This is a genomic window from Mesobacillus zeae (genome assembly GCF_003570705.1).
Taxonomy (GTDB): domain Bacteria; phylum Bacillota; class Bacilli; order Bacillales; family Cytobacillaceae; genus Mesobacillus_C; species Mesobacillus_C zeae.
Window position 1 is genome coordinate 1 of the sequence record NZ_QWVT01000024.1, and the last position, 57,207, is coordinate 57,207.

Annotated in this window: 59 protein-coding genes, 1 other RNA gene, 2 pseudogenes and 1 other annotated feature (1 of these 63 only partly in view); of the genes and pseudogenes, 51 read left to right on the forward strand and 11 right to left on the reverse strand. The window is 45.3% G+C overall.

Annotation, left to right across the window (positions count from 1 at the left end; genetic code table 11):
- The 9 genes and pseudogenes from D1970_RS22445 to yajC all read left to right on the forward strand — a co-directional run.
- A pseudogene (locus D1970_RS22445) lies at window positions 1-556 on the forward strand (hypothetical protein); the annotation flags it as partial.
- Entirely contained in the window at window positions 546-1,523 is a 978-nt protein-coding gene (locus D1970_RS13980; RefSeq protein ID WP_181213200.1) for a phosphotransferase, read from the forward strand. The pseudogene D1970_RS22445 and the gene D1970_RS13980, both read left to right, overlap by 11 nt.
- A 79-nt stretch (window positions 1,524-1,602) precedes the next feature.
- Window positions 1,603-2,127 carry a BofC C-terminal domain-containing protein gene (locus D1970_RS13985; protein WP_119113496.1) on the forward strand — a complete coding sequence of 175 codons (525 nt, stop codon included), beginning with the start codon at window positions 1,603-1,605 and terminating at the stop codon, window positions 2,125-2,127.
- 208 nt (window positions 2,128-2,335) lie between these two features.
- On the forward strand, window positions 2,336-2,932 hold the full coding sequence (ruvA, locus tag D1970_RS13990) for a Holliday junction branch migration protein RuvA (protein ID WP_119113497.1): 597 nt from the start codon (window positions 2,336-2,338) through the stop codon (window positions 2,930-2,932).
- 28 nt (window positions 2,933-2,960) lie between these two features.
- Window positions 2,961-3,962 (forward strand): Holliday junction branch migration DNA helicase RuvB, encoded by a 1,002-nt coding sequence (ruvB, locus tag D1970_RS13995; RefSeq protein ID WP_119113498.1) that lies wholly within the window; start codon window positions 2,961-2,963, stop codon window positions 3,960-3,962.
- Window positions 3,959-4,164: pseudogene (locus tag D1970_RS14000) on the forward strand (DUF2905 domain-containing protein). Before ruvB ends, D1970_RS14000 begins: the two are co-directional and overlap by 4 nt.
- 18 nt (window positions 4,165-4,182) lie before the next feature.
- Complete coding sequence (queA, locus tag D1970_RS14005; protein ID WP_119113499.1) at window positions 4,183-5,211, forward strand: tRNA preQ1(34) S-adenosylmethionine ribosyltransferase-isomerase QueA; 1,029 nt, start codon at window positions 4,183-4,185, stop codon at window positions 5,209-5,211.
- Between the two features lie 47 nt (window positions 5,212-5,258).
- Window positions 5,259-6,398 (forward strand): tRNA guanosine(34) transglycosylase Tgt, encoded by a 1,140-nt coding sequence (gene tgt / locus D1970_RS14010; RefSeq protein WP_119113500.1) that lies wholly within the window; start codon window positions 5,259-5,261, stop codon window positions 6,396-6,398.
- 37 nt (window positions 6,399-6,435) lie between these two features.
- On the forward strand, window positions 6,436-6,708 hold the full coding sequence (gene yajC / locus D1970_RS14015) for a preprotein translocase subunit YajC (protein ID WP_119113501.1): 273 nt from the start codon (window positions 6,436-6,438) through the stop codon (window positions 6,706-6,708).
- 39 nt (window positions 6,709-6,747) lie between these two features.
- Here yajC and D1970_RS14020 read toward each other — a convergent pair whose 3' ends face one another.
- A complete protein-coding gene (locus D1970_RS14020) occupies window positions 6,748-7,131 on the reverse strand; it encodes a TIGR04086 family membrane protein (protein WP_119113502.1) in 384 nt (127 codons plus the stop codon).
- A gap of 189 nt (window positions 7,132-7,320) precedes the next feature.
- On the opposite strand from D1970_RS14020, the gene D1970_RS14025 reads away from it, so the two are divergent.
- Window positions 7,321-7,974: a DUF421 domain-containing protein gene (locus D1970_RS14025; RefSeq protein ID WP_119113503.1), complete on the forward strand. Its 654-nt coding sequence runs from the start codon at window positions 7,321-7,323 to the stop codon at window positions 7,972-7,974.
- A 25-nt stretch (window positions 7,975-7,999) separates the two neighbouring features.
- Here D1970_RS14025 and spoVB read toward each other — a convergent pair whose 3' ends face one another.
- Window positions 8,000-9,577, reverse strand: coding sequence for a stage V sporulation protein B (gene spoVB / locus D1970_RS14030; RefSeq protein ID WP_119113504.1), 1,578 nt, complete (start codon window positions 9,575-9,577; stop codon window positions 8,000-8,002).
- Between the two features lie 125 nt (window positions 9,578-9,702).
- On the opposite strand from spoVB, the gene D1970_RS14035 reads away from it, so the two are divergent.
- From D1970_RS14035 to D1970_RS14050, 4 genes are all read left to right on the forward strand, one after another.
- Entirely contained in the window at window positions 9,703-10,005 is a 303-nt protein-coding gene (locus tag D1970_RS14035; RefSeq protein ID WP_119113505.1) for a post-transcriptional regulator, read from the forward strand.
- Window positions 10,006-10,156: 151 nt separating this feature from the next.
- The gene (secDF, locus tag D1970_RS14040) at window positions 10,157-12,421 is read left to right on the forward strand and encodes a protein translocase subunit SecDF (protein ID WP_119113506.1); all 2,265 of its coding nucleotides are present in this window, start codon (window positions 10,157-10,159) and stop codon (window positions 12,419-12,421) included.
- Between the two features lie 140 nt (window positions 12,422-12,561).
- Window positions 12,562-14,925 carry a single-stranded-DNA-specific exonuclease RecJ gene (gene recJ, locus D1970_RS14045; protein WP_119113507.1) on the forward strand — a complete coding sequence of 788 codons (2,364 nt, stop codon included), beginning with the start codon at window positions 12,562-12,564 and terminating at the stop codon, window positions 14,923-14,925.
- Window positions 14,916-15,428: an adenine phosphoribosyltransferase gene (locus D1970_RS14050; protein WP_119113508.1), complete on the forward strand. Its 513-nt coding sequence runs from the start codon at window positions 14,916-14,918 to the stop codon at window positions 15,426-15,428. The genes recJ and D1970_RS14050 overlap by 10 nt, the downstream gene beginning before the upstream one ends.
- Window positions 15,429-15,505: 77 nt before the next feature.
- Here D1970_RS14050 and D1970_RS23430 read toward each other — a convergent pair whose 3' ends face one another.
- From D1970_RS23430 to D1970_RS14060, 3 genes are all read right to left on the reverse strand, one after another.
- Window positions 15,506-15,781 carry a YncE family protein gene (locus D1970_RS23430; protein WP_119113509.1) on the reverse strand — a complete coding sequence of 92 codons (276 nt, stop codon included), beginning with the start codon at window positions 15,779-15,781 and terminating at the stop codon, window positions 15,506-15,508.
- Entirely contained in the window at window positions 15,763-15,948 is a 186-nt protein-coding gene (locus D1970_RS22050; protein ID WP_142921018.1) for a hypothetical protein, read from the reverse strand. The genes D1970_RS23430 and D1970_RS22050 overlap by 19 nt, the downstream gene beginning before the upstream one ends.
- Window positions 15,949-16,248: 300 nt before the next feature.
- The gene (locus tag D1970_RS14060) at window positions 16,249-16,521 is read right to left on the reverse strand and encodes an alpha-helical endospore appendage domain-containing protein (RefSeq protein ID WP_119113510.1); all 273 of its coding nucleotides are present in this window, start codon (window positions 16,519-16,521) and stop codon (window positions 16,249-16,251) included.
- Window positions 16,522-16,873: 352 nt separating this feature from the next.
- On the opposite strand from D1970_RS14060, the gene D1970_RS14065 reads away from it, so the two are divergent.
- Window positions 16,874-19,069, forward strand: coding sequence for a RelA/SpoT family protein (locus D1970_RS14065; RefSeq protein WP_119113511.1), 2,196 nt, complete (start codon window positions 16,874-16,876; stop codon window positions 19,067-19,069).
- Window positions 19,070-19,139: 70 nt separating this feature from the next.
- Window positions 19,140-19,580: a D-aminoacyl-tRNA deacylase gene (dtd, locus tag D1970_RS14070; RefSeq protein WP_119113512.1), complete on the forward strand. Its 441-nt coding sequence runs from the start codon at window positions 19,140-19,142 to the stop codon at window positions 19,578-19,580.
- 233 nt (window positions 19,581-19,813) lie between these two features.
- On the opposite strand, the gene D1970_RS14075 is transcribed toward dtd, so the two are convergent.
- On the reverse strand, window positions 19,814-21,319 hold the full coding sequence (locus D1970_RS14075; RefSeq protein WP_119113513.1) for an N-acetylmuramoyl-L-alanine amidase family protein: 1,506 nt from the start codon (window positions 21,317-21,319) through the stop codon (window positions 19,814-19,816).
- 249 nt (window positions 21,320-21,568) lie between these two features.
- Between D1970_RS14075 and D1970_RS22450 the strand changes: the two genes are divergently transcribed.
- From D1970_RS22450 to D1970_RS14095, 5 genes are all read left to right on the forward strand, one after another.
- The gene (locus D1970_RS22450; RefSeq protein WP_181213201.1) at window positions 21,569-21,745 is read left to right on the forward strand and encodes a hypothetical protein; all 177 of its coding nucleotides are present in this window, start codon (window positions 21,569-21,571) and stop codon (window positions 21,743-21,745) included.
- Between the two features lie 46 nt (window positions 21,746-21,791).
- Window positions 21,792-22,034: a binding site (T-box leader), on the forward strand.
- 69 nt (window positions 22,035-22,103) lie between these two features.
- Window positions 22,104-23,375, forward strand: a complete 1,272-nt coding sequence (gene hisS / locus D1970_RS14080) for a histidine--tRNA ligase (protein WP_119113514.1) — start codon at window positions 22,104-22,106, stop codon at window positions 23,373-23,375.
- 13 nt (window positions 23,376-23,388) lie between these two features.
- On the forward strand, window positions 23,389-25,164 hold the full coding sequence (aspS, locus tag D1970_RS14085; protein WP_119113515.1) for an aspartate--tRNA ligase: 1,776 nt from the start codon (window positions 23,389-23,391) through the stop codon (window positions 25,162-25,164).
- A 63-nt stretch (window positions 25,165-25,227) separates the two neighbouring features.
- Window positions 25,228-25,419: non-coding RNA, 6S RNA (gene ssrS, locus D1970_RS14090), on the forward strand.
- Window positions 25,420-25,588: 169 nt separating this feature from the next.
- Complete coding sequence (locus D1970_RS14095; protein WP_119113516.1) at window positions 25,589-26,356, forward strand: tRNA threonylcarbamoyladenosine dehydratase; 768 nt, start codon at window positions 25,589-25,591, stop codon at window positions 26,354-26,356.
- A 71-nt stretch (window positions 26,357-26,427) separates the two neighbouring features.
- Here D1970_RS14095 and D1970_RS14100 read toward each other — a convergent pair whose 3' ends face one another.
- Window positions 26,428-27,702 carry a replication-associated recombination protein A gene (locus tag D1970_RS14100; RefSeq protein ID WP_119113517.1) on the reverse strand — a complete coding sequence of 425 codons (1,275 nt, stop codon included), beginning with the start codon at window positions 27,700-27,702 and terminating at the stop codon, window positions 26,428-26,430.
- Window positions 27,703-27,919: 217 nt separating this feature from the next.
- Between D1970_RS14100 and cymR the strand changes: the two genes are divergently transcribed.
- The 21 genes from cymR (at window position 27,920) to D1970_RS14205 (ending at window position 48,488) form a co-directional block, all read left to right on the forward strand.
- Entirely contained in the window at window positions 27,920-28,342 is a 423-nt protein-coding gene (cymR, locus tag D1970_RS14105; RefSeq protein ID WP_119113518.1) for a cysteine metabolism transcriptional regulator CymR, read from the forward strand.
- A 27-nt stretch (window positions 28,343-28,369) separates the two neighbouring features.
- Window positions 28,370-29,515: a cysteine desulfurase family protein gene (locus D1970_RS14110; protein WP_119113519.1), complete on the forward strand. Its 1,146-nt coding sequence runs from the start codon at window positions 28,370-28,372 to the stop codon at window positions 29,513-29,515.
- 42 nt (window positions 29,516-29,557) lie between these two features.
- Window positions 29,558-30,673 carry a tRNA 2-thiouridine(34) synthase MnmA gene (gene mnmA, locus D1970_RS14115; RefSeq protein ID WP_119113741.1) on the forward strand — a complete coding sequence of 372 codons (1,116 nt, stop codon included), beginning with the start codon at window positions 29,558-29,560 and terminating at the stop codon, window positions 30,671-30,673.
- A 109-nt stretch (window positions 30,674-30,782) separates the two neighbouring features.
- Window positions 30,783-31,439: a tetratricopeptide repeat protein gene (locus D1970_RS14120; protein WP_119113520.1), complete on the forward strand. Its 657-nt coding sequence runs from the start codon at window positions 30,783-30,785 to the stop codon at window positions 31,437-31,439.
- Between the two features lie 32 nt (window positions 31,440-31,471).
- Window positions 31,472-33,934: an SF1B family DNA helicase RecD2 gene (gene recD2 / locus D1970_RS14125; RefSeq protein WP_119113521.1), complete on the forward strand. Its 2,463-nt coding sequence runs from the start codon at window positions 31,472-31,474 to the stop codon at window positions 33,932-33,934.
- 26 nt (window positions 33,935-33,960) lie between these two features.
- Complete coding sequence (locus D1970_RS14130; RefSeq protein ID WP_119113522.1) at window positions 33,961-34,434, forward strand: PRC-barrel domain-containing protein; 474 nt, start codon at window positions 33,961-33,963, stop codon at window positions 34,432-34,434.
- A gap of 25 nt (window positions 34,435-34,459) precedes the next feature.
- Window positions 34,460-34,651 carry a YrzR-like zinc ribbon domain gene (locus D1970_RS14135; protein WP_119113523.1) on the forward strand — a complete coding sequence of 64 codons (192 nt, stop codon included), beginning with the start codon at window positions 34,460-34,462 and terminating at the stop codon, window positions 34,649-34,651.
- A gap of 38 nt (window positions 34,652-34,689) precedes the next feature.
- Entirely contained in the window at window positions 34,690-34,824 is a 135-nt protein-coding gene (locus D1970_RS14140; RefSeq protein ID WP_119113524.1) for a YrzQ family protein, read from the forward strand.
- Window positions 34,825-34,934: 110 nt separating this feature from the next.
- Window positions 34,935-36,011, forward strand: coding sequence for an AI-2E family transporter (locus D1970_RS14145; RefSeq protein WP_119113525.1), 1,077 nt, complete (start codon window positions 34,935-34,937; stop codon window positions 36,009-36,011).
- 362 nt (window positions 36,012-36,373) lie between these two features.
- Entirely contained in the window at window positions 36,374-39,007 is a 2,634-nt protein-coding gene (alaS, locus tag D1970_RS14150) for an alanine--tRNA ligase (protein ID WP_119113526.1), read from the forward strand.
- Between the two features lie 70 nt (window positions 39,008-39,077).
- A complete protein-coding gene (locus D1970_RS14155) occupies window positions 39,078-39,347 on the forward strand; it encodes an IreB family regulatory phosphoprotein (RefSeq protein ID WP_119113527.1) in 270 nt (89 codons plus the stop codon).
- Window positions 39,347-39,763, forward strand: coding sequence for a Holliday junction resolvase RuvX (gene ruvX, locus D1970_RS14160; RefSeq protein WP_119113528.1), 417 nt, complete (start codon window positions 39,347-39,349; stop codon window positions 39,761-39,763). Before D1970_RS14155 ends, ruvX begins: the two co-directional genes overlap by 1 nt.
- A gap of 13 nt (window positions 39,764-39,776) precedes the next feature.
- On the forward strand, window positions 39,777-40,064 hold the full coding sequence (locus D1970_RS14165) for a DUF1292 domain-containing protein (protein WP_119113529.1): 288 nt from the start codon (window positions 39,777-39,779) through the stop codon (window positions 40,062-40,064).
- Between the two features lie 216 nt (window positions 40,065-40,280).
- Window positions 40,281-41,438, forward strand: a complete 1,158-nt coding sequence (gene mltG, locus D1970_RS14170) for an endolytic transglycosylase MltG (protein ID WP_119113530.1) — start codon at window positions 40,281-40,283, stop codon at window positions 41,436-41,438.
- Window positions 41,439-41,660: 222 nt separating this feature from the next.
- Window positions 41,661-42,299 (forward strand): O-methyltransferase, encoded by a 639-nt coding sequence (locus tag D1970_RS14175; protein WP_246369972.1) that lies wholly within the window; start codon window positions 41,661-41,663, stop codon window positions 42,297-42,299.
- 5 nt (window positions 42,300-42,304) lie between these two features.
- Window positions 42,305-43,234 carry a peptidase U32 family protein gene (locus D1970_RS14180; RefSeq protein WP_119113531.1) on the forward strand — a complete coding sequence of 310 codons (930 nt, stop codon included), beginning with the start codon at window positions 42,305-42,307 and terminating at the stop codon, window positions 43,232-43,234.
- Window positions 43,235-43,257: 23 nt separating this feature from the next.
- Complete coding sequence (locus D1970_RS14185) at window positions 43,258-44,526, forward strand: peptidase U32 family protein (RefSeq protein ID WP_119113532.1); 1,269 nt, start codon at window positions 43,258-43,260, stop codon at window positions 44,524-44,526.
- 2 nt (window positions 44,527-44,528) lie between these two features.
- Entirely contained in the window at window positions 44,529-45,164 is a 636-nt protein-coding gene (udk, locus tag D1970_RS14190) for a uridine kinase (protein ID WP_119113533.1), read from the forward strand.
- Between the two features lie 266 nt (window positions 45,165-45,430).
- Window positions 45,431-45,907 (forward strand): transcription elongation factor GreA, encoded by a 477-nt coding sequence (gene greA / locus D1970_RS14195; protein ID WP_119113534.1) that lies wholly within the window; start codon window positions 45,431-45,433, stop codon window positions 45,905-45,907.
- Window positions 45,908-45,970: 63 nt separating this feature from the next.
- Complete coding sequence (locus tag D1970_RS14200) at window positions 45,971-47,725, forward strand: peptidoglycan D,D-transpeptidase FtsI family protein (RefSeq protein WP_119113535.1); 1,755 nt, start codon at window positions 45,971-45,973, stop codon at window positions 47,723-47,725.
- 73 nt (window positions 47,726-47,798) lie between these two features.
- Window positions 47,799-48,488: a DUF1510 family protein gene (locus D1970_RS14205; RefSeq protein ID WP_259339671.1), complete on the forward strand. Its 690-nt coding sequence runs from the start codon at window positions 47,799-47,801 to the stop codon at window positions 48,486-48,488.
- Window positions 48,489-48,527: 39 nt separating this feature from the next.
- Here D1970_RS14205 and D1970_RS14210 read toward each other — a convergent pair whose 3' ends face one another.
- Window positions 48,528-48,734, reverse strand: a complete 207-nt coding sequence (locus tag D1970_RS14210) for a YrzA family protein (RefSeq protein ID WP_119113536.1) — start codon at window positions 48,732-48,734, stop codon at window positions 48,528-48,530.
- A gap of 161 nt (window positions 48,735-48,895) precedes the next feature.
- Between D1970_RS14210 and D1970_RS14215 the strand changes: the two genes are divergently transcribed.
- From D1970_RS14215 to D1970_RS14240, 6 genes are all read left to right on the forward strand, one after another.
- Window positions 48,896-49,531 (forward strand): class I SAM-dependent methyltransferase, encoded by a 636-nt coding sequence (locus D1970_RS14215; protein ID WP_119113537.1) that lies wholly within the window; start codon window positions 48,896-48,898, stop codon window positions 49,529-49,531.
- 16 nt (window positions 49,532-49,547) lie between these two features.
- Entirely contained in the window at window positions 49,548-50,246 is a 699-nt protein-coding gene (mtnN, locus tag D1970_RS14220) for a 5'-methylthioadenosine/S-adenosylhomocysteine nucleosidase (RefSeq protein WP_119113538.1), read from the forward strand.
- Between the two features lie 24 nt (window positions 50,247-50,270).
- Entirely contained in the window at window positions 50,271-51,197 is a 927-nt protein-coding gene (locus D1970_RS14225; RefSeq protein WP_119113539.1) for a PLP-dependent cysteine synthase family protein, read from the forward strand.
- Entirely contained in the window at window positions 51,194-52,327 is a 1,134-nt protein-coding gene (locus D1970_RS14230; protein WP_119113540.1) for a bifunctional cystathionine gamma-lyase/homocysteine desulfhydrase, read from the forward strand. The genes D1970_RS14225 and D1970_RS14230 overlap by 4 nt, the downstream gene beginning before the upstream one ends.
- Before the next feature lie 180 nt (window positions 52,328-52,507).
- Window positions 52,508-52,759, forward strand: a complete 252-nt coding sequence (locus D1970_RS14235; protein ID WP_119113541.1) for a YrhC family protein — start codon at window positions 52,508-52,510, stop codon at window positions 52,757-52,759.
- 378 nt (window positions 52,760-53,137) lie between these two features.
- Window positions 53,138-53,278: a YrzI family small protein gene (locus D1970_RS14240; RefSeq protein WP_119113542.1), complete on the forward strand. Its 141-nt coding sequence runs from the start codon at window positions 53,138-53,140 to the stop codon at window positions 53,276-53,278.
- Window positions 53,279-53,452: 174 nt separating this feature from the next.
- Here D1970_RS14240 and D1970_RS22055 read toward each other — a convergent pair whose 3' ends face one another.
- The gene (locus D1970_RS22055; RefSeq protein ID WP_142921019.1) at window positions 53,453-53,650 is read right to left on the reverse strand and encodes a hypothetical protein; all 198 of its coding nucleotides are present in this window, start codon (window positions 53,648-53,650) and stop codon (window positions 53,453-53,455) included.
- Window positions 53,651-53,851: 201 nt separating this feature from the next.
- Here D1970_RS22055 and sigK point away from each other — a divergent pair, with 201 nt between their 5' ends.
- Window positions 53,852-54,571 (forward strand): RNA polymerase sporulation sigma factor SigK, encoded by a 720-nt coding sequence (sigK, locus tag D1970_RS14245; protein ID WP_119113543.1) that lies wholly within the window; start codon window positions 53,852-53,854, stop codon window positions 54,569-54,571.
- Between the two features lie 90 nt (window positions 54,572-54,661).
- Window positions 54,662-55,075, forward strand: a complete 414-nt coding sequence (locus D1970_RS14250) for a spore coat protein (protein ID WP_119113544.1) — start codon at window positions 54,662-54,664, stop codon at window positions 55,073-55,075.
- Window positions 55,076-55,288: 213 nt separating this feature from the next.
- Here the strand turns inward: D1970_RS14250 and D1970_RS14255 are convergent, their stop codons facing one another.
- A complete protein-coding gene (locus D1970_RS14255; RefSeq protein WP_119113545.1) occupies window positions 55,289-55,645 on the reverse strand; it encodes a group I truncated hemoglobin in 357 nt (118 codons plus the stop codon).
- 80 nt (window positions 55,646-55,725) lie between these two features.
- A complete protein-coding gene (locus D1970_RS14260) occupies window positions 55,726-56,409 on the reverse strand; it encodes a response regulator transcription factor (protein ID WP_119113546.1) in 684 nt (227 codons plus the stop codon).
- A 177-nt stretch (window positions 56,410-56,586) separates the two neighbouring features.
- Here D1970_RS14260 and D1970_RS14265 point away from each other — a divergent pair, with 177 nt between their 5' ends.
- A protein-coding gene (locus D1970_RS14265; protein ID WP_119113547.1) for a phosphatidylserine decarboxylase crosses the window boundary here: on the forward strand, window positions 56,587-57,207 show its 5' portion. The gene runs 162 nt beyond the window's last position; the window shows 621 of its 783 coding nt (coding positions 1-621); the start codon lies at window positions 56,587-56,589; the stop codon falls past the right edge of the window.

Here is a 57,207-nt window from a genome sequence, read left to right on the forward strand (position 1 = left end):
AGGCATGGCGAATATGCCGAACATGCCGAACATGCCAAACATGCCGAATACGGCGGGCATGGCGAATATGCCAGCCTACGGTATGCCTGCTGAAAACATGCCTGCATATATGCCGGCACAGCAAGTTTCTCCAGGAATGGGAATGCCGTGTGAAGAACCTCACCATGGTGTACCTGTATCCCCTGTATTGCCAGGATCAGGTCTTTGCGAGCCGGACGGTTACCCGCCGCATATGGGAATGATGCCGCAGGTTCAGGGAATGATGGCGGCGCCGATGCCGTATATGCACGGAGAAGGTTATGGCCACGGCCATATGAATATGCAGGCACCAATGATGCATCATCAGGCGCACGGCTGTGGCTGTGGTAGCGGGGGATCTTATGGAATGCCGGCACAGCATGGGTACGGCTATCCAGCTGGATATGGCGCCCCGGGCGGATATGGTATGCCGATGGTGCAGGGGGCCTATGATCCTCAAATGGGACATGGAATGCCGATAGACAATGCTCCGCATGGCATGCCAAGACTGGATGATGAAGAGAGCGATGAATATTAAGTTCCATTCGAGAAGAGACGATAGATTCCTTGATCGTCTCTTCTCCTATTTAAATACAGTGCTACCTTTCAAAGTCAACAGTCTAGTTCCTATCAGGGCGGATGTGTATCTCGCAGAAACGAAGGGCATATTTTTTATTCTTAAAGGGTTTGCATCTCTGCCGAAAATGGAAGTCCAGCGAAGGTTTGCGGATTCATTACGCAAATCAGGGTTTACGCATTCCTATCTTTTTTATACTTTTACAAGAGAGCATTTGTTTTTTGAAGGACTTTATTATTCTCCAATCCAATATATTGAGCCGGATTCGACCCCTTTTACTTTTCTTACTGAAAATGAACGAACTGAAGGGATGAGCCTCCTTGATGATTACCATGTTTGTGCCAAACAATTGGTAGGGGAATATAAGGGGATGCTATCTCAAATGGAGCTGTCGGTAAAATGGAAGGAAAGAGCCAACAGGTTCAGAAAAAACCTTCCCACAATAGGGAAATTTATAAGTAAAAGGAAATTGAATGACATTAGAGACTGGGCAAAAGAATCATTGGAGGGTCTTGCTGTACATGCTAAAAGACTTGAGAGCAAGGAAGAAACTATTCTCCACTGTGATGTTGCCCACCATAACTTTCACAGGGCTAGAAATGGTGAATTATTTTTAATCGACTTCGACCTACTCAGCATCGGGCCGCCTCAATACGATTTGCTGCAGTATGCAGGAAGAATTCTTCCCTATATGGATTGGTCCTTCGTTTCGCTGTCAAAAATGAAGCATCTGCAGAAGGAATTGGATGATCCTTTCTTTTTATATGGACTTCTATTTCCATCCGATATTATGAGGGAGTGGAACAGGATTTTAAAAGACAGAATGGATTTCCATCCTAAACGGATGTCCCATCTCATAGACATGACTGAACAACAGTTCAGTAAAAGGCGCGAATTCGTTAACGTGGTCCGATCGTACCTGCATTAAACACCTGACAATTTTACGGATATTCTTTTTATTTATGGTCACACTAGATAATGAATTTACAAGAGTGAGGTGGCCGGCAATGGAATATACAGCTGTTGTAAAAAATCTCGTTTTTTTTGCTATCTTGGGCCTAGGGTTAGCGCTAAGTGGAGAGCCAGCAGAGGCCGTCCAGCCGGAACAAGGAACTGAAACTGTATCACCTTGGAAGATGACAGTCATTTTGGAAAGATGCTATCTCGATGGAGATAAAAGTGAGGAAACCATTCAGGAAACAATTTGGTCAACAAAGGACTTTTGGGCACGGTATGAATCCTGGGAGCTTGTAAAGCTGGAAGAAAATAAGGCCGTGTTCAGGCAGAATGTCGATGATATATCCCCGCTACTAAAAGCAAATGGGTATTTTGGCCTATCAGAGGACGGGGTGCTGACTATTTTTAATGGACGTCCCGGCCAAAGCAAGGCCATCCATTCATTTTTCCAGATAGATGTCGGAAAACTGGAAAGCAGGGCACTGGAACAGCTTCAGAGCGGTATCCCGATAAAATCCAAGGATTCCTATGTGAAAGTCCTGGAAACTTTTAGGGCATTTACACGAACAGAATAGACTGTGGGCCGGATATCCGGCCCTTTTTATATTTTGGAGCGGATTCGATTACAACGGTTTTCTGCCAGAAAAACCTTCTTTAAAATAAGTGAAGATTAAAGGTGGACTGTATGTTCGCATATTTTTGCTTTCCTCTTTCGTTTTTTCTTCGTCCCTCCGAAAATAGTATGATAAAATGGGTTACAGCAAAGCGGAGGAGCGAAAGAAATTGTATGAGTTTATAAAAGGCAGCATCGATTTTGTAGGCCCGGAATATATCGTGGTCGACAATAGCGGGGTCGGGTACCAAGTGTTTACACCGAATCCATTTGCTTTTGCGAAAAACGCGGGAGCCGATGTAAAGATTTTTACTTACCATTATGTACGGGAAGACCAAATGGCGCTTTATGGATTCTCGACACGGGAAGAGAAAGCGCTTTTTACAAAATTGTTAAATGTTTCAGGAATCGGGCCAAAAGGCGCTTTGGCCATCCTGGCATCGGGAGCACCGGAACATGTGGTGCAGGCGATAGAAAATGAAGATGAATCTTTTCTAGTTAAATTTCCGGGAGTCGGAAAAAAAACAGCAAGACAGATGATTCTCGATTTAAAAGGGAAACTGCAGGATATTGTCCCTGATTATTTTCCGAATTTATTTACAGAACATGTTCCTGCTGCCCCTGATGAACTTGATGAGGCCTTGCTGGCATTGAAGGCCCTTGGCTATTCCGACAAAGAGATCCAAAAGGTCGTTCCTGGGCTAAGGAAGGAAAAGCTGTCTACCGACAAGTATATTAAAAAGGCTTTGCAAAAAATGCTGGGCTAATTTTATATGTTAAAGGGTGAAAAAGCAGATGGAAGAACGAATTCTCTCAGGGGAAGCTGGCGAACAGGATCTTTCATTTGAGCAAAGCCTGCGTCCCCAGACTTTAAAGCAGTATATTGGACAGGACAAAGTAAAAGCAAATCTTGAAGTCTTTATCGAAGCTGCAAGGCTGAGAGAGGAAACACTTGACCATGTCCTCCTTTACGGACCGCCAGGTTTAGGGAAAACCACGCTTGCCGCCATTATAGCCAATGAGATGGGTGTGAACCTTCGGACGACGTCAGGTCCTGCCATTGAGCGCCCTGGTGATCTTGCCGCTATTTTGACGGCGCTTGAGCCAGGTGATGTCCTTTTTATTGACGAGATCCACAGGCTCCCTAGATCAATTGAAGAAGTGCTGTATCCTGCTATGGAGGACTTTTGCCTGGATATTGTCATTGGAAAGGGGCCGTCTGCCCGCTCCGTTCGTCTCGACCTGCCGCCGTTCACGCTTGTCGGCGCAACTACGAGGGCAGGCTCTCTGTCTGCGCCGCTCAGGGACAGGTTTGGGGTTCTTTCAAGGCTGGAATATTATCAGGAAAACCATCTTCAGGAAATCGTCACAAGGACAGCAGACTTGCTGGAGACTGGAATCAGCGAGCAGGCTGCCGGAGAAATTGCGAGAAGGTCAAGGGGAACGCCCAGGATAGCCAACAGGCTATTAAAGCGAGTCCGTGATTTCGCCCAGGTACGCGCCAACGGGGTAATAGATGAAAATCTTGCTGACAATGCGCTGGAATTAATGCAAGTGGACCGTTTAGGGCTTGATCATATTGACCATAAATTACTTAAGGGGATCATCGAAAAATTCCGCGGCGGCCCCGTCGGCCTAGAGACAATTGCGGCAACAATTGGGGAAGAATCACATACAATTGAAGATGTTTACGAACCATATCTCCTGCAGATTGGGTTTCTTCAAAGGACACCAAGAGGGAGAATGGCTACTGCAGAAGTATATCGGCATTTCAATTTGGAGGTGCCCGCTGAATGACGGGGATGGGAAAGTTATTGATGGCTGCAGGAGCAGTCCTGCTGATAGCAGGATTTTTGCTGCAATTTATCAAGGTGGTAAACTGCCGGGCGATATTGTTGTGAAGAAAGGCAATATGACTGTATATTTCCCCATCATGACTTCAATTGTTGTCAGTATCGTCCTGTCCGCCATTTTTTATTTTATCGGTAAATTCCGCTAAACAGAATAGGGTGACATAATGAAAGTAGAATTGTTTGATTTTCACTTACCTGAGGAATTGATTGCGCAAACGCCGCTCGAGGAAAGAACGAATAGCAGGCTCATGGTGCTGGATAAAAAAACAGGCGAAGTGAAGCATGAAATATTTAAGGATATTACAAATTACCTTCAGCCAGGCGACTGCCTTGTATTGAATGATACGAGAGTGCTTCCTGCACGCCTTTATGGGGTAAAGGAAGAGACTGGCGCTAAGATTGAAGTACTTCTTCTCAAGCAAAAGGAAGGTGACCGCTGGGAAACGCTGGTTAAGCCTGCTAAACGGGTAAAGGCAGGAACGGTCATTGCATTTGGAGACGGCCTCCTCACTGCTGTATGTACAGAGGAATCAGATCATGGAGGCAGGGTCCTGGATTTCAAATATGAAGGCATTTTTTATGAGGTGCTGGAAGATCTGGGCGAGATGCCTCTACCTCCATACATTAAGGAGCAATTGGATGACAGGGAGCGCTACCAGACTGTTTTTGCAAAAGAGAGGGGCTCTGCAGCAGCACCAACTGCCGGTCTCCATTTCACCGAATCCCTTCTTGAGGAAATTCGTGCCAAAGGCGTCCATATTGCCTTTATTACGCTGCATGTCGGACTCGGTACGTTCAGGCCGGTCAGTGTGGATAGCATTGACGAACATGAAATGCATGCTGAGTTCTACCAGGTTACTGAAGGGACAGCCAGACTTCTGAACGAAGTGAAAGAGCAGGGAGGCAGGATCATTTCGGTAGGAACCACATCGACAAGGACTCTTGAAACGATTGCAAGGGATCATGGCGGAAGGTTTGAGGAAGCAAGCGGCTGGACAGATATTTTTATCTTCCCTGGCTTTGAATTCCGGGCCATCGACGGCATGGTGACAAATTTCCACTTGCCTAAATCAACGCTTGTCATGCTGGTCAGTGCGTTGGCAGGTCGGGAGAATGTGCTGAAAGCCTACGAGGCTGCAGTGGAAGAACGATACCGTTTCTTCAGCTTTGGCGATGCAATGCTCATTATTTAGAATCAGAAACTATTTAAATCTGTAATACATGGAAGGAGAACAAACAATTGTCTGCCATCAAATATGAATTAATCAAGACTTGCAAGCAGACTGGCGCAAGGCTCGGCAGGGTCCACACTCCGCACGGGTCATTCGACACTCCTGCATTTATGCCGGTTGGCACCCTTGCGACCGTCAAGACGATGTCACCGGAAGAACTGAAGGAGATGGGTGCGGGAATCATCTTGAGTAACACTTACCACCTGTGGCTCCGGCCAGGACATGAAATCATCAAGGAAGCTGGAGGACTGCATAAGTTCATGAACTGGGATCGTGCCATCCTTACAGATTCGGGTGGTTTTCAGGTATTTTCGCTAAGCGAATTCAGGAAGATAGAAGAGGAAGGTGTGCATTTCCGCAATCACATGAATGGGGACAAGCTGTTCCTTTCTCCTGAAAAGGCAATGGAAATCCAAAATGCCCTGGGCTCTGACATCATGATGGCATTTGACGAGTGCCCTCCGTATCCGGCTGAATTTGACTATATGAAGAAATCAGTCGAAAGAACGTCCAGATGGGCGGAACGGTGCCTGGAAGGGCATAAGCGCCCGAACGACCAGGGACTGTTTGGCATTATCCAGGGGGGAGAGTATGAAGAACTAAGAAAACAAAGCGCAAAAGACCTTGTTTCACTTGATTTCCCTGGCTATGCAGTCGGAGGGCTGTCTGTCGGAGAGCCAAAAGATGTAATGAACAGAGTGCTTGAATTCACTACACCTTTGCTTCCGTCCAGCAAGCCGCGTTATTTAATGGGTGTCGGTTCACCGGATTCTCTCATTGACGGGGCAATCCGTGGAATTGATATGTTCGACTGTGTCCTTCCTACAAGGATTGCCCGTAACGGCACACTGATGACAAGCAATGGGCGTCTTGTTGTAAAGAATGCACGGTATGCACGCGATTTCAACCCGATTGACGAGAATTGCGACTGCCACACATGCCGCAATTACTCCCGTGCGTATATAAGGCATTTGATAAAATGCGATGAAACGTTTGGAATTAGGCTTACGTCTTACCATAACCTATATTTTCTGCTAAAATTAATGGAGCAAGTCAGGCAGGCCATTATGGAAGACCGATTAGGAGATTTCAGGGAAGAGTTTTTTGAGCGCTATGGCTTCAATCAGCCAGGTGCCAGAAACTTTTAACAGGCCTGCATCAATTTATAAAAGGAGGTTATTCAATATGGATGGAATGGTTGGTACAGTGTTACCGCTGTTATTGATGTTCGTGCTTTTCTACTTTCTTCTGATCCGCCCACAGCAAAAAAAGCAAAAAGCGGTCATGCAGATGCAAAGCGAAATGAAAAAAGGGGACCGCGTTGTTACAATTGGCGGGCTCCATGGTTTTGTTGATTCGCTTGATGAAGGAACAGTTGTCATCAAGTGCGGCGATGGAAGCCATCTTACATATGACCGCGGAGCGATTCGTGAGGTCATCCAAAAGGAAGGCGAATAAAAAAGGGGAAGCAGGCTACTGCTTCCTTTTTTATATTCTTTAAGTTCTCCCTGGCGATGACATGTTGACACCGAGTATGCCGCCCATCATTGCTGTGACGATATAGCAGGTGTGATAAATCATTTGCTGGGCTGAGAACAAGGAGTCATACCCGAGGTATTGAAATAGGAATATAATCAATGTGTAGGAACTGCCTGTCATCCCCCCGAGCAGCCACCCTTTATGCTTGCCTTTTCCCCCAGTAATGAATCCACCTGTAAATAATGCGATAAAAGATACTGTCGTTACAATATACTGTAATGAAGCTTCCTGGATTGAAGTAAATCTAAGCAGAAGAGAAAAAACCAAACTGCCGGCAATGGCCAGTGCAAAAACTGCCCCTAGCCCATATAGTACCGAGATTCCCGTATTTCTTGATTCCATTCACCCAACCCCTTTCCCCAGACCGGCCAAGAAGCGGACCGGCTTGTATTATTAGTACAAGCATATTCCCTATAAAAAAAAGTAGAAGTGATTTTTTTCGGGATTTCTTAACAAATAAAAAATCTCATACTTTTTTATCTATGTTGAATCCTATAAGGAAGAGCAAAAAATTAGAAGGGGGAGGCACTATTGGAACAATACCTGGTCGTCGCTTTCAGGACATTGCTTCTATACTCATTGATTCTCCTCATTTTCAGACTGATGGGCAAAAGGGAAGTTGGTGAACTAAGCCTCCTGGATCTCGTGGTTTTTATCATGATTGGAGAAATTGCTGGGATGGCAATTGAAGAACCAGATGTCCCTCTTATACGATCAATCCTGCCAATCCTCCTGTTAGTAGGTATTCAGCTCCTTCTTGCCTTTATATCATTAAAAAGCAAGTGGTTCAGGGACACAATCGATGGCAGGCCGAGCATAATCATCAAAAAGGGGAAAATTGATGAGAAAGAAATGAGACGCCATCGCTATAATTTTGATGATTTACTTCTTCAGCTCCGTGAGAAGGACTTCCCCGATATAAGCGAAGTGGAGTACGCCATCCTTGAAACTTCAGGGAAACTATCCGTCTTCCCGAAGGGGGAGGATGGTATTGAAGGGGGCCTGCCCGTGCCACTTGTTGTGGACGGTGTAGCCATTGCAGAAAATCTTAAAAGAATCGAAAAGTCGAAAAAATGGTTGCTGCAAAAGCTTAGCGAGAAGGGTTACCATGATATAGAGAAGATTTCCATCTGCAGTTACCATAATGGAAAGTTTTTTATTGACATAGACAACGAAAAAAAGTGAGACTGCTGCTGTGTTAAGCTTGCTTTCAATTTCTTTTTCCAGAGCTAATACAAAGAGCGGATAAGGGGCGTCCAATATATGGAATCCGGACAACTTCTTCTTTTTTCAAAAGGCCTGCTGCAATGACGAGCAAAAAGTAGAAAGTGGTCAGCAGTATGGAAACAAACAGCACACGCAAAGGCAGCCCCCATCCAATAGGCAGCCGGCCGTACAGCTGGAATCCTGCGAGAAATGATACTCCCATGATGGCAAAAGCAGCCGTATATTCGCGGACACAAAAGGTGAACGGGATTCTCTTCAGTACCGTAGCGAAGTGGAGGATTGTTACAAGCACAACGCCTAATGTAATACCAAGTGCCACACCCATGATTCCAAAACTCGGCTGGCTGGCCAGGAGGAAGATGGCAGCCGTTTTCGCTATATTACCTATCAAACTGTTGATCATAGCCGCCCTTGCAAGATCCAGTGCCTGCAGCGTTGCCTGTAGGGGCCCCTGATAATAGTAAAAAATAAAGAAAGGCGACATAAGCCTGATAAACTGCGATCCGCTATCCGACCCGTACATAACGATCATGAGGGGTTCCGCCAAAACATAGAGGAGGACAACGGCAAGACCTCCCGATAGAAGGGAAAGACGGAGTGACTGCTGAAGCCTGTGCTCGATCAGCTGGTGGTTGTTTTTCGAATTGGCTTCGCTGATAGCTGGAACAAGTGCGGTGGACAGTGAAAAAGTGATGAATGACGGCAACATCAATAGCGGCAGGGCAAATCCGGTTAGGGCCCCGTATTGCTTTGTTGCCATGGATGCTGTAATGCCTGCGTTTGCAAGGCTTTGCGCCACGACAATCGGTTCAAAGAACCATGAAATCGATCCGATCATTCTGCTGCCTGTTGCAGGAATGGCGATATTCATCAATTCCTTGAACGTTGACTGACCGGACTGAACAGCCTGGAAAAAGTTTTTGCGCAGCCTGAATTTCTTTTTTAGTTTAAAAGCCGCCATCAAGTAGGCTAGCGAGGCGAGTTCACCGGCTACTGATGCAACCATTGCTGCGGCAGCCGCATACTCGATGCCATGGGGAAGGAACGCCCTTGTGAGGAAGGCGATCAGCAGGATTCGGACCAGTTGTTCGATTACCTGCGAAACCGCTGCCGGTTTCATGTTTTGCCTTCCCTGGAAATATCCTCGCAGCACGGAAGAAATCGCGACAACCGGAACAATCGGTGCAATTGCCAAAAGCGGCATAAGTGTCCGCGTATCGGTAAACAGTGTCTTTGACAGGTAAGGAGCCAGAAGGATGAGGGCTGGGGTGAAAACGAGCGAAAGGGAAATTGTCGTAGCCAGTGAGACGACAAGTATTTTTTTTATTTTGCCGTGATCTCCTTTTGCCTCGGCTTCGGCTATATGCTTTGAAATCGCAACAGGAAGCCCCATCTGTGTGATTGTCACGACGAGGATCAAAGTCGGGAAAGCCATCATATAAAGGCCGACCCCTTCCTCACCAATAAAACGGGCAATTACGATCCTGTTGATAAACCCAAGAACCCTGGTCACCAGCCCCGCTGCTAGCAAAATAATAGTCCCTCTTAAAAACTTCGACATCGCTGTTCCCTGCCTTCTCAAAAGAGCTTATTTCAGATACAATAATCTATATGCACGAATGTGGACAAAGCATGACAACATTAACGAGATTTCCAATTTGGCAAGACGGCTGGGAGGCTGAATGAATGAACTCGGGGAATAGGCATGTGAGATATTGGCGTGAAGTGCAGCCAGCAATAAAAAGCAAGATTGAGGAAATTGGAATGCTTGGCTTTGAGAAAGTGACAGCTGCTGAGCTGTGGAATTACCTCGATAAAAAAAAGTGGAAAAACTTGAATGAAGATCTCCATTTGTATGAAGTCGTTGCTGATGTATTATCAGTAAAGCCGGGAGAACTGATCAATTTCATGACAGTGGAGGCATTCAGGAGTGCCAGTACCAGCCTCGATGGCCAGCAAGACAGTAAACCTGTGGAGCAAATGGATTAATCATCGGGATAATAGAGTCCTGCCTTTAATTGACAGGATTTTTATTCTGTTACATAATAAAAATGCTTAAGCTATTTTCCCGTTTCATTTGTTTTTAGGCTCGGTATTAGGGAGTTATTCTTTGTTTTTATTTAAGGAGGACTTATACATAATGGTAAAACGCAGCCGCATCCTTGCATTCTTTCTGATTATTCTGCTTCTCGGAAGTGCAATGGGTGCAACTAGTAAAGGCATTATCGACAGAATCAAGCTAGGCCTTGATCTTCAAGGAGGCTTTGAAGTCCTTTATAAAGTAGAACCAGTTGAAAAAGGGCAGAAAATCGACCGTGAGGTAATGGTCAGCACTGCCGACGCCTTGGATAAGCGGGTCAATGTGCTGGGAGTAAGTGAGCCGAATATCCAAATCGAAGGCGATGACAGGATCCGTGTCCAACTGGCGGGTGTAAAAGACCAGAACAAAGCACGGGAAATCCTTTCTACTGAGGCAAACCTGAGCTTCAGGGATGTTAATGACAAAAAAATGCTTGGCGGAAACGATCTTGCTGAAAACGGAGCAGAGCAAAGCTTTGACGAATACGGCGCTCCAAGTGTAGCCATTACTTTAAAAGACAGGGACAAGTTTGGTCAGGTTACAAAACAAATTCTTGATATGGCTCCCGAAAACCAGCTCGTCATCTGGCTTGATTTTGAAGAGGGAAAAGACAGCTACAAGGCAGAGCGGATGAAGGAAAAACCAAAATATTTGTCTGCCCCGGCTGTCACGAAAGTCCTGAATGACAAGACTGTTCAAATTACAGGAGATTTCTCGATTGAGGAAGCGAAGGAACTCGCTTCATTGCTGGATGCAGGAGCCCTGCCAGTAAAGCTGGATGAACAGTACTCCACATCTGTCGGAGCGAAATTCGGCGAACAGGCATTAAACGAAACGATTCTTGCGGGGATCATCGGTATTCTAGCTATTTTTGCCTTTATGCTTGTCTATTATCGATTCCCTGGTTTCATTGCAGTCATCTCCTTATTAATTTATATTTACTTGATCCTGCTTGTTTTTGACTGGATGAACGGTGTCCTTACACTCCCTGGAATCGCGGCATTGATTCTCGGGGTTGGTATGGCGGTTGATGCCAATATCATCACATATGAGCGGATTAAAGAAGAATTGAAGGTTGGCAGGACGATCAAGGCTGCGTTTGAAACGGGAAGTAAAAACTCGCTTTCCACGATCCTTGATGCGAACTTTACAACAATGATTGCCGCAGTTGTCCTTTTCCTTTATGGGGCAAGCTCGGTAAAAGGGTTCGCGACAATGCTGATCCTCAGTATTTTTGGAAGCTTTGCCACGGCTGTTTTCGGATCACGCCTATTCTTGGGCATGTGGGTTAAATCAGGATGGTTTAAAAATAAACCAGAATGGTTTGGTGTCAAGAAAAGTGAGATCCATAACATTTCCGAAAATTTCGATACGCTCGACTTAAAAACAAGGTTCGATAAGTTTGATTTTGTAAAGCATCACAATAAATTCTTCCTTGGTTCGGCTGCGCTTATCACAGCGGGACTCATCATCTTGGCAGTGTTCAGGCTCAATCTTGCCATAGACTTTTCCAGCGGTACGCGTGTAGAATTCTTGGCAAATTCACCTCTGACAACCGAAGTGGTGAAAACAGAGCTTGATAAAGCAGGCATACAGACCGACGATATTGTGATTTCTGGTGATAATAAGGATATAGGTGTAGCAAGATACAAAGGCGTCTTGTCCAAAAATGAAATTTCAGAACTGAAAGGACATTTCAAAGAGAAGTTTGGTTCTGAACCGAATGTCAGCACAGTATCACCGACAGTCGGAAAAGAGCTGGCCAAGAACGCATTTATTGCGCTTTTGATTGCTTCCATCGGTATCATCATTTATGTCACGGTGCGTTTTGAAATTCACATGGCCCTTGCTGCCATCGTTTCACTGATGCATGATGCATTCCTGATTGTCGCGGTCTTCAGTTTGCTGCGGATTGAAGTCGACTTGACTTTCATTGCCGCCATCTTGACAATCGTTGGTTATTCAATCAATGATACGATTGTCACCTTCGACCGGATGCGTGAGAATATGCAGAAGAAGCGCAAGCTTAAGACTCCTGAAGATATTGCCGACATTGTCAATACAGGCCTCAGGCAAACGCTTGGACGTTCGGTTAATACAGTTTTGACCGTTGTCATCACTGTTGTTGCGCTCCTGATTTTTGGCAGCGAGTCAATATGGAATTTTTCATTCGCGCTCCTTATCGGCCTAATTTCAGGGACATACTCTTCCGTTTTCATTGCTGCACAGCTATGGTATGTATGGAAGAAAAAGGAACTGAAAAGAAAAGGTACGATCAAGACATATAAAGAAAAACGCAAGTATTCGGATGAACCTCAAGTTTAATTTTTTACGGTGTATTTGCCGCAGGGAAGCCTCCCTGCGGTTTTTGTTTTGAAAGGATAGCTATTCATTCTTTCTTCGTGCGATCGTTCATTGAAACCCGCTTCATCCTTCTGTATAATGAAAAAGTTAGGGGTGAATATATGTTAAAGTCCAGGACTCGCTGGGTGTTGAGCCCATCTGATGAAAATAAAGCTAAGGAACTTGCCCGTGAGCTAAACCTTTCGCCATTGACAGCCATGCTGCTAGTCAACCGAGGAATACATACCGGGGAAGCAGCCCGTCAGTTTTTATTCGGACAGGATACGGCTTTTCACGATCCTTTTTTACTGAAAGACATGGACAAGGTTGTTGGCCGCATCAACTTGGCGATTGAGAGTCAGGAGCCGATGATGATTTTCGGTGATTACGATGCTGATGGTGTCAGCTCCACTACCATCATGATGAAGGTGCTAAGCGAAATGGGCGCCAATGTCCGTTACTATATACCAAATCGTTTTACTGAGGGATACGGTCCCAATGAACCAGCTTTCAGAAACGCAGCATCACAAGGAATCAAGCTGATCATTACAGTAGATACAGGAATTTCGGCAGTTCACGAAGCCGGAGTGGCGCGGGAACTGGGCATAGACTTGATTATTACCGATCACCATGAGCCAGGTCCTGTCCTTCCAGATGCATTTGCGACCATCCATCCAAAATTACCGGACAGCGAATATCCGTTCAAGGATCTAGCAGGAGTAGGAGTAGCCTTCAAGGTTGCCCACGCGCTGTATGGGTATGTCCCTGAAGAGCTGTTCGAAATAGCTGCCATCGGCACCATTGCTGACCTTGTACCACTCCGTGGGGAGAACCGGCTGATTGCACGCAATGGGATTAGGCAAATAAAAAGCACGAATAATGAAGGGCTACGGGCGCTGCTGAAACTGGCAAAAACGGATCTTTCCGGAATCAATGAGGAGACGTTTGGCTTTCTCATCGGCCCAAGAATTAATGCGGCTGGGAGGCTAGGAAGTGCAGACCCCGCTGTAAGGCTTCTGATGACTGAGGACCCCGGAGAAGCGGAAGAGCTTGCCTTCGAGATCGACGCACTGAACAAGGAGCGCCAGGCACTTGTTGCGTCTATTGCAGAGGAAGCGATCAGGGAAGTAGAAACGTATTATCCGCCCTCTGATAACACAGTCCTCGTTATTGGAAAAGAAGGCTGGAATCCCGGCGTAATCGGTATCGTTGCTTCAAAGCTTGTCGAGAAATTCTACAGGCCTGCAATCGTCCTGTGCTTTGACGAGGAAAAAGGGATAGCGAAAGGGTCTGCACGAAGTATTGCCGGCTTCGATCTGTTTAAGAATCTATCTGCTTGCCGGGAATTGCTTCCTCATTTCGGCGGGCATCCGATGGCTGCTGGGATGACCCTGGAAATCGAGGATGTCGGGAAGCTGAGGGACAGGCTGAACGAAATGGCAAAGGAACAGCTGGCGGAAGAAGATTTAGTTCCAGTCAGTGATGTCGAGGCGGTAGCAGGTCTTGATGAGATAAGCCTTGATTCGATCAGAGAATTGGATTTGCTTTCTCCTTATGGTGTCGGCAATCCCAAGCCGCGATTTTTAATTAAAGATGTCAGGATTTCATCCATGAGGCGCATAGGAGCAGACAAAAAACATTTAAAAGTCATGCTTGAGAATGAAGGATATACTCTTGACGGAATTGGCTTTGGGCTGGGGAGCCTCCAGGATCATATTTCCCCTCTGTCACGGATTTCAGCCATTGGCGAGCTGTCTGTCAATGAATGGAATAATGTGAGGAAACCTCAAATCTTTTTGCAGGATATAAGTGTTGATTCCTGGCAGATGTTTGATTTGCGCGGATTGAGGAGTCTTGATAAGCTAACTGAAATCATTCCTTCTGATTCGGAGTGGATTTCCTTTCATTCTGCCAATCAGGAAAAGTTCCAGCGTCTTTCAGCTCCACCTCTTAGGAACCTGCTTACTGAAAAAGAGGCAGAAGAGGAAGATATAACGGGGCGGAATATTGTTTTACTCGACTTGCCGCCTTCAATAAATGTAATAGAATCCTTGCTTCACGGAAAACACCCTGCAAGGATTTATGTCCACTTTTATAAAGAGGACAGCGATTTCTTCAGTACGATGCCAACACGCGAGCATTTCAAATGGTATTATGCGTTCCTCGCGAAAACAGGGCCGTTTGATTTGGAAAAGAACGGTGAGGAGCTTGCAAAATACCGTGGATGGACGACAGAAACAATCAATTTTATGTCAAAGGTGTTTTTTGACCTGGATTTTGTTAAAATAAACAATGGATTTATATCTTTGGAGAAACAAGCTTCGAAAAAAGATTTATCCGAATCACAAACATACCAGAAAAAACTAGCGACTTTCACTCTTGAAAATGATTTGCTTTATTCATCCTATGAACAGTTGAAGGGCTGGTTCGACCAGGTCATTCAAGGGTCGGTGCAAAATGAGGAGGCAGTTGAAGAATGGATTTAAAGCAATTTGTGACAATCGTACCCGATTGGCCAAAACCAGGTATTAAATTTAAAGATATCACCACATTAATGGACAATGGTGAAGCATATAAATATGCGACTGACCAGATTGTCGAATATGCAAAAGAAAAAGAAATTGAAATCGTGGTAGGCCCTGAAGCGCGTGGTTTCATAATTGGTTGCCCCGTTGCCTATTCACTAGGCGTGGGCTTTGCCCCTGTCCGCAAGGAAGGTAAACTACCTAGAGAAACAATCAAAGTAAATTACGGCCTCGAATACGGCAAGGATGTCTTGACGATCCATAAGGATGCCATCAAGCCTGGGCAAAAGGTTCTAATCACCGATGACCTTCTTGCGACAGGTGGAACGATTGACGCCACCATCAAACTCGTTGAAGGACTTGGCGGCATCGTTGCAGGAATTGCCTTCCTGATCGAGTTGTCCTATCTTGACGGACGTTCAAAGCTGGGCGGCTATGATGTTCTTACGCTAATGAAATATTAAATACAACAAAGTCCTCTGTCGCTTTTGGCAGGGGGCTTTTTTGTGTGCAATTTCAATTGTCAGTAGGACTACTTTTATTATGGCGAAGGAACAAAGTCGAGGCCAAACGAAGAGGCGAAGCCAGGAATAGTATTGACGATGGTGTTTGAATTAGGGTCTATGACGGTAACAGTGCCGCCAGAAATGTTTGAAACGTATACTAGATTTGTTGCAGGATCTACGCGTGCAATAAAAGGACCGTTTGAAACAGGGATTACAGCTGTCACTGTGTTGGTGGCTGCATCAATGACCGTAACCTGGTTCGCGTTAAAGTCCGGGACGTATAACGAATTGGTCAGTGGATTGTAAGCAATGCTTGAAGGTGTAGGCCTGTTGTCGGGATATTAGCAATGACAGTATTGGTTGTAGTGTCGACCACAGCAATCGCTCCTGTTTTCAGTGACACATAAGCCGCGTTGAGAGATTCGAGGATGAATATTTCTCCTCCGACTATCCTGCCGAGGGGAATGGTAGCAATCACTGTTTCTGTAGCTGCATCAATTACTTCTAAAGATGTTCCAGAGCGTTTACAATCTGTTTTTTGTTACATAAAGGGACACAAATTGAGTTGCTCCTGCTAGTGGAATGGTATTGACAACAGTGTTGGTGGCCGGATCAATAGCAACGATCCTTGATGCTGGATTAGCTGTTGCATAAACTCTGTTATTGTTAGGGTTATACACGACTCCAACCGTTAACCCTTATCCAAGTGGAACGGTGGGCACGACAGTATTTGTAGCTGGATCGATGACAGAAACAGTGATTGAGCCTACGACCGTGTTTAATTTAGATTTAGCAATATTTCCGGTTTGATAAGAAGGTCAAGTGTCGACTGTACACTCGTGTTTACAGCGAGAATATCGGCAATGTTAGTCGTTGCGCCTGTCAGCCCGGGGATTGTTCCGAGAGCAAACTGGATTTTTTCTCCTTTCGCATTCAATATATGAGCCATTCCAAGCTCTTCCATTGCTATCAATGAGAGCAAGAGGTTAATTCCATCATCCCATGTACGGGTGATAGCGGGTGTGAAATTTGGCAAACTAGGTTGAGACATACTTTTTCACTCCTTTCTGCTTTTTCTCTATAGCGTATGTAATAAAGATTCGGCTAAATTGGACAATTGTTTTGGCATGGTCGCCTTTTTAAATGGATAATGTGATGAGAGGGGCCGAAGGTAGAGGTAGATAAACTTTATTTTTAATAGTAAAAACCAAATGATTTTCGACAAATTTCTTATTTACGCCTTCAAAAACATCCTTTCTCTTTACATATATGAGTTTTTCTTTGATAATAAATACAATATCCTTCATATCTTGATATGCAGGATCTATTTTTAATTTCCATGATTGACGAATGCCAGGAGGCCGAGGAGGCCCCCTGATTTTAATAAATAAGGTGAGATCCCAATGGCGAATGATCAGGTGATGACCGCCGAACAAGTCATCGAATTGACAAAAACTTACTTAAATGATGAAAATGTTGAACTGGTGAAAAAGGCATATGATTTCGCCAGTGAGGCCCATCATGACCAATTTCGCAAATCAGGCGAGCCTTATATTATCCATCCAATTCAGGTTGCCGGTATCCTGGCAGATTTGGAAATGGATCCATCCACTGTGGCTGCCGGATTTCTTCATGATGTGGTCGAAGATACGTCCATTACACTTGATGATATTGAAGAGGCCTTCAATGCGGAAGTGGCAATGCTTGTTGATGGTGTCACGAAACTGGGTAAAATTAAATATAAATCTCATGAGGAACAGCAGGCAGAAAACCACCGGAAAATGTTTGTGGCGATGGCCCAGGATATAAGGGTTATTCTAATCAAGCTTGCCGACAGGCTTCACAACATGCGGACGCTGAAACACCTTCCTCAGGAGAAGCAGCGCCGTATTTCCAATGAGACTCTTGAAATTTTCGCACCTCTTGCCCATAGGCTGGGGATATCGAAAATTAAATGGGAGCTTGAGGATACTGCTTTAAGGTACTTGAATCCTCAGCAATACTATCGGATCGTTAACCTGATGAAAAGAAAGCGGGCTGAGCGGGAGCTTTACCTGAAGGATGTCATTGAGGAGGTCCGAGAACGGCTTGGTGAAGTTTCCATCATATCGGAACTTTCCGGAAGGCCAAAGCATATTTACAGCATTTATCGAAAAATGGTCCTGCAGAACAAGCAATTTAATGAGATATATGATTTGCTGGCTGTCAGGATTGTTGTCAACAGCATTAAAGATTGCTACGCAGTCCTCGGCATTATTCATACATGCTGGAAGCCAATGCCTGGCCGATTCAAGGACTATATTGCCATGCCTAAGCCGAATATGTATCAGTCTCTCCATACGACGGTCATCGGACCGAAGGGAGACCCTCTTGAGGTTCAAATTCGGACAACGGAAATGCATAGGATTGCTGAGTTCGGGGTTGCGGCCCATTGGGCTTACAAAGAAGGAAAGCCTCTCAATGAGAGCACTGCCTTTGAGAAAAAGCTGACATGGTTCAGGGAAATACTTGAGTTCCAAAATGAAACTGCTAATGCAGAAGAGTTTATAGAATCTTTGAAAATCGATTTGTTCTCAGACATGGTGTTTGTATTTACGCCAAAGGGTGATGTCATTGAACTGCCTGCCGGATCGGTGCCGATTGACTTTGCCTACCGGATCCACTCGGAAATCGGGAATAAGACAATCGGAGCCAAGGTGAACGGGAAAATGGTGACGCTCGATTATACACTGAAAACAGGCGATATAATCGAGATTATGACTTCCAAGCACTCCTATGGACCTAGCCAGGATTGGCTGAAGCTTGCCCAGACTTCACAGGCTAAAAATAAGATCCGCCAATTTTTCAAGAAGCAGCGCAAAGATGAAAATGTGGAAAAAGGACGCGAACTTGTTGAAAAAGAAATTAGGGCAATGGAATTTGAAGTCAAGGAAATATTGACAACAGAGAACATAAAGCGGGTTTCCGAGAAGTTTAACTTCTCCAATGAGGAGGACTTGTTTGCTGCGATTGGGTATAACGGAGTCACTGCTCTCCAGGTGGCAAACAGGCTGACGGAAAAATGGCGCAAGATGCGGGATATGGAGCAGGAAAAAAATCTTGCGGAAGCTGTATCGGGGTTAAAAGGCATAACTCCGGTGAAAAAGCGGGAATCAGGCGTTAGGGTATCTGGTATCGACAACCTGCTTATCCGCTTGTCGAGATGCTGCAACCCAATCCCTGGAGATGAAATTGTTGGCTTCATCACAAAAGGACGCGGAGTTTCTGTTCACCGTTCGGACTGTACGAATATCAATAGCGATGATGCGCAGGCCCGGCTGATACCTGTTGAGTGGGAAACAGGCCTGAATGACCGCAAGGAGTATAATGTCGATATTGAAATCAGCGGTTATGACAGGCGCGGCCTGCTGAATGAAGTGCTTCAGGCTGTTAACGAAACAAAGACAAATATTTCCGCAGTTTCCGGCAAATCCGATCGAAATAAAGTGGCGACAATCAATATGTCCATTGCGATTCTGAATGTCAGCCACCTCCAGAAAGTAGTCGATCGAATCAAGCAAATATCAGATATTTACTCAGTCAGAAGGGTGCTCAATTAAACATTCTATTTTAGCTAAATCAATAGGTGCCTGATGCGTCAGGCACCCTTTATTTGAGGTGGGGAATCGAATGAAGATCGTTGTCCAGAGAAGCAGCGAAGCAAAAGTAACAGTTGAGGGAAGAGTTACCGGCTCGATTAAAACAGGGTTTATGGTGCTCGTTGGCGTGACACAGAGCGACACTGAAAGTGATGCAGCCTACCTGGCAGACAAGGTGGCGAACCTTCGCGTATTTGAAGATGAGGAAGGCAAAATGAACCTTTCGCTGCTTGATGTTGGAGGCGCAGTTCTGTCCGTATCGCAGTTTACCCTGTACGGGGATTGCCGCAAGGGACGGCGCCCAAACTTTATGGATGCAGCGCGCCCGGAGCATGCTGAAAAAATTTACGAAGCATTTAACACAGCATTGCGGGATAAAGAAATCAATGTAGAAACCGGAGAGTTCGGAGCCATGATGGATGTTCAACTAGTAAATGATGGCCCTGTCACTTTAATAATCGAAAGCAAATAGGGAAGAGGCAAGACAAAGGATATAGGTCCTCTGTATTGCCTTTTTTTGTTGAAGGAAACTTTCCAGAGCACAATTTTGGTTGGAACGCTAGGAATTTGCTGCCCGGTGCATGGGTTTCAGGTGAAACGTCGAATTTCTATTTTTAGTTTATTATCTTGATTTATTTTCTTGTTCGTCACTTGGTATTTTCTCCGGCAGTATATTTTTCCTAGTTATAGCACACCTTAATAGTTTTATTGCTCTGACAGGGATTGGAAATATCGGTTGAGTCCCTCGTAAATGCCTCTTGCAGCTGCCTCTTGGTATTGATGAGTCTCAACGATGTTTTCTTCGGTTGAATTGCTCAAGTACCCTAGCTCCAATAAAGCAGCATTTTGGCTGTTTTCCCTGATAACATGGTAGTTCCCTTGGCGTACTCCCCGGTCCTCTAGGTTCGTCCTGTGACTGATGCTTGTATGAAGCTGTTCTGCGAGCGGCTGCTGGTATTGATGATAATAATAGCTTGTGGTTCCCCGAATGGAACTGTCTTGGGTGCTGTCATAGTGGATGCTGATAAAAGCGTCGGCATGGTGGTCGTGCGAGATTTTAATTCGTTCAGTCAGAGGAAGATAAGTATCAGTGTAGCGGGTCATGATTACATTAGCGCCAGCTATTCTCAATTTGTCATACAACAGATGTGCTGTCATCGATGTTAGATTCTTTTCCTTTAGTCCATTGCTTCCAGCTGTACCTGAATCTTTACCTCCGTGTCCAGGATCAATTACGATTGTTTTATTCCTTGTAGAACCCGACGATTCTTTTGTTGCAATTTGTGGCCCTGTTCCGTTTACGGAGGCCAGCGAGCCTGCAACATAGCCTGTTCTGCCTCCAGGGAGGCGGATTTCATACCAGCTATCCCGAAAACTTATTACTTTGAACGTTTGCCTCCGTCCGGCCCTCTTGATGATTTTGTTTCCAGGTCCTGGTTTGTCCCGGATGCTTGTCCCATTATTCAGGATCGTAATTTTAGTCCCACGAACAATGTTGGCAGTTTGCAGAGAATCCCTTGAAAAAAGCCATTCCGGAGCCCAGCCCTTTTTCCCGCTCCTAAGCTTCAGTTGGATCCAATTCTTTTTCTCATCAAGCACCGTAAACTTTTCGTCCTTTTCGGCAGTGCCTATAATTTTTCCACCGATTGGCTTGTTTCTAACTTTAATTAAAGTGACGTTTACGGATACAGTCTGTTCCTGCTTATCCACGTTTTCTTTTGCTTTACCGTCAATTTCATCATTGCGGGGCAGGTCGCCGACAGCCAAAAACTCTTTTGAAACCCAGCCTTCAAACCGGCCTGAGGAAATTTTCGCCCATTTTTCATTATGTTTCACAATAGAAACTGCTTGTCCCTTTCTAATAGACCCAATCACAGCAAATGCTGTCCCAGGTCCTTCTCTGACACGAAGGCTGTCTGCATCCACTATTGCTTGTTGAAAGGCACTATCATCTGCACGCTCGGTGTACTCACTGGAGACCCAGCCTGTTTTATTGCTATCCAGCCTGATTTTTATCCAGCCTTTTTCCTGTTCAATGGCTGAATATTCCTTTCCTTCAATTGCCTTTTCTAACACGGGATAGTGAAGCCCCGGACCTTCTCTAATATTGACAGAGCTGGCTGTCAGGGTAATCAGCCCTGCGGCTGAACCTGAATTCACAAAAAAAAGCGGGATAAAAAAAAACAGCATGAACAGCCTGCTAGGACGCATTTTACTCCCCCTATGTTTAAATACTTTTTTTATGACAGATAATTGCGAATACAATTATACTAACGGAGGAAATTTGAAAAATCGACCAGTACGACAAAAGAAGTGGCCATTCAGCAATAAAAGTCCTTTCGGGATTTTTTTCGTCATAGTAAAACAAGCTCGATTATTTTCAGATAAAAAATAAAATGAAACATTTTCTCCGACGTTGGAAAGAATAGAGAGGACGAAAACACGGGGAAGGTGATTAGTATGAGAAGCAACGGGAAACATGCAGCCTCCCAAATGGGAGAAAATCAAATATTCAGCGTCGATTTCCATGATTTTATCCAAAAAGAGCAGAACAACAATATGATAGAATTGGCATCTGAATTCGGACTTTGTCTCCGTGATGTGAAAAAACTGAAAAAACAGTTGGAACGTTCTTGACAACATGATTGCCGCTCTTTATTATTAAGTAAATAGTCATACTGAAATATTGCCGATGATGGAGAACAGTAGTTGGGAAATACTTGGACAGAGAGGAAATGCCTTGGCTGGAAGCATTTCTGCATGGTGGCTCAATGAATGAACACTCCGTAGGCTCTTTCCTGAACATTCGCCTTTTGCAAGGCTGTCATTAGGGAAGGACGTTTGCAGGCGTTAACTGTAAAAGTGGAAGTGCATTATGCACTTCAATTAGGGTGGTACCACGGGAATCCAGGCTCTCGTCCCTTGTTTTTTTTAAAAGACAAGGGACGGGAGCTTTTTTATTTTTACATAAGCGAACGTACAGGGAGGTTATATTATGTCAATCAATATTCCGCGCGGAACGAAGGACATTTTGCCTGGTGAATCGGAAAGATGGCAATATATCGAAAATAAGGCGAGGGACATTTGCCGCAATTACCAGTATAAGGAGATCCGCACACCGATATTTGAACATACAGAACTGTTTCAGAGGGGTGTAGGAGATACGACCGATATTGTCCAGAAAGAGATGTATACTTTCGAGGACAGAGGAGGACGCAGCCTCACTCTCCGCCCGGAAGGAACAGCTTCAACTGTTAGGTCGTATGTTGAGAACAAAATGTTTGGATATCCAAGCCAGCCAGTCAAGCTGTATTACATGGGACCGATGTTCCGGTATGAACGTCCGCAGGCAGGGAGGTTCCGCCAGTTCGTTCAATTTGGGGTCGAGGCGCTTGGCAGCAAGGACCCAGCGATTGATGCCGAGGTTATTTCAATGGCAATGGAGATTTATCGGGAATTGGGGCTTAAAAGCCTGAAACTTGTCATTAACAGCCTGGGGGACAAGGAAAGCAGAAAAGCGCATAGAGAGGCCCTCATTGCACACTTTCAGCCACGGATCGGGGAATTTTGCCATGACTGTCAGAGCAGACTGGAAAAAAACCCCATGAGAATCCTGGACTGTAAAAAAGATCGAGAGCACGAATTGATGAAGACGGCTCCCGACATTACAGGTTACTTAAATGAAGAGTCAGCAGATTACTTTGCCAAGGTGAAACAATACCTGACAGCGATGGATATTGAGTTTATAGTGGATCCCAACCTTGTCCGTGGACTTGATTATTATAACCATACCGCATTCGAAATTATGAGCAGTGCCGAAGGATTCGGGGCGATCACCACATTGTGCGGCGGAGGCCGGTATAATGGCCTTGTCGAGGAAATTGGCGGTCCTGAAACACCAGGAATCGGATTTGCGTTCAGTATCGAACGCCTGCTTGCAGCTCTTGATGCAGAGGGTGTGGCAATCCAGAACGAAGAAGGAATTGACTGCTATCTCGCTGCGTTGGGAGAAAAAGCGGGAGAATACACAGTCGGCCTTTTGCATGAGCTTCGCCAAGCTGGCATATCGGCAGAACGCGATTACCTTGGCCGGAAAGTAAAGGCACAGTTCAAGGCAGCGGACAGGCTGAAAGCAAAATATGTCGCCGTTCTCGGTGATGATGAACTTGAAGCGAACACAATCACGTTAAAATCGATGGCAGATGGCGGACAGACAGAAGTTCCGCTTGACGATTTCATAGAAACTTTCCGTAAAATCAAGGGTTAAAGGAGGAAGTAAAATGTTTGGCAGATCATATTTTTGTGGTGAAGTAACAGAGAAAGCAATCGGGGAGAAAGTCACCCTCAAGGGATGGGTACAAAAACGACGGGATCTTGGAGGTCTTATTTTCATAGATCTAAGGGACAGGTCAGGGATTGTCCAGATCGTTTTGAATCCGGATGTCTCCAAAGAGGCTCTTGAAACGGCAGAAAAAGTAAGGAATGAATACGTCCTTGATATTAAAGGAACGGTTGTTGCCCGCCAGGAGGGAACGGTAAATCAAAACCTCAAAACGGGAAAAATTGAAGTGCATGCAGACGAAATTACGATCATTAATGAAGCTAAAACACCTCCGTTTGTGATCGCCGACAAAACGGATGTTTCTGAAGATATCCGCCTTAAATACCGCTATTTGGATCTCCGCAGGCCGGTTATGTTTGAGACTTTTAAGATGCGCCACAAAACCACAAAAGCTGTCCGTGATTTTCTTGACAGCGAAGGCTTTCTTGATATTGAAACACCGATCCTTACAAAGAGTACTCCAGAAGGTGCCCGCGATTATTTGGTGCCAAGTCGGGTTCACCCAGGTGAGTTCTATGCTCTGCCGCAATCTCCGCAGCTCTTTAAACAGATGATGATGGTTGGCGGCTTTGAACGGTATTACCAAATTGCACGCTGTTTCCGCGACGAGGACCTCAGGGCAGACCGCCAGCCGGAATTTACACAAATTGATATCGAGACCAGCTTCTTAAGCCAGGAAGATATCCTTGCACTAACTGAGAGAATGATGCAAAAAGTAATGAAAGAAGTCAAAGGCATCGATATTGAGATTCCATTCAAACAGATGAGCTTTGATGAAGCAATGTCCCGTTTTGGTTCGGACAAGCCGGATACAAGATTTGGGATGGAACTTAAAGATTTATCCGAGCTTGTGAAAGACTCCGGATTTAAAGTGTTTTCCGCAGCTGTCTCCGGCGGAGGCCAAGTGAAAGGTATCAATGTTAAAGCTGCTGCAGGCAGCTATTCCAGGAAGGATATTGACGGCCTGGCAGAATTCTCCTCCGTATACGGGGCAAAAGGCCTAGCGTGGCTGAAGGTTGAAGAAGACGGGCTAAAAGGACCGATTGCGAAATTCTTCAATGCCGAAGAGCAGGAAAAGCTTGCTGACCTGCTCGGGGCATCTGCAGGCGACTTGCTGCTTTTTGTTGCCGATAAAAAGAGTGTCGTAGCAGATGCTCTAGGAGCGCTAAGGATGAAACTTGGGAAGGAACTTGGCCTTATCGACCAGTCCCTGTTCAACTTCCTTTGGATTACTGACTGGCCGTTGCTCGAATATGCAGAAGAAGAAGGCCGCTATTATGCAGCCCACCATCCGTTTACGATGCCGGTTCGCAGTGACATTCCTAAACTCGATGAAGCGCCTGGTGAAGTCAGGGCTCAAGCCTATGATCTTGTCCTAAATGGGTATGAGCTCGGTGGCGGATCGCTGCGTATCTTTGAACGTGACATCCAGGAAAAAATGTTCTCTGTTCTCGGCTTCACTGAAGAAGAAGCGAAAGCACAGTTTGGCTTCTTGCTTGAAGCGTTTGAATATGGGACACCGCCGCATGGAGGCATTGCACTAGGGCTGGACCGCCTTGTCATGCTGCTTGCGGGCCGTTCAAACCTGCGGGATACCATTGCTTTTCCGAAAACAGCGAGCGCTTCCTGCCTGCTGACCGAAGCTCCAGGAGGAGTCAGCCAGGAACAGCTTGACGACCTGCATCTATCCCTTAATTTAGGGGACAAAGCATAATAGCTTTCTGCTTCGTTCCTTGAATTTTTATCAGCTATGTGTTATTATTACCTCAACAACAGAAAAGTCCTGATGTGTTCGTTATCCGCCCTGAAGTTTTGACCGAACATATCTACTTCGGGAGCCCGGGGTTTCCAGACTGCGCAAATGCCTCTCTTATGTGGACTTGCAATGCCTGGGACAGTGCACCCACCTGCTTTGCATAGAGCGGGTTCAAAACGAAGGATTAAAGTTAACGGCACGCTTGGGACTTTTCGCTACATAGTACATTCACTCCACGCTAAATGCGTGGAGTTTTTTCATGTATAATTGATTATTATTCCTATGAATATACTTGTATTTAGCATTAGGTATGATATATTGTTAATCGGGTAAAGTGTTAAAAGATTTACTGATGAAAATCAGGTGATTTGGAGTGAGATAAATGCTTCATCAATTTTCAAGAAACGAACTCGCCATTGGTCAAGTGGGGCTTGAACGAATGAAGAACAGCACCGTTGCCGTTCTGGGTATCGGCGGCGTAGGATCTTTCGCCGCTGAAGCACTGGCCAGATCAGGCGTTGGAAGGCTTGTGATTGTTGATAAGGATGATGTTGACATCACCAATGTGAACCGCCAACTTATCGCACTTTTATCAACGGTCGGCAGGCCAAAGGTTGAAGTGATGGAAGAACGGATAAGGGACATTAATCCCTACTGTGAAGTGATTGCCATGAAAATGTTTTATACAGAAGAGACATACGAAGAGTTCTTCAGCCAAGGGCTTGATTTTGTTGTGGATGCGTCCGATACAATTTCTTATAAGATCCATTTGGCAAAAGAATGCCTCAAACGCGGCATTCCTATCATTTCCAGCATGGGTGCCGCTAATAAAATGGATCCGACACGCTTTCAAATTGCTGATATCTCGAAGACACATACAGATCCATTGGCTAAAGTAATCAGGACTCGGCTTCGGAAGGAAGGAATCCACAAAGGCCTGCCTGTTGTTTTTTCTGATGAAAGCCCAATCGTGATCAGGGAAGATGTGCGCAAGGTTGTCGGCAAAGATGACGCAGTAATCAGGAAAGCGAAAATGCCTCCATCCTCGAATGCTTTTGTCCCATCCGCCTGCGGGCTGATTATGGCGAGCTATGTAGTAAGACAACTGCTTGAGGGAATAAAGATCAAGCGGGCAAATGAGAAAGATTGAATAAAAGCAGAAGCCCTTCTTCATTGCATTCAATAAAGAAGGGCTTCTTTTTGCATGATGGAGAAGGAAAGTTATTTTCTGGGTCCCATGATCTTTTCATAAATGGCTGCAAGTGCCTGCTCGAATTTTCCCGTTTTTTTCGGGTGGTAATAGACTTTGTTTTTCAACTTGTCAGGAAGATATTGCTGCTTCACCCAGCCTCCTTCAAAATCGTGAGGATACTGATAGCCGATCCCGCGCCCGAGCTCTTTTGCCCCTTTATAGTGACCATCCCGCAAATGGTCTGGGACATCTCCGCTTTTCCCAGCCCTGATATCAGCCAGAGCTGAATCTATTGCCAGATAGGCGGTGTTAGATTTAGGCGATAAGCATAGTTCAATTACAGCATTGGCTAGTGGGATTCTCGCTTCCGGGAAGCCCAGCCGTTCCGCTGCTTGTATGGCTGCGAGTGTTCTGGCGCCTGCCTGCGGATTTGCGAGCCCGATATCCTCATAGGCAATGACCACAAGCCTTCTGCCTATGCTGACAAGGTCGCCGGCTTCAATCAGCCTACCAAGATAATGGAGGGCTGCATTCGTGTCGCTCCCTCGGATTGATTTTTGGAACGCAGACAGGACATCATAATGTGCATCTCCGTCCTTATCATGCACGAGACTCTTTTTCTGCATGGATTCCTCTGCTGCCTGCAGGCTGATCCTGATGATTCCTTCATCAGAAGGCGCGGTAGACAAAACAGCAAGTTCCAGAGAGTTAAGGGAGCTTCTTACATCTCCTCCGGATGCTTGGGCAAAATAATCCAGTGCTTCTGCATCTATTTCGGCATTATACTTTCCGAGCCCTCTTTCCCGGTCTGCCAGTGCCCTGTTCAAGGCAATCTTAATATCAGCAGGTTCGAGCGGCTTCAATTCGAATATTTGGGCCCGGCTTCGAATGGCGGGATTGATGGCGTGGTAAGGGTTGCTTGTTGTTGCTCCAATCAGGGTGATCATTCCATTCTCAAGATAGGGAAGAAGAAAATCCTGTTTAGCTTTGTCAAGTCTGTGTACCTCGTCAAGAAGGAGGATCACTTTACCTGACATTTTTGCTTCTGCTGCAACGATTTCCATGTCTTTCTTATTGTTCGTGACTGCATTCAGTGTCCTGAAGGCATAGTTTGTGCTGCCGGCAATCGCACTCGCAATCGATGTTTTACCGATCCCTGGCGGCCCGTACAGTATCATGGATGAAAGCTGCCGGGCATTTACCATGCGGCGGATGATTTTCCCTTCCCCAACGAGATGTTTCTGGCCGATCACTTCATCTATCGTTCTGGGCCTCATTCTAAAAGCAAGAGGCTTTTCACTCATGGTCATCTCTCCCAATAAAAACTGCGCTAATGAATTAAATTTAACATAATAGGAAGCCTGGGCAAATGTATACGTACCGAAATCTGTGCTATAATGGCTAAAGCCAACCTATAGACTAAGGATTTGTAAATGAGTGTATGAAAGGTGCTGTTTTTCACTAAAGGGGATCCGCTTGTTTGGGCATTTGTGAAAAAGAGACGAATAGAGGTGCTGTACAATGAAAATTTCGACGAAAGGCCGTTATGGCCTTACAATCATGATTGAACTTGCTAAACGATACGGAGATGGACCTGTTTCGCTTAAATCGATTGCTGTGACGAATGGCCTGTCCGAGCATTATCTCGAGCAGCTTGTCGCACCCCTGAGAAACGCAGGTCTTGTCAGGAGCATCCGTGGTGCCTATGGCGGATATCTTCTTGGAGACAAACCGTCAAATATTACTGCGGGAGATATCATCCGGGTGTTGGAAGGTCCCATCAGTCCTGTAGAAGGGATAGAAGATGAAGAGCCCGCAAAGCGGGAATTGTGGATCAGGATTCGGGATGCCGTTAAAGAGGTCCTGGACAACACGACTATAGAAGACCTTGCCAATCATTCAGATGATGGCGGGAATTCTGATGCTTATATGTTTTATATCTAATTTTAAACTCACAAAGAAGGTGTCATTTTGGATAGAATGTATCTAGACCATGCTGCCACGACCCCAATCCACCCCGAGGTTGCCAAGACGATGGTGAATGTGATGGAATCAATGTTTGGCAACCCATCAAGCATTCATTCCTTTGGCAGAGAGACAAGGGGTATTCTTGACAGCGCAAGGGAAACTCTTGCCGCAAACATCGGAGCCAAACCGAACAGCATTATTTTTACAAGCGGCGGAACGGAAGCGGACAACCTCGCATTAATTGGATATGCGGAAAGCAGCCGTGACAAGGGTCTTCATATCATCACCACGTCAATCGAGCATCATGCTGTCCTCCATAGCTGCGAAGAGCTTGAGAAACGGGGATTCGAAGTGACGTACCTTGGTGTGGACAAGCAAGGACTTATCTTACTTGACGAATTGAAAAAAGCGCTTCGGGATGACACCATTCTTGTCTCCGTCATGTACGGAAACAACGAAGTCGGTACTCTGCAGCCCATCATGGAAATAGGAGAACTGCTTTCAGGCCATCAGGCGGCACTCCATACCGATGCTGTACAGGCATACGGGGTAGAGGAATTGAATGTTGACGACCTTCGGGTCGACATGATGTCAGTATCCGCGCATAAAATCAACGGTCCTAAAGGAATAGGTTTCTTATATGTCCGGAATGGCATCAAGCTTGCGCAAAGGGCTTTTGGCGGGGATCAGGAACGCAAGCGGCGGGCAGGAACCGAAAATGTCCCAGCCATCGCAGGATTTGAGAAAGCTGTCCAAATATCCGCCGAAACCCAAAAGACGAGACGAGAAGAGTACAAACAGTATAAAGAAGCCTTCATGAATGTGTTGGACAGTTTTGATATTCATTATGAACAGAACGGTTTACTTGATCTATCACTTCCGCATATTCTAAACTTAAGCTTTCCGGGAACAAATGTTGAGGCTCTGCTTGTGAATCTTGATCTTGCAGGTATCGCAGCATCAAGCGGTTCGGCATGTACGGCAGGCTCCATTGAACCCTCGCATGTCCTTGTGGCCATGTTCGGCGAGGGCTCGGACAGGCTGGCTAATGCTGTCAGGTTCAGTTTTGGATTGAACAACAGCTTGGAACAAATAAAGAAAGCCGCTGAGGAAACAGCGGCAATTGTCCTCAGGCTGACAAGCCGTTAATGGACAGGAAAAGAAATGAGCAAGTGAGGTGAGAACATAATGATGGATAAATCTCCAAAAGATACAAGAGTGGTTGTCGGGATGTCTGGCGGTGTGGATTCTTCCGTTGCTGCGCTTCTTTTGAAGCAGCAGGGCTACGATGTCATCGGGATTTTTATGAAAAACTGGGATGATACCGATGAAAATGGCGTCTGCACAGCAACAGAGGATTATAACGATGTCATCCGTGTCTGCAACCAGATTGGGATTCCATATTATGCAGTCAATTTTGAAAAACAATATTGGGACAAAGTATTTACTTATTTCCTTGAAGAATATAAAGCGGGCAGGACGCCAAACCCTGATGTTATGTGCAATAAGGAAATCAAGTTCAAAGCTTTCCTCGAGCACGCGGTGAATCTAGGCGCCGATTATTTGGCAACAGGCCATTATGCGCGAGTCGAGTACTTGGACGGGGAGCATAAAATGCTCCGGGGCCTAGATGATAATAAGGATCAGACGTATTTCCTGAACCAGCTGACACAGTCGCAGCTCAGTAAGGTCATGTTCCCAATCGGCAATCTCGAAAAATCGCTTGTGCGCGAACTTGCAAAAGAAGCGGGCCTTGCGACGGCAACAAAAAAAGACAGCACGGGGATTTGCTTTATTGGAGAACGTAATTTTAAAGGGTTCCTTGGCAGCTTTCTTCCTGCACAGCCTGGGGAAATGCAGACACTAGACGGAGAAGTCAAAGGAAAGCATGACGGGCTCATGTATTATACGATTGGTCAAAGACACGGCCTTGGGATTGGGGGTTCTGGCGATCCGTGGTTTGTGGTTGGAAAAGACCTGGAGAAGAATGTCCTTTATGTAGGTCAGGGCTTTCACAATGAATTCCTCTACTCCGACAGCATCCTTGCCGAGGATATTAGCTGGACCTCAGACATGCAGAAGCAGGAGGCTTTTGACTGCACTGCGAAATTCCGTTACCGTCAGGCTGATAACGAGGTAAGTGTCGAATTGCTGGGAAATGGGAAGGCGAAAGTCGTTTTCAAAAAGCCAATCAGAGCTGTAACGCCTGGACAGGCTGTTGTATTTTATGATGGTGAAGAGTGCCTGGGCGGCGGAACAATTGACGAAGTGTTTAGTAAGGGAGAAAAGCTGACGTATGTTGGCTGATCATATGGACCCCGGCTCAAACTGAGCCGGGGTTCGTTTATCGAGGGAAGCGGGTGCCCGCTCCCGTTGATTTATGCTATACTTCCATTGAATGGAGCGTGTGTGGAAAATGGACAAAAATGCAAAAGGAATACAATATATGCAAGAGGGCAAATGGGAAGAAGCAGCGGGGCTTTTTATGGAAGCCATTGAAGAAAATCCGCTTGATACGGTTGCCTATATTAATTTTGGTAATGTACTTTCCGCCGTTGGAGAAACAGAAAAAGCATTGAAGTTTTACGATAAAGCCATTGACCTAGACAAAGGAGCAGGAGCAGCCTATTACAGCAAGGGGAACCTGTTCTATGAGCTTGAGCGGTTTGAAGAAGCAAAGGCAATGTTTGAACATGCTATGAAAAATGGTCTGCAGTCGGGTGATAACTTTTTTATGCTTGGAATGACCTTACTTCAGCTTGATCAGGGGAAGCTCGCAATCCCTTACTTTCAGAGGAGCACGGAACTGCTTGAAGAAGACGCTGAGGCACGATTTCAGTACGGACTCGTCCTGGCAAGAGAGCAGTACATAGATGAAGCAGTCAAACAGCTTGAGAAGTGTATTGCCATTGATCCTTCCCACGCTGATGCCTTATACAATTTAGGCGTTGCTTACGGATTCAAGGAAAATGCAGAAAAAGCACTCGAAATGTTTGAACAGGCCCTCGATGTACAACCTGACCATTTGCTGGCGGCGCATGGCAAAAAATTGATTCAAGAATCGATGGGCTAATCTAAAAATAAGGCTGGACTGGGGGGATTCTGATGGAAGAGCAGCCTGCGATTGACTTGTTTTCCGAACAGGATAAATATATCAAGGGTAAACACCTTGTCACAATATTTCACAATGAACAAAATCTTTATACTGTCCTCAGAATCCGCGTCGAGGATACAAATGAAACCTATGACGAAAAAGAAGCGGTTATTACAGGCTATTTTCCCCGGGTCCATGAGCAGGAAACGTATGTCTTTTTTGGAGAACTGAAGGAGCATCCGAAATTTGGAGCACAGTTCGCCGCTACACATTACAGGAAGGATATGCCTCAATCACGGCAAGGAATAATTGGATACCTTTCAAGTGACTTGTTCAAGGGCATCGGAAAAAAAACAGCGGAGAGCATTGTGGACGAGCTTGGGGAGAGGGCCATCAGCAGAATCATGGAAAATCCGTCCATCCTTGACAGTGTACCAAGACTTGCTCCCGAGAAAGCAAAATTGCTGTATGATACGCTGATGGAGCATCAAGGGCTCGAGCAAGTGATGGTTGCTTTGAACCAATATGGCTTTGGTCCGCAAATTTCCATGAGGATTTACCAGGCGTATAAGGAACGGGCGATCGAAACCATCAAAAACAATCCGTATCAACTTGTTGAGGATATAGAAGGAATCGGTTTTGGACGGGCAGATGAACTTGGCAGGCAGCTTGGGATTGTTGGAAGCCATCCTGACAGGATCAAAGCTGCCTGCCTGTATACCCTTGAAGGTTCCAGTCAGCAGTCGGGCCATGTCTTTGTGGAGGCTGAAGTTTTGCTTGAGGAAGTAAAGAAGCTTCTTGAAGACAGCCAGTCGCCCGAGATTGAATTTAATGCCATATCAGAAGAAATCATCAAGCTTGGTGAGGAAAAGAAAATCGTGGTAGAGGACAGAAAGATTTACTTGCCTTCGCTATATTACTCTGAAAAAGGGCTTGTTTCCAATATCGGCAGGATCCTTGAACAAAAGGATTATGAGGATCAGTTTCCCGAGTCGGAATTTCTGCTTGCGCTTGGCCGCCTGGAAGAGAGGCTCGGGGTACAGTATGCACCGTCTCAGAAGGAAGCGATCCAGACTGCGCTGATGTCGCCGATGATGATTTTGACTGGCGGGCCTGGGACGGGAAAAACCACTGTCATAAAAGGAATTGTCGAACTATATGCCGAGCTGCATGGATGTTCTCTGGATCCTAATGACTACCGGAAGGAAGAACCATTTCCGTTCTTGCTTGCTGCTCCCACAGGAAGGGCGGCAAAGAGGATGGCAGAATCCACCGGGCTCCCAGCTGTCACAATACACCGGCTGCTCCGTTGGAATGGCTCCGAAGGTTTTGACCAGAATGAAGACCAGCCACTCGAAGGAAAGCTTTTAATCGTTGACGAGAGTTCAATGGTCGATATATGGCTCGCACATCAGCTGTTTAAAGCTTTGCCGGAAAACATCCAGGTCATCCTTGTTGGCGATGAGGATCAGCTCCCCTCTGTTGGTCCCGGCCAAGTGCTGAAGGATATGCTTGATTCAAACCGGATTCTAACTGTCAGGCTGACAGATATATACCGCCAGGCGGAGGGTTCTTCTATCATTGAGCTTGCCCACCATATGAAAAGCGGGGAAGTTCCTAAAGACTTGACAGCACAGCAGGCTGACAGGTCTTTCATACGTTGTACGTCGGGACAAATCTCCGAGGTAGTAGAACAAGTAGTTAAGAATGCGAAGAAGAAGGGCTACACAGCGAAAAGCATCCAGGTGCTTGCGCCTATGTACAGAGGGCCTGCAGGGATTGACCGTCTCAATTTGCTGCTGCAGGAAATTTTCAACCCTAATCCTGATGGAAGCAGAAAAGAAATGGCTTTTGGAGATGTGAAGTACAGAGTGGGCGATAAAGTGCTACAGCTTGTGAACCAGCCTGAGGCCAATGTATTCAATGGGGATATGGGTGAGGTTGTCGCAATTTTTTACGCAAAAGAAAACACGGAGAAACAGGACCAGATCATCGTTTCCTATGAGGGGAACGAAGTAACATATCTGCGGCAGGATCTCTCGCAAATCACCCATGCCTATTGCTGTTCTGTACATAAATCACAGGGAAGCGAATTTCCCATTGTGATTTTGCCTGTAGTTAAAAGCTATTACAGAATGTTGCGGCGAAACCTACTCTATACGGCCATCACCAGAAGCAAGCAGTTTTTGATCCTTTGCGGGGAAGAGGACGCTTTCAGGCTTGGAATCAATCGTGCAGATGATTTGAAACGGAATACAACCCTAGTCCAAAAGCTCGGGGAAGCGATTCCAGATCAGCTTGGTGCCGAGGTCAAAGCAGGTGAGGAAGCAGAAAGAGAATCACTGCAAATTGCTGATTTATCAGAACTTCCGCAAGATAATGACGACTATTCAAGCATGTTATTGAAGGCTGACCCGATGATTGGTATGGAAAACCTTACTCCTTATGATTTCATGGAGGATGGCGGAAACTAATCCTGTTCGGAAAGGTGGGAGTCATCTTGCGGACATTTTCCGTGCTGAAAGGCTTGCCGGTTTTAGAAGCCGGTACAGGGGGAAAATTGGGGACGGTATCAGATTTGGTTCTTTCGGATGACGGCAGGGTGAAAAGGCTTATTGTAAGGAGAGGTAATCTTTTCAAGCCAAGCGCTTCTGTCGAAATAGCGAGCATCATTGCTGTTAATTCCGACAATTTGGTGGTTGAACAATCATCATTGCGTGAGGAAAGCAAGAATTCAGGTGAGTATACACTGGAGCATCACGACAGCTTGTTAGGGCGGATGTTTGTAACGGAAGACGGCCGTGAGCTCGGTCTTCTTGATGATGTATATTTCCATGAAGAAGTGGGCACGATTGTAGGGTACGAATTAACGGATGGCTTTTTTTCGGATATATCGGAAGGAAAGCGACTGGTTAAACCAGCCGGCCCCCCTGCAATCGAAAAGGACGCCATCATTGTTAACGTAGACAAGTAAGTCTTGAACAAAGAGGTGTCCTTTTATGTTAACGTGCCCAAATTGCCGCAGTAAAGACATCGGTAAAATTGGAATTAATCAGTATTACTGCTGGAATTGCTTCATTGAATTATCCTTGGAAAATGGTATTATTCACACCCATCAAGTGGAAGAGGACGGAAGCATCAGTTCCCTTGATGATCTGTTTGATGAAGAACAGCGCCAATTCGGAGGATAAAGATTCTCTTGGCGGAAACAAGTAAGAGGTGAAATGACATGAATAAAATGTTCACCACCGTGCTTGCATTTGGAGCCGGAATGGCTGTGTCAACCCTTGTAGGGAAAACCAATTTGCCAAACAAGCGTCAGATGAAGAGGATGAAAAAAAGAATATCCAAAGCTTTTTTTTGAATTTCAAGCCTTTGCTGAAAAAGCAAGGGCTTTTTTATCGGTAAATTGCCAAACTCTACCTGTATAGAATTTTTCGTCTGTAAAAAAATAGGTACAGGAGGCGAAACATATTGGATATCCGGATGAAATGGTTTTATCGGCTTGGATTTCTTCTCCTGTTATTTGCAGTTATTTATACTTTTCTTAAAATACGGCAAGTATGGATTCCGGCAGCCGAGATGATCGGCTCGTTGATCGTCCCTTTTTTTGTTGGGGCATTCATCACCTACCTACTGCATCCTGTCGTTGATTTTCTTCACCAAAAAGGACTGCATCGAGGGATTGCTGTCTTCATCATTTATACACTCTTTTTCAGCTTTACGGGTTATGGAATCTACAAGGGTATTCCGCTGTTCATTTCCCAGCTGGAGGATCTTTCTGAAAACGCACCAATTTTCGCGGCTCAATACAGGGAGTGGATTGAGAGTATAGAGCACCAGACTTCAAGCTGGCCGGGAGGTGTGCATGAAAGAATTGATGAATTTATCGCAGCGCTCGAGAATTCACTCGACAACATCCTTGGGAGAATAATCAGTATATTGCTAAGTCTGATGAATTCAATCGTGAGTCTTGCGGTGATTCCTTTTATTGCTTTTTACATGCTGAAGGATCATGACCAGATCAAAAAAGCAGCATGGTATATGTCACCGAAATCCTGGCGTGAACCCGGTCAGCAGTTTTTGCGGGATGTAGACCTTTCACTGGGGAGGTATATCCGCGGGCAGCTCCTTGTCTGCCTCGCAATTGGAACCATTTCGGCACTTCTTTTTTCTATTGCCGGAATGCCTTATGCCGTGCTTCTTGGGGTGATTGTTGGCATTACTAACGTCATCCCTTATTTTGGACCCGTTATCGGCGCCATACCTGCAGTGATCATAGCTGCAACCATTTCCATCAAATTAATGCTGACCTGTGCGATTATTGTCTTCACCCTGCAGTTCATCGAAGGAAATATCCTTTCTCCCCTCATAGTTGGAAAGAGCATCCATATGCATCCCTTGATTATCATGTTTGCTCTGCTTGCTGGCGGACAGGCTGGAGGAATTGCCGGGATGGTACTCGCTGTACCGATTGTCGTCATTCTGAGGGCGGCAATCGTCCACGCACGGGACCATCTTGTTGCAGCGAAAAGAAAGCAAGCTACTTAAAAAAGAAATTTGACAAATGGATGTGCGCTTTATATAATTCGGCTATACGATATCAAAAACTAACATGTTGAAGGATCGAGTATGCTGCAGACCGCTGAAAAGAGAGGAATTCCCACGGCTGAAAGGGATTTCCGGTGAAGGGCAGCAGAAGGCTAATCCCGAGTGCAGTCAAAACCTGCCGTGAAGCCGCGTTAAGGCGATTTGAGAGATGGATGCAGCTGTTTGGCATTCATAATCAGGGTGGTACCGCGAGATTAGCTCTCGTCCCTGTCCAGGGATGGGGGCTTTTTTGTTTGCTTTTAAAAGGAATTATATTCCAATTTAATCCTGAACCAATCTTAAACTTATAAGGAGGCGTTAAAATGAAACAGCTCACAGGCTCGGAAATTAGAAGGATGTTTCTCGATTTTTTCAAGGAAAAAGGACATGCGGTGGAGCCAAGCGCTTCGCTTGTTCCCCATGAAGATCCTTCCTTGCTTTGGATTAACAGTGGGGTTGCAACGCTGAAGAAGTATTTTGACGGCAGGGTGATCCCGGCAAACCCACGGATTACCAATGCACAAAAATCGATTCGCACAAATGACATTGAAAACGTTGGAAACACTGCGAGACATCATACATTTTTTGAAATGCTCGGAAACTTCTCGATTGGCGACTACTTCAAGACTGAAGCGATCGAGTGGGCATGGGAGTTTCTCACTGATGAGAAGTGGATCGGCTTTGAAAAAGAAAAATTGTCCGTTACCATTCACCCGGAAGATGATGAGGCTTTTGAAATCTGGAATAAAAAAATGGGCGTTCCTGAAGAGAGAATCATCCGCCTGGAGGGGAACTTCTGGGATATAGGGGAAGGGCCAAGTGGTCCAAACACCGAAATTTTCTATGATCGCGGTCCGGCATACGGAGACGACCCGGAAGACAGTGAATTGTATCCTGGCGGTGAAAATGACCGTTATCTCGAAGTATGGAACCTTGTTTTTTCAGAGTTTAACCATAATCCTGACGGTACATATACTCCGCTGCCAAAGAAAAACATCGATACAGGAATGGGTCTTGAGCGGATGGCTTCAGTTGTCCAAAATGTGCCAACCAACTTCGATACAGACCTGTTCATGCCAATCATCAGAGAAACGGAACAAATTTCTGATGAGAAATATGGAGTTTCCAAAGAAAAAGATACGGCATTCAAAGTCATTGCGGACCATATAAGGACAGTATCTTTTGCTGTGGCTGATGGCGCTCTCCCTTCAAATGAAGGCCGTGGCTATGTCCTTCGCCGACTGCTCCGTCGCGCAGTTCGCTACGCAAAAAAACTTGGCATCAACAGGCCTTTCATGCATGAGCTTGTGCCAGTGGTTGCCGGTATCATGGATGATTTCTACCCTGAGGTAAAAGACAAGGAAGAATTTGTTCAAAAAGTTATTAAAAATGAAGAAGATCGATTCCATGAAACGCTTAACGAAGGACTTGCGATTCTGGGTGACCTGATCAAGGAGCAAAAGGAAAAAGGAAGCGATACGATCAGGGGAGAAGATATTTTCCGCTTGTATGATACCTACGGTTTCCCGGTGGAACTGACGGAAGAATATGTGCAGGAGGAAGGCCTGAAAGCCGACCATGCCGGATTTGAAGCCGAGATGGAAAGACAGCGGGACAGGGCCCGATCTGCACGCCAGGATGTCGGATCGATGGTGGTACAGGGCGGAATTCTTGGCGATATCAAGACAGAGAGTAAATTTGTTGGCTATGACAGGCTGGAAGCAGAAAGCACGCTAGTTGCCATTATCAAGGGAGGCGAGCTTGCTGAGGAAGCAAGCGGAGGAGAAGTATTCCAGTTCATCCTTGATGTAACTCCTTTTTATGCTGAAAGTGGCGGCCAGATTGCCGATGCAGGGACGCTTACCGCAGAGGGCGTAACAGTTTTAGTAAAAGATGTGCAAAAGGCGCCAAACGGGCAGAATCTCCACAATGCAGTCGTTCAATCGGGGACAATCCGGTCAGGACAGGCTGTTACTTCAATAGTGGACGCTGTTAACAGGGGAAGAGTCATCAAGAATCACACAGCGACTCATTTACTTCACCAAGCGCTAAAAGATGTGCTTGGAACACACGTTAACCAAGCAGGTTCTCTTGTACAGGCTGACAGGCTTAGGTTCGACTTCTCCCATTTTGGCCAAGTGACACAGGAAGAACTCGAGAAAATTGAGACAATCGTGAATGAGAAAATCTGGCAGGGGATGAAAGTTCAAACAGACCTGAAGCCAATTAATGAAGCTAAGGCAATGGGTGCAATGGCGCTGTTTGGAGAGAAATACGGCGATGTTGTCCGTGTTGTCCAAGTTGGCGACTATAGCCTAGAACTATGCGGAGGATGCCATGTGCCAAACACTTCCGTGATCGGCTTGTTCAAAATTGTATCGGAAGCAGGGATTGGAGCCGGAACGCGAAGAATAGAAGCGGTTACGGGCGAATCTGCTTACCATGTGCTGAATGATCATATTACGATTCTGAAAACAGCTGCTGCAAAATTAAAGACTGCTCCAAAAGATGTCGCTGGCCGAGTGGAAGCTCTTCTCGGCGAAAACAGACAGCTTCAGCGTGAAAATGAATCGCTTTCTGCAAAACTGGGAAATATTGAAGCAGGGAGCCTTGCTTCAAGGGTCAAGGATATAAATGGCGTACCGCTGCTGGCTGCCCGTGTCCAGGCTGCAGACATGAATAGTCTCAGGAATATTGCGGATGATTTGAAACAAAAGATTGGGTCTGCAGTTATTTTGCTCGGAAGTGCTGATGGAAGCAAAGTGAACCTTATTGCTGCTGTTACAAAAGATCTGATAGACAAAGGTTATCATGCCGGCAAGCTCGTCAAAGAAGCAGCATCCATTTGCGGAGGTGGAGGCGGAGGCCGTCCGGATATGGCCCAGGCAGGCGGGAAAGAGCCTGAAAAGCTGGAAAGTGCCCTTCAATTTGCTGAAGAATGGATCAAATCCATTTGATATAAAGCAGAAGTAGTGTAAAATGTAGGTAATTGCTTTCCAAGCCTACGAATAAAGCGAGGTGCATTTTATGAGCTCTTTCGATAAAACAATGAAATTTAATTTTCCAGAAGAGCCTTTCGAACATGATGTGGATGATGTATTGTTCCAAGTGTACGAAGCGCTCAAGGAAAAAGGGTACAACCCTATCAACCAGATTGTCGGATATTTGCTGTCGGGAGATCCGGCGTACATTCCGCGCCACCGGGATGCCCGCAATATCATCAGGAAACTGGAACGCGATGAAATCATTGAAGAATTGGTGAAATCGTACCTGAAACAGCAGCGAGAGGGCCAATAATGCGGACACTTGGTTTGGATGTGGGAACAAAGACAGTTGGTGTTGCAGTAAGCGATGAGCTTGGCTGGACAGCACAAGGTTTGAAGACCCTGAAAATCAATGAGGATAAAAATGAGTTTGGATTTTCGGAATTAGGGTCTATAATAAAAGAGTACAGTGTGGGCAAAATTGTTGTAGGGCTTCCCAAAAATATGAATGGCTCAATTGGACCAAGAGGACAAGCCTGCCAGAAGTATGGGGCGGAGCTTGGGGAAATGTATGATCTTCCTGTCATTCTTTGGGACGAGCGTCTTACCACAATGGCGGCTGAAAGGTTGCTGATTGAGGCCGATGTCAGCCGCAGCAAACGCAAGAAAGTGATAGATAAGATGGCTGCAGTCATGATCCTTCAAGGTTATCTTGACAGCCAATCCTAATGAGGTGAAAATTATGGAACATGGTGAAAACAACATTACAGTAGTAGACGAAAACGGAAACGAGCAGCTTTGCGAGGTCCTTTTCACATTTGATTCCGAGGAGTTCGGAAAATCCTATGTCCTTTATTACCCAATCGGTGCAGAGGAAGAAGACGAAGAAGATATTGAAATTCATGCTTCTTCATTTGTTCCGACTGAGGACGGGCAAGATGGAGAATTGACTCCAATTGAAACAGATGAAGAGTGGGACATGATTGAGGAAATGCTTGAAACTTTCCTTGCTGATCAGGATGAGGAATAAATAGCAATTCATCCGGGGCAACCTGGGTAACAAAAAGCCGGGCTAAAATCCCGGCTTTTTTGTGCTGTTTTTTTTGCAGTATTTTATCCATTCTTGTCTGTTTATTTTATTTATGGGAGTGTTTTTTCGATAAATTTTTTATTCCTGGAGGTAAAATATAGTATAATGGTTCGAGAATTAACAGTTGGACTATAAGGGAAGCCCGGAGGGGAAAATATGCCTGAAGACAGGAATAAAGAGAACAGTCCGGACAAGCCGGACAAAAAACAATACATATACGATAAATTGGAAGAACAGCATAGCGAGGCAAAAGTTGTCCGAAAAGCAGTTTCCATTGCTGCATTAGGCCTTGGTTTACTTGTTGTAATTGCAGTTCTGGGTGGTTTTATTTATGTGAACAATGCTTTGGACCCTGTAGACAGTGACAGTAAAAAGACTGTTAAAGTTGAAATCCCGATTGGCTCATCAGTAAACGGAATTGGCCAGATCCTTGAAGATAAAGGGGTTATACGTGATGCCCGAATCTTTAAGTACTATGTAAAGTTCAAGAATGAATCCGGATTTATGGCTGGGAAGTACAAGATGAAGCCATCGATGACACTTCCTGAAGTTGTTAAAGGGCTTAAAACCGGGAGCGTGATGCAGGAAGAAACCATGAGGATCACAATCCCTGAAGGAAAACAGCTCTCACAGATAGCGGGGATTATCGGGGAGAAAACAGGGCAGGATCCCGCAGCGGTCCTTCAAAAGCTGAATGATAAAAAGTTTGTCAAATCAATGATGGATAAATACCCTGAACTTCTTACAGAAGAAATTCTCGATCAGAAAGTGAAAAATCCATTGGAAGGTTATCTGTTCCCTGCAACCTATCCTTTTTATACAGAGAAACCTGCGTTTGAAGAAATGGTTATGGTCATGCTGGACAAAACAGACGAAACTTTGGCGAAATATCGGGAACAGGCTTCTGCTCAGAAGATGACGACCCACAAACTCCTTACAATGGCATCACTCATTGAAGAGGAAGCAACTGAAAAAGCGGACAGAAACAAGATATCAAGTGTTTTTTATAATCGTATTAAGCAGGATATGCCGCTGCAGACAGATCCTACAGTCTTATACGCCCATGGAAAGCATAAGGACCGGGTTTACTATAAGGACCTTGAGATTGATTCACCGTATAACACGTATAAGAACAAAGGGCTCCCGCCGGGACCGATCGCAAACGCCGGGGTAATGTCCATTGAAGCGGCACTTACGCCGGATAAAACAGACTTTTTGTACTTCCTTGCAACCTCCACGGGGGACGTCATTTATACAAGGACACTAGAAGAACATAATAGCGAAAAAGCAAAGCATATTACTGGCAAAAAGTAAGGGCAGTCTGTGTGGGGAATGAGAAACAATAGCATTCCCCTTTTATTTATGTTAAAATAGTTCGAGTGTTTTTGCGAAGATTGACGAAAACAATCGGTGAGTAGCCGTGTTTTTGCGCTTGCGCTTTTTTAGAGGATAAGCTAGACGGGCGCTTGCGCTTTTTTATTTTGCTCTTGTGAGGATACTTTCCCGAATGTTTTTAGAATAAGAGGTGATGGCGGCTTGGATACGGAAAGGCTGCAGGCATATATAAGTTCGTTGATTAACAAGTCTTCAGGTCTTTTTGCGGAAATGGAAGCATTCGCTGCAGAAAATGGTGTCCCAATTATGGAACCTGCGGGAATGGAGGCATTGCTTCAAATTCTGAGGATACAGGAGCCGAAAGCGATTCTTGAGGTAGGGACAGCGATTGGATACTCGGCCTTAAGAATGGCAGAAGCTCTCCCTGCTGCACAGATTGTGACGATAGAACGGGATGAAGACCGCTGCAGGCTGGCAGCAAGCTATATAGGGAGGGCCGGCAAGGATGAGCAAGTGACACTTATTGCTGGAGACGCCCTTGAGGCAGCGGAGCAAGCGGTTAACCATGCTCCTTTTGACGCATTATTTATTGATGCCGCCAAGGGACAATATCAAAAATTCTTTGAAATTTATGAACCGCTCCTGAAACAGGGTGGGGTTGTAATGACGGATAATGTCCTATTTAAGGGACTTGTTGCAGAAACGGAAATCGAGAACAAAAGGACACGAAGGCTTGTCAATAAAATAGATGCATTTAACCGCTGGCTTGTGAGCCATCCAGGATATGATACGATTATCATTCCAGCAGGGGATGGCATTGCGGTCAGCAGAAAGAGGTGACTAGCATGAAAAAACCTGAACTGCTCGTAACGCCTGTAACTTTTGATGAGATCATTCCACTCGCAGAGGCAGGAGCTGATGCTTTTCTAATTGGAGAGCAGAAATTTGCAATCCGTCTGGCCGGTGAGTTTAACCGGGATGATATCAAAAAGGCAGTAGAACTTGCCCACTCTAGAAATAAAAAGGTTTATGTAGCAATGAACGCTATTTTCCACAATGAAAAGGTTGGATTGCTGGAGGAATATATTGCCTATATCGCAGAAACTGGAGCGGATGCAATCGTGTTTGGTGACCCTGCTGTACTGATGGCCGCCAGAAAGGCCGCTCCTTCAATGAAGCTGCATTGGAACACTGAAACAACCGGGACAAACTGGTATACATGCAACTATTGGGGAAGAAAAGGTGCCCGCCGCGCAGTACTGGCCCGCGAAATCAATATGGATGCTGTATTGGATATCAAGGAACACGCCGAGGTTGAGATTGAAGTCCAGATTCACGGAATGTCTTGCATGTTCCAGTCTAAGCGATCTCTCTTAGGTAATTATTTTGAATACCAAGGCAAAGCAATGGAAATCGAAAATCGTAAACAGCAGCGGAACATGTTCCTTCATGATAAGGAACGGAACAATAAGTATCCGATTTTTGAAGATGAGAACGGGACACATATTATGAGTCCCAACGATATTTGCATGATTGACGAGCTCATTGAAATGGTTGAGGCAGGCGTAGATTCATTCAAGATTGATGGAATCCTGAAAACGCCCGAATATATTTTGGCTGTCACGAAGTTATACCGTGAGGCCATTGACCTGGCATTTGAAGACGAGCAGAAGTATGAAGAAGAGAAAGAAAGGCTGCTGGCTTCAGCGGAAGAAATTCAGCCTGCAAACCGCCCATTTGATACAGGTTTCTTTTTCAAAGAGACGGTTTATTAAACAAAAAAAGGAGGAGTTGCAAAATGTCAGCAGTGAAAGACAATATTTCCCGGATTGTTGACGGCAAGAGGGTCATCGTGAAGAAGCCCGAATTGCTCGCACCTGCAGGGAATCTTGAGAAACTGAAGATTGCTGTGCGATATGGTGCAGACGCCGTTTTCATCGGCGGCCAGGAATACGGACTCCGCTCCAATGCAGATAACTTTACGTTTGAAGAAATGAAGGAAGGCGTAGAGTTTGCAACCCAATATGGGGCAAAGATCTATGTCACAACGAATATATTTGCCCACAATGAGAATATTGACGGGCTTGAAGAATATCTGCTTGGGCTAAAAGAGGCAGGTGTTCATGGAATCATTGTGGCAGACCCGCTCATTATTGAAACATGCCGTCGTGTAACGCCTGAGATAGAAGTGCATCTCAGCACCCAGCAATCGCTGTCCAACTGGAAGGCGGTGCAGTTCTGGAAGGAAGAAGGGCTGGAACGTGTAGTCCTTGCCCGTGAAACCGGAGCGGAAGAAATCAGGGAAATGAAGGAACAAGTCGACATTGAAATCGAGACATTCATCCATGGTGCCATGTGTATTGCCTATTCAGGCCGCTGTACACTGAGCAACCATATGACAGCGAGGGATTCCAACAGGGGCGGATGCTGCCAGTCATGCAGGTGGGACTATGATCTTTACGAGCAGGATGGAGGAAATGAAAATCCGTTGTTTGCTTCAGGTGAGAGCCCGTTTGTTATGAGCCCGAAGGATTTAAAACTCATTGAATCCATCCCAAGGATGGTGGAACTCGGAATCGACAGCCTCAAAATTGAGGGAAGGATGAAATCCATCCATTATGTAGCAACTGTAGTAAGTGTTTATCGAAAAGTAATCGATGCTTACTGTGCAGATCCCGACAATTTCAAGATCAAGCAGGAGTGGCTGGAGGAACTGGATAAATGCGCGAACCGTGAAACAGCTTCAGCCTTTTTCGAAGGGGTTCCAGGGTATAAAGAGCAAATGTTTGGAAACCATAGCAAAAAGACAGCATTCGACTTTGTCGGTATGGTACTGGACTATAATGAAGAATCAGGCATCGTGACACTGCAGCAAAGGAACCATTTCAAACCTGGTGATGAAGTTGAATTTTTCGGTCCGGAAATTGATAATTTCAAGAGTGTGATTGAAACGATTTGGGACGAGGACGGAAATGAATTAGATGCAGCGCGACACCCGCTTCAAATTGTAAAGTTCAAGCTTGGCCGCAAGGTTTACCCATACAACATGATGCGAAAGGGGATTTAGACATGGGACGCAAACCTGTGGTTATCGGTGTGGCTGGCGGATCAGGCTCCGGAAAGACGAGCGTGACGAAAGCCATATACGAAAGCTTTAAAGGACATTCCATTATGATGCTCCAGCAGGACTATTATTACAAAGATCAAAGTCATCTTCCCATTGAAGAACGGCTGAAAACAAATTATGACCATCCTCTTGCCTTCGACAATGATTTGCTGATTGAGCATTTAGAGAAGCTGCTGAGATACGAAGCGATCGAAAAGCCTGTTTATGACTATACGATCCATACCCGCTCGCAGGAGATTATTCATGTTGAACCTAAAGACGTTATCATACTTGAAGGGATTCTCATCCTTGAGGATGACCGGTTGAGAGACCTTATGGATATTAAACTTTACGTCGACACTGATGCCGATTTGAGGATAATCCGCAGGCTTCTCCGCGATATCAAGGAAAGAGGCCGTTCAATGGATTCTGTAATCGAACAGTATGTCGGTGTTGTCAGGCCGATGCACAACCAGTTCATTGAACCGACCAAACGCTATGCAGATATCATTGTACCTGAAGGCGGACATAATCGTGTTGCCATCGATTTGATGGTAACAAAAATTCAAACAATTCTTGAACAAAAATCATTTTTATGACACAATAACATATAAATGCAAAAAGCAGAAACATAAGGAAAAAATGTCAGGAAATATTAATAATTTTCCTTCGTTTTCCACTTGCAATTCTGCCTTGTTTTTAATATGCTTTGCCCATGATCTAAAATCATCCAATATCGGGCTCGTTTGGAGGCCATTGGGAGCGCGCGGCCTTTTTTAGGACGCGCTCCTGTGTATTTTCAAATGCCTTACATAATACACTACGATCTTTGGGGAATTGTGAAGACTAGAAGGAGTGAAGGATTTTGGCTACTGAGAAAGTTTTTCCTATGACGATGGCCGGTAAACAAAAACTGGAACATGAATTGGAACAATTAAAGACAGTAAAGCGTAAAGAAGTGGTGGAAAGAATCAAGATTGCCCGCAGTTTTGGCGACCTATCCGAGAACTCGGAATACGATTCGGCAAAAGAAGAACAGGCATTTGTGGAAGGCCGGATTACCACGCTTGAAAATATGATCCGCAATGCAAAAATCATCGAAGAGGATGATTTGAAAAGCGACAGCGTTACGCTTGGCGTCTCAGTCACTTTTGTTGAGCTTCCTAATGGCGATGAAGAAACGTATACAATCGTCGGAAGCGCAGAAGCTGACCCATTAGAAGGGAAGATTTCAAACGATTCCCCGATTGCCAAAAGCCTTATGGGCAAAAAGGTAGGGGACTCAGTAACTGTTCAGACACCGGGCGGAGAAATGAATGTCCGCATTACCAGCATCAAATAATCGCATTAACACCCTGTTTGAAACAGAGCACCTTCGTCAACACTTTTGACGAGGTGTTTTTTTATGACTAGAAAAAGGATTGCTATTTGGCTTGGAATCACTCTAATTGGAATGGGAATTCTTATAGCGAGGCTTGCCCAGCTTCAGCTAATTGAAACCAAGTCCTTTTCAAAGCATGATATTAATCTTCTCGAGGAAAGTGCGGCACGAAGGATGCAAGAAATCGTAATCGACAATGGACGCGGTAACTTCATGGACCGGTCAGGAAAGCCTTTGTCCTATGAGACAGTGCCTGTCCTGATTTTGTTCCCGTTTCTTGAAAAGACCGATTGGCCTGCAGAGAAGGTCGCCGAGGCAATTGGGATTTCTGAAAGTGAACTGCGTCATACAATCGGTAAATCGGATAAACCTGTGGTGCTTGGCGGTAAGGATCCTTATGTCCTGACGGAAAAACAGATGGAAAAAGTCAATAAACTCGAAATTCCAGGTGTCATTTCGATGAAACGAAAGTACACCCCTTCCCCTCTTTATGCAGGGCAGCTGTTGGGGCTCACAAGTAGCAATGCCCAAGTTTTAAAAGAAAAGTACAAGGAAAAGGAATTCCCTGCTGGAACTTTGGTTGGGATATCGGGATTGCAGAAGAGTTTTGATGAATTTCTCCTTGGTGAAGGAAAGTCAAGGCTTGTTTACCATGTAGACGGACGGGGAGGCCCTCTGTTCGGGATTGATGTAAAATATTCAGAGCCAGCCAACCCTTTTTACCCTGTCAATATTGTCACAACAATAGATTCACGTTTTCAGCGGCTTGCTGAGCAACAGGCTGATAAGCATGGCATTAACAAAGGAGGAGTTGTCCTTCTTGATATCGAAACAAACAATATCCTTGCGATGGTTTCCCGGCCGAAAGTGAACAGGCAGTCCCCATTTGCCGACCAGGGAAGCCAGAATATGATGCTTAAACAGCAAATTCCTGGTTCTGTGTTTAAGACAGTTGTTGCAGCCGCCGCATTGGATAAGGGTCAGTTGGAAGGCAGGCTTTTTGACTGCAGCAAAAAAATCAACGGAAGCCCGGATAAAAAATATGATCACGGTACACTTGATTTTAACAAGAGCTTTGCCAGAAGCTGTAACAGAACTTTCGCTGATTTGGCAAAGGAGCTTCAGAAAGAGGATCCGCGGACGCTTGAGGAGTACGCCAAAAAGCTATCACTTACGGGAACCGTTGGATGGGAAGGCGGATTATTTCATACGGAAAACTTCCGTCAGCTGCCGGACGAGGATAAAGGCCGCGTTTTCCTTTCTGAACAGGCCAAAGAGGATCCGAACTATGCCGGCCTCTCAGGCATAGGCCAGCATGAAGTTAGGGTGACCCCGGTTTCAGTTGCCAACATGATGGCTGTGATTGCCCGTGGTGGAGATAAGCAGATGGTCAGGGCTGTAACATCCATTCAATACAAAAACGGAAGCAAAATGGCCGGTTTTCAATCGAAGAAACTTGATGGGGGGACAATATCACCGCTTACCGCTGAAAAGCTTCAATTTTTGCTCCGTCAGGTCGTCACTGACGAGTTGGGGACAGGGCAATGGTTCAAGGACCTTCCGATGACAGTCGCAGGCAAATCGGGAACTGCCGAAACGGGCGTATACAAAGGAAAAAAGCAACTTCATAATAAGTGGTTTGCAGGTTATTTCCCATATGAAAACCCGAGGTATGCCCTCGTCGCAGTTAACCTGGGCGTTTCCGAAGATGAAGGCGGAGTGAACCTGCTATTTTCAGATCTGGTAAAAGGGATTGGGAAGATTGAAAAAAAGGAGTAATGATGTAAAATCCTTCATGTTTTCGTCCAGTCATGGTAGAATGTTGGCATCCTTACATAGGGAGTGAAACACAGTGGGAAACAACTTTGATAACATGAGCGATGGTTCAAGGTCTGGAAAATTGGCGAAAAGGAAAAAGACCAATCTCGTTCTTAATGGCTTGATTGCCGTTGTGGTATTATTAATTATTTTTGTCTCAGGTAAGATTTTTTTTGGTGACAGCCAGAGCACTGCAAAGGATGATAATACAGCGACAGAAGCTGCTGACAAGAGTGCAGCTCCTTCTTCATCTAAAAAAGCCGGTTCTGGCGATTCGGAAGTCAAATCAGATAAGAATGTTGTAGAAAGCGTAACGGCGGACGACAATGATGAGGCCGTAAACGATGAAGACAAGGAAAAAGATAAAGATGAGAAAGAAAAATTGAAGGAAGAAAAAAAGAAAGAAAAGGATAAAGATAAAGATAAGACTGCGGAAGATGGAAACTGGGAGCCTGTAGGAACAGTTCAGGATGAGCATCCCTCAGCTGTATACGATAAAAATTCGGTTGATTGGCAGGAAATGCTGAAGGCAATTTCTTCGGCAACCGGAGTAGACTCTTCCAATATGACAGTCTTGTGGCTTGGTAACAATGGCGGGCCAAACAGCGCTGCCGGTACGATATCGGCAAATGATTCCGGAGAGAAGTACAAAGTGGAGATTGAGTGGGTCGATGGAAAAGGATGGAAGCCGGTCGGTGTCGAAGAACTTGGCGGCGGACAATAACAAGCTAAAAAAGTACCGGGGCGCTGGCAGGCGCTCCGGTTATTTTTTTGCCTTGAAATGGACAACTGCCGAAAAATATCTTCGTCCATCGCCGTCCACATGCATTTCATGGGAAACATGGTGGACGGAAAGCATGATGGCTTTGTTCACTTCGATTTGATTATTGATTTTTTTTTCAAGATCTTTTAAATCAATGCCCTCAAAAAACTCTACCTTATCTTCAATGATGTCAAAACTGAAATTCATAAGCTCCTCCTTTTTCCCTGTCTGTTATATTGTAGGGATTCGAGGAGGTGCCTGGCAACTTTTTATTGCATCTTTCAGAAAGATTTTGTAAAATTGGAACCGTACCTTTTTTTATTCATATTATACCAATAGGTATTTAAGTATTTAAAGGGGCGATCAGGATGGGGAAGGAATTTATCGAGCTATTCGAACAATGGGCTGGCTCTTATGATGACTCTGTCAATGGGCATGATCCCGAATATAAGGAAGTTTTTCGGAATTATGAAAATATATTGCAAGAAGTAGCAGCCAGGTCTGAAGGCAACGTCCTTGAATTCGGCCCTGGCACAGGAAACCTTACGGAGAGAATAGCGGGAAGAGGCATGAAAGTGACAGCGGTGGAACCTTCACCAGCCATGAGGGAGTTAGCTGTAGCAAAACTTGCTGGAAGAGCGGATGTTTTTGATGGGGACTTTTTTAACTATCCAGCGGGAACGTATGATACCCTTGTCAGCACCTATGCATTTCACCATTTGACTGATGCGGAAAAGACGAAGGCTATCGCAAGCTATGGAAACCTTCTTGCTCCAGGTGGTAAAATAGTTTTTGCGGATACGATGTACGAATCTGCGGCCGACCATCAAAAGGCCATTGCGGATGCGTTGTCAAAAGGTTACATCAACCTTGCAGAAGATTTGCAGCGGGAGTATTATACGACAATCCCAATCCTCAAGGACATTCTAGAGAACAATGGATTCACGGCTTTCTTTGAACGCTGCAATGACTTTGTTTGGATGATGACCGCCGAAAAAAAGTAGAGAGAGGTTTCACGCCATGAAAATAGCTATTATCGGTGCAATGGAAGAAGAAGTTACCCTATTAAGGGACAAAATTGAGAACCCAGTGACAGAAATAATCGGAGGGTGCGAATTCACAGCGGGAATACTGGAGGGTGCGGAGGTTGTTCTGCTCCGTTCCGGTATCGGGAAAGTGAATGCCGCAATGTCAACGGCTATCCTGCTGGAGCGCTTTAAGCCGGATTGTGTAATCAACACAGGGTCAGCAGGTGGGCTTAATCCCGAACTAAATGTGGGGGATGTCGTGATTTCCTCGGAAGTTCGCCACCATGATGTGGATGTAACTGCTTTTGGTTATGAGTACGGACAGGTTCCTCAGCTTCCAGCTGCGTTTGAGGCCAATAGCAGCCTTGTTGAGATTGCTGAATCGAGTGCCGAGGGTATCGAAGGCATCCAGGTCGTGAAAGGGCTGATTACGACAGGTGATTCGTTCATGAATGATCCGGAAAGGGTAGATTATATCCGGACAAAGTTCAACGGTCTTCAGGCTGTGGAAATGGAAGCAGCTGCAATCGCCCAGGTTGCTTACCAGTTCGGAATTCCATTTGTCATCATCCGTTCGCTGTCAGATATCGCTGGGAAAGAATCGGACGTATCTTTTGAAGCATTCCTGGCAACTGCGGCGAAAAACTCTGCAGGACTTGTCGTAAAAATGGTCAATGCATTGAAAAAATAAAACTTTTACCGGGGAGGCAGCAATTTGCATATTTTTAAAAGCATTCACGAACTGATAGGAAATACCCCTATCCTGGAATTGTCCCAGTTCGTCCTTCCCAAAGAAGTCAGGCTGTTCGCAAAGCTGGAGTTTATGAATCCTGGTGGAAGCGTCAAGGATAGGCTTGGACAGGAACTGCTGGAATCAGCCCTTCAAACCGGGAAGCTGAAACCTGGTGGCACGATCATTGAACCGACTGCCGGAAATACGGGAATAGGTCTTGCGCTGGCGGCCATTAACAGAGGGATTAATGTTGTTTTTTGTGTGCCGGAAAAATTCAGCATGGAAAAACAGCAGCTGATGAAGGCGCTTGGTGCAAGAGTGATCAATACACCAACAGAAGCAGGCATGAAAGGTGCCATCAAAAAGGCAGAGGAACTGCTTGCCAGTGTTCAGGATTCCTACTGCCCTCAGCAGTTTGCCAACCCTGCCAACCCTGATGCTTATTACAAAACACTGGGACCGGAGCTTTGGACACAGCTAGACGAAAAAATAGATGTTTTCGTGGCTGGCGCTGGAACTGGCGGCACGTTCATGGGAACAGCACGTTACTTGAAAGACAAGAACCCTGGCATCAAGACGGTAATAGTCGAGCCAGAGGGATCTATATTGAACGGAGGGGCACCGGGCCCCCATCGTACAGAAGGAATTGGGATGGAATTTCTTCCGGGCTTTATGGACGCAGCCTACTTCGACTCCATCCATACAGTATCAGATGAAGATGCCTTCAGGCTTGTAAGAGAAGCTGCGGCGAAGGAAGGAATGCTTATAGGCAGTTCTTCTGGAGCAGCGCTCTATGCGGCGTTGAGGGAAGCCGGGGAGGCGGCTGAGGGGACGAATATTGTCGTCATCCTGCCTGATAGCAGCGAAAGGTATCTCAGCAACAATATTTACGAGGGGGAATTGGGATGAAACGGAAAACAAAATTAATCCATGGCGGAATTTCGGGCGATCCCCACACAGGTGCCGTTAACGTTCCGATCTACCAGGTCAGCACATATAAGCAGGAGGAGGCGGGGGTTCACAAGGGGTTTGAATACTCCCGCACAGGCAATCCGACCCGCCATGCCCTTGAAGAACTGATTAAAGACCTCGAAGGCGGTGAAGCGGGGTTTGCTTTCGGATCGGGAATGGCGGCGATCACAGCCGTTGTGATGCTCCTTGACAGCGGTGATCACGTCATTATGACAGATGATGTGTACGGGGGGACTTTCCGCGTCATGTCAAAAGTGCTGAATCGCTTTGGCATTGAAAGCACATTTGTTGATACAAGCAATCTTGACAATATCACAGCAAGCATGAAACCGAATACAAAGATGCTGTACCTGGAGACTCCTACCAACCCTCTGCTGAAAATCACTGACATAGAAGCTGCGGTGCTTGAAGCAAAGCAGCATGGGCTTCTGACGGTTGTTGATAATACTTTTTCAACTCCTTACTGGCAGACCCCACTCGTACAGGGGGCTGATATCGTCCTTCACAGTGCCACAAAATATATTGGCGGGCACAGCGATGTTGTAGCAGGTCTCGTTGTTGTAAACAGCAATAAGCTGGCAGAAGATCTTCACTTTATCCAAAACTCTACTGGAGGGGTTCTTGGGCCGCAGGATTCATGGCTCCTCATGCGAGGAATCAAAACGCTCGGCATTCGGATGGAAGAGCATGAAAGCAACACGAAAAGAATTGTGGAATTTCTCACCGGAATTTCTGCAATCGGGAATGTTTTTTATCCCGGGCTTGAGTCACACCCAAATCATGAAATCGCGAAGAAGCAGTCACGCGGCTTTGGAGGAATGGTTTCCTTTGACGTGGGGAGCAGAGAAAAGGCTGACAAACTTCTTAGCAGGTTGAAGTACTTTACCCTTGCCGAGAGCCTTGGCGCCGTCGAAAGCCTGATCTCGGTGCCAGCACGAATGACCCATGCATCCATCCCGGCTGAAAGAAGGGCAGAACTCGGCATAACCGATGGCCTTGTCAGGATTTCGGTTGGACTGGAAGATGCTGAAGACTTAATTGAAGATCTTGCCCAGGGGTTAAGATAACGTTATTTTCGATTTAATTTACAGTAGAAGCAATCTCCAAAATTTGGAGATTGCTTCTTTTTACTTTTGTCACAATTTACATCTTCTCCCTAGACAGTATTATGCTAAATTTAAAAGGTGGTTTCTTACTGTGATAATAAGACGAATACTTGATAGATTGTGAGAGAGGTGCTAAATAAGATGAATGTGAAAAAGATATATGAAAAAATGGTGGATTATAGGCAATTTGGAGTTGTTCTGCTTGCTGCGGGATCCTTCTTTTTCATGGGGCTGATTATTCCTTTCGAAAAAACAGCCGGTGATCTAAACCTTGTGGCAGGAGCATCGCTCGGATTTTTGCTGCTTTCGGCATTGCTTTTAACTCTGTCTAAAGGCTGCCGAAACAAACTGGTTGAAACAGAGGAAGGCCAGGAATATTTGATGAAAAAATAAACGCCCTTTATGGGTGTTTTTTTTATACCAGTATAATTTTGACGAAAGATTTAGAAAATTAGGTGGAAAAAGGGGTTTACAAACAGGGTGGCTGTGGATATAATTACCACTATAGCTAATAAATTCTGCAAAGGGAGGTCGAATCAGATGATCAGTGTATCTATTTCAAAAGCCAAGGCAACAATGAATATCGGTTTAAATATCGCGCATTCGACCGGACCGGAATGGATAGCTTAAGATTTCTTTTTTGAACTCTTCATATCCATGCCGCAGGGAGAATCGTACCCTGCGGCATTTCTATGCCTTTTTAGCACCGCAGGGAACAACTTTCCTGCGGTTTTTTGCGTTTTGGATATGTATTTGAAAGGAGGTGGGAATATGACACTCAATATCGTCTTTTTTACGATCACAATCAAAAAGCGTGAGGCTACCCGTGAGGAAGTTTTTCACGAGGAGATGGTCAAGGAACTGTTTGAAGAAACCAGGGAAAAACAGGTCAGAATGATGAATCAAATCTAGATGATGTTTTTAAAACTAAAGGAAGGGTGGTAATGACAATGAACTTTAGAATTCAAGGACGGAAAAATTTCCTGTATGCGGAGAAAGACTCCACATAATCATGCTGTGGGAGGGATAGCTGTGTTACTGCGCGTGCTGCTATTGACGCTTGTCTTTAGGATAAGGAAGAAAAATTCAAATCTGATTAAATGATGTAACAAAATGTTCACAATCAGTGACTTTTGTCACCCTGATAGTGTGGTAAATTAAAATCAAATCAGGGTGGGAAAAGGGGTGTGAGACGATGTTTTTAATCGTTATGGCTCTCGTCGTTGTCGGAGCAATCGGCAGCATCATCGCCGCAGAGGTAAGCGTGGAATAGTTAAATATCATTTTTTGGGGCACCAGCCAGCAGGCTGGTGTTTTTATTTTGACAAGGCAGCAAGTTTTTTTTCAGTATCGCAGGAATAGAATATTAGGAAGTCTTATGGGGATTTTTACAATATGAAAGTTTTCTTGGGACATACACAAACGCCTTTTGCACCTCATAGGATTGTTTTATAGGCGAATGACCTAATAAACGGGGGTGGAAGGGTGTCCGGAATACTGACAGCGCTAGGCTATTTAGTGAAGGAATTTATTTTTCTTGTTTCTTATGTAAAAAACAATGCGTTTCCCCAACCGTTATCGGCGGCCGATGAGCGGAAATACTTAGGTTTGATGGCTGGCGGCGACGCTGATGCGCGCAATAAGCTGATTGAGCACAATTTACGGCTTGTTGCCCATATCGTCAAAAAATTCGAAAACACCGGTGAAGATTCGGAGGATTTGATCTCCATCGGAACAATCGGTTTGATCAAAGCGATTGAAAGTTTCTCAGAAGGCAAGGGAACGAAGCTTGCCACCTATGCCGCACGTTGTATAGAAAATGAAATACTTATGCATTTACGCGCTCTGAAGAAGACAAAAAAAGATGTCTCGCTCCATGATCCGATCGGCCAGGACAAAGAAGGAAATGAAATTTCGCTCATCGATGTCCTGAAATCTGAATCTGAAGATGTTGTAGACACCATCCAGTTGAACATGGAGCTTGAAAAAGTAAAGCAGTATATCGACGTTCTTGATGACAGGGAAAAGGAAGTGATCGTCGGGAGGTTTGGCCTCGACTTGAAGAAAGAAAAGACGCAACGTGAGATTGCCAAGGAGCTTGGTATCTCAAGAAGCTATGTTTCGAGGATTGAGAAGCGGGCCCTCATGAAAATGTTCCACGAATTTTACCGTGCCGAGAAAGAGAAAAAGAAGAAGCGCTCTTAGTTTTTGTACGATCTTCCATATAGTCATGCACCCATAAGCTATAAGCGAATAGTTATACTCCGAGAATCAGTTTGATTGGGTGGGTGGCTTATGGCTTATCCAAATCATTTGGCGTGGCATGAAACAATGGAGCTTCACGAGCTTGTCGCATTTCAAACGATTGTTCTTCGAAAATTGAAAATGAATATTGGGAAGATCAATGATCCCGAGCTTCAAAAAATATATCAATTTGCCATTGGTGCACTGGAAAGCAACTTGAGAGATTTATTGAGATTTTATCCGCATGCAGCCGTTATTAGCCATGGAAAGCGGGCAGAAGCGGGATTTTATGCAGGGGACATTCTTGGAGCTGCAAAAATTTCCGTGAGAACGATTGCCCTTACAGAAACAGCGACCCCAGCATTGCGGGAAGTGCTGAAGCAGCATCTTAATACTGCAGTAGACTGGCACGCCATGATTTTTAACTATATGTATCAAAGAGGTCTCTACCCTGCTTATAATTAGCAGGCTCTATCGGAAAACGACGTAAAAAATGCCCAGAAGGCCATCAACAAATAATGCTTATGAAAAGGGCGCCATCACCTTGCTTGTTAAGCTTGGGAAATGGCGCTCTTTTTTATGTTTCAGAGTTTCTCAATTTGGTGGATTTTAGAAGTCTGGGCATCTTTGAAAATAAAAAAATCCGCACTCGACATGAGCGCGGAAAAATTAAGGCATTTATTTATGGAGAATATCATCTTGCATGGTTGTCAGCTTTTCTAGCACTTGCCCGATGTCTTCTTCGGGTACACTGAATTCCCTCAATGCTGCTGCGAGGTGTGTCGCAATGCTGCCGAAGTGTTCTTCGTTGAGGTTCATTCCTTCATGGGCTTTTGCCATGCTTTTACCGGAGTACTGATTCGGACCTCCGAGGACCCAGCTGATGAATAAAGATTGATGCCTGCGCTGCTTCTCCATATCGGTATCCGTGAAAAAAGTGTTAACGGTAGGGTCGGCGAGCACTTTTTCATAAAATACATCCACTACCTTGCTGACTGCTTCCTGGCCGCCAATTTTTTCGTATAAATTCTCCATCTTTATTTCCTCCTTTAAAATGGTTTGCTTTCACTTTACCCTTAACACACCTGAAAAATAACACACCCCTGACAAGAATGTCATTCCTGCGGCTTTCCAAGCCACTTATATCCTGTTCCCCAAACTGTTTTTAAATACTCATCGGCAGGAAATCCAGCCTTCCTCAGCTTGTCCCTTAAGTTCCGGACATGGGAATCGACTGTGCGGTCCTCCGTTGACACATCATACCCCCAAATAACGGTTATCAAATGTTCACGTGTAAATACTTTTTCCTTGTGTTCCAGGAACAGCGCGATCAACGAGAATTCTTTAGGCGTCAGCGCGATCGCTTGGCCCTCGTACCGGAGCACATGAGATTCAAGGCTGAGAGATAGCCCGTTAAAATTGGACGAGGTCTCTGCACCCTTTTGTCTTCTTAACACAGCTTCTATCCTGGCCAGCAATTCATCTTCATCAAACGGCTTGGTGACATAATCATCTGCGCCCATTTTGAATCCTTTGACCACATCCGGCTTTTCGGTTCTTGCGGTAAGCATGATGATAGGCGTATCCCACTTTTTCCGAATCTCCCTGCAAAGTTCCCAGCCATCCATTTCTGGCATCATCACATCGAGCAAAACGAGGTCTGCACCGTAGTCTTCAAGATACTTAACTGCCTCCAGTGCAGAAGTTTTTTTGACACAACGGTAGCCGTTTGGAGAAAGATAGAGAGATAAAAGGTCCAGCATCCTTGCTTCATCATCGACAAGAAGAATCGTAGTCATGCATAAATCTCCTTTGGAAAATTTCATTTGCTGTTATATTTAAAGCGAATGGAGATAAAAAATAGTGACGGTACTGCTTCAAATGTTATAATATCACTCATGGAATCAAAATGTTTTCGCTAAGCATCCAGATAGTAGGATAATGATGCTACTTAAATACAATCGGAGGTTTTTTCGTTGCGGCAAGGAATATACCGTTTGTTCATTGAATTGACGAATAGAAAGTGGTCCTCGCTCCTCCTTGGAAGGTTCGCTCGATCGGCCGCAAGCAAGAGGCTTATTCCATCTTTCGCTAAGGTCTATCATATCAACCAGGCGGAGATGGAAAAAGAATTGAATCAATACGGGTCACTTCATGAATTTTTTACAAGAAGGCTCAAAACAGATGCCAGGGCAATAGAAGCGGAGCCATTAGCTGTTGTAAGCCCTGTGGATGCAGTTCTTGAAGATATCGGGCCAATCGAACCAACCCATGAAATATACGTAAAAGGTAAGGTGTATTCGATTGCAGAGATGCTTGGGGGAGAGGAAGCCGCCATGCGCTACGCAGGCGGTACCTATATGGTTCTCTATCTTAGTCCAAGCCATTATCATCGAATCCATAGCCCTGTTTCCGGGAAAATCAGCAAACAATGGACACTTGGAACTCGTTCCTACCCTGTAAACCGTCTCGGGCTGAAGTATGGCAAAGATACCCTTGCTAAGAATTTCAGGACCATTACTGAAATGGAGCATGCGCATGGTCGGATTGTAGTTGTCAAAGTAGGCGCAATGTTTGTCAATTCAATCGAGGCAGTC

Excerpts from the sequence above, each read along its gene's own strand:
- D1970_RS14155 (WP_119113527.1), top strand. The coding sequence starts at position 39,078 with ATGAGCTCTTTCGATAAAACAATGAAATTTAATTTTCCAGAAGAGCCT.
- D1970_RS14020 (WP_119113502.1), bottom strand. The coding sequence starts at position 7,131 with ATGGAATCAAGAAATACGGGAATCTCGGTACTATATGGGCTAGGGGCA.
- cymR (WP_119113518.1), top strand. The coding sequence starts at position 27,920 with ATGAAAATTTCGACGAAAGGCCGTTATGGCCTTACAATCATGATTGAA.
- D1970_RS14180 (WP_119113531.1), top strand. The coding sequence starts at position 42,305 with ATGAAAAAACCTGAACTGCTCGTAACGCCTGTAACTTTTGATGAGATC.
- D1970_RS13985 (WP_119113496.1), top strand. The coding sequence starts at position 1,603 with ATGGAATATACAGCTGTTGTAAAAAATCTCGTTTTTTTTGCTATCTTG.
- recD2 (WP_119113521.1), top strand. The coding sequence starts at position 31,472 with ATGGAAGAGCAGCCTGCGATTGACTTGTTTTCCGAACAGGATAAATAT.
- alaS (WP_119113526.1), top strand. The coding sequence starts at position 36,374 with ATGAAACAGCTCACAGGCTCGGAAATTAGAAGGATGTTTCTCGATTTT.
- secDF (WP_119113506.1), top strand. The coding sequence starts at position 10,157 with ATGGTAAAACGCAGCCGCATCCTTGCATTCTTTCTGATTATTCTGCTT.
- aspS (WP_119113515.1), top strand. The coding sequence starts at position 23,389 with ATGTTTGGCAGATCATATTTTTGTGGTGAAGTAACAGAGAAAGCAATC.
- D1970_RS14260 (WP_119113546.1), bottom strand. The coding sequence starts at position 56,409 with ATGACTACGATTCTTCTTGTCGATGATGAAGCAAGGATGCTGGACCTT.
- D1970_RS14095 (WP_119113516.1), top strand. The coding sequence starts at position 25,589 with ATGCTTCATCAATTTTCAAGAAACGAACTCGCCATTGGTCAAGTGGGG.
- D1970_RS14075 (WP_119113513.1), bottom strand. The coding sequence starts at position 21,319 with ATGCGTCCTAGCAGGCTGTTCATGCTGTTTTTTTTTATCCCGCTTTTT.
- ruvB (WP_119113498.1), top strand. The coding sequence starts at position 2,961 with ATGGAAGAACGAATTCTCTCAGGGGAAGCTGGCGAACAGGATCTTTCA.
- mltG (WP_119113530.1), top strand. The coding sequence starts at position 40,281 with ATGCCTGAAGACAGGAATAAAGAGAACAGTCCGGACAAGCCGGACAAA.
- ruvX (WP_119113528.1), top strand. The coding sequence starts at position 39,347 with ATGCGGACACTTGGTTTGGATGTGGGAACAAAGACAGTTGGTGTTGCA.
- D1970_RS14255 (WP_119113545.1), bottom strand. The coding sequence starts at position 55,645 with ATGGAGAATTTATACGAAAAAATTGGCGGCCAGGAAGCAGTCAGCAAG.
- recJ (WP_119113507.1), top strand. The coding sequence starts at position 12,562 with ATGTTAAAGTCCAGGACTCGCTGGGTGTTGAGCCCATCTGATGAAAAT.
- D1970_RS14100 (WP_119113517.1), bottom strand. The coding sequence starts at position 27,702 with ATGAGTGAAAAGCCTCTTGCTTTTAGAATGAGGCCCAGAACGATAGAT.
- D1970_RS22055 (WP_142921019.1), bottom strand. The coding sequence starts at position 53,650 with ATGATATTTAACTATTCCACGCTTACCTCTGCGGCGATGATGCTGCCG.
- D1970_RS14215 (WP_119113537.1), top strand. The coding sequence starts at position 48,896 with ATGGGGAAGGAATTTATCGAGCTATTCGAACAATGGGCTGGCTCTTAT.
- D1970_RS14120 (WP_119113520.1), top strand. The coding sequence starts at position 30,783 with ATGGACAAAAATGCAAAAGGAATACAATATATGCAAGAGGGCAAATGG.
- D1970_RS14250 (WP_119113544.1), top strand. The coding sequence starts at position 54,662 with ATGGCTTATCCAAATCATTTGGCGTGGCATGAAACAATGGAGCTTCAC.
- D1970_RS14210 (WP_119113536.1), bottom strand. The coding sequence starts at position 48,734 with ATGAATTTCAGTTTTGACATCATTGAAGATAAGGTAGAGTTTTTTGAG.
- queA (WP_119113499.1), top strand. The coding sequence starts at position 4,183 with ATGAAAGTAGAATTGTTTGATTTTCACTTACCTGAGGAATTGATTGCG.
- udk (WP_119113533.1), top strand. The coding sequence starts at position 44,529 with ATGGGACGCAAACCTGTGGTTATCGGTGTGGCTGGCGGATCAGGCTCC.
- D1970_RS14065 (WP_119113511.1), top strand. The coding sequence starts at position 16,874 with ATGGCGAATGATCAGGTGATGACCGCCGAACAAGTCATCGAATTGACA.
- D1970_RS14230 (WP_119113540.1), top strand. The coding sequence starts at position 51,194 with ATGAAACGGAAAACAAAATTAATCCATGGCGGAATTTCGGGCGATCCC.
- D1970_RS14140 (WP_119113524.1), top strand. The coding sequence starts at position 34,690 with ATGAATAAAATGTTCACCACCGTGCTTGCATTTGGAGCCGGAATGGCT.
- D1970_RS13980 (WP_181213200.1), top strand. The coding sequence starts at position 546 with ATGAATATTAAGTTCCATTCGAGAAGAGACGATAGATTCCTTGATCGT.
- D1970_RS14200 (WP_119113535.1), top strand. The coding sequence starts at position 45,971 with ATGACTAGAAAAAGGATTGCTATTTGGCTTGGAATCACTCTAATTGGA.
- D1970_RS22450 (WP_181213201.1), top strand. The coding sequence starts at position 21,569 with ATGAGAAGCAACGGGAAACATGCAGCCTCCCAAATGGGAGAAAATCAA.
- D1970_RS14165 (WP_119113529.1), top strand. The coding sequence starts at position 39,777 with ATGGAACATGGTGAAAACAACATTACAGTAGTAGACGAAAACGGAAAC.
- yajC (WP_119113501.1), top strand. The coding sequence starts at position 6,436 with ATGGATGGAATGGTTGGTACAGTGTTACCGCTGTTATTGATGTTCGTG.
- D1970_RS14240 (WP_119113542.1), top strand. The coding sequence starts at position 53,138 with ATGACACTCAATATCGTCTTTTTTACGATCACAATCAAAAAGCGTGAG.
- D1970_RS14035 (WP_119113505.1), top strand. The coding sequence starts at position 9,703 with ATGAACTCGGGGAATAGGCATGTGAGATATTGGCGTGAAGTGCAGCCA.
- D1970_RS14135 (WP_119113523.1), top strand. The coding sequence starts at position 34,460 with ATGTTAACGTGCCCAAATTGCCGCAGTAAAGACATCGGTAAAATTGGA.
- dtd (WP_119113512.1), top strand. The coding sequence starts at position 19,140 with ATGAAGATCGTTGTCCAGAGAAGCAGCGAAGCAAAAGTAACAGTTGAG.
- mnmA (WP_119113741.1), top strand. The coding sequence starts at position 29,558 with ATGGATAAATCTCCAAAAGATACAAGAGTGGTTGTCGGGATGTCTGGC.
- hisS (WP_119113514.1), top strand. The coding sequence starts at position 22,104 with ATGTCAATCAATATTCCGCGCGGAACGAAGGACATTTTGCCTGGTGAA.
- D1970_RS14185 (WP_119113532.1), top strand. The coding sequence starts at position 43,258 with ATGTCAGCAGTGAAAGACAATATTTCCCGGATTGTTGACGGCAAGAGG.
- D1970_RS14050 (WP_119113508.1), top strand. The coding sequence starts at position 14,916 with ATGGATTTAAAGCAATTTGTGACAATCGTACCCGATTGGCCAAAACCA.
- mtnN (WP_119113538.1), top strand. The coding sequence starts at position 49,548 with ATGAAAATAGCTATTATCGGTGCAATGGAAGAAGAAGTTACCCTATTA.
- D1970_RS14060 (WP_119113510.1), bottom strand. The coding sequence starts at position 16,521 with ATGTCTCAACCTAGTTTGCCAAATTTCACACCCGCTATCACCCGTACA.
- D1970_RS14235 (WP_119113541.1), top strand. The coding sequence starts at position 52,508 with ATGAATGTGAAAAAGATATATGAAAAAATGGTGGATTATAGGCAATTT.
- spoVB (WP_119113504.1), bottom strand. The coding sequence starts at position 9,577 with ATGTCGAAGTTTTTAAGAGGGACTATTATTTTGCTAGCAGCGGGGCTG.